The sequence below is a fragment of the Enterobacter sp. ku-bf2 genome, assembly GCF_001742765.1.
In the GTDB taxonomy this organism is placed as follows: Bacteria; Pseudomonadota; Gammaproteobacteria; order Enterobacterales; family Enterobacteriaceae; genus Enterobacter; species Enterobacter quasiroggenkampii.
In genome coordinates this window covers 459,157-515,828 of record NZ_MDVW01000001.1, presented here as the reverse complement: position 1 = coordinate 515,828, position 56,672 = coordinate 459,157, and the positions used below count along the sequence as shown (strand labels likewise).

The 56,672-nt window shown below is 52.8% G+C and carries 60 protein-coding genes (2 of these 60 only partly in view); 15 read left to right on the top strand and 45 right to left on the bottom strand.

What is annotated here, in order from left to right:
- The 3 genes in view from BFG58_RS02480 to BFG58_RS02470 are tightly spaced (at most 4 nt apart) and all read left to right on the top strand, a layout consistent with a single transcriptional unit that may run on beyond the window.
- On the top strand, positions 1-343 hold the 3' portion of the coding sequence (locus BFG58_RS02480) for an SrfA family protein (protein WP_069719146.1). 1,007 nt of this gene lie to the left of the window's left edge; the window shows 343 of its 1,350 coding nt (coding positions 1,008-1,350); its start codon lies off the left edge, out of view; its stop codon occupies positions 341-343.
- A gap of 4 nt (positions 344-347) precedes the next feature.
- A complete protein-coding gene (locus BFG58_RS02475; protein ID WP_008501295.1) occupies positions 348-3,329 on the top strand; it encodes a virulence factor SrfB in 2,982 nt (993 codons plus the stop codon).
- Positions 3,326-5,503: a virulence factor SrfC family protein gene (locus tag BFG58_RS02470; protein WP_069719145.1), complete on the top strand. Its 2,178-nt coding sequence runs from the start codon at positions 3,326-3,328 to the stop codon at positions 5,501-5,503. The genes BFG58_RS02475 and BFG58_RS02470 overlap by 4 nt, the downstream gene beginning before the upstream one ends.
- A gap of 71 nt (positions 5,504-5,574) precedes the next feature.
- Here the strand turns inward: BFG58_RS02470 and BFG58_RS02465 are convergent, their stop codons facing one another.
- From BFG58_RS02465 to BFG58_RS02425, 9 genes are all read right to left on the bottom strand, one after another.
- Positions 5,575-6,330 (bottom strand): alpha/beta fold hydrolase, encoded by a 756-nt coding sequence (locus BFG58_RS02465; protein ID WP_069719144.1) that lies wholly within the window; start codon positions 6,328-6,330, stop codon positions 5,575-5,577.
- A gap of 86 nt (positions 6,331-6,416) precedes the next feature.
- On the bottom strand, positions 6,417-6,590 hold the full coding sequence (locus BFG58_RS02460; protein WP_013096478.1) for a GhoT/OrtT family toxin: 174 nt from the start codon (positions 6,588-6,590) through the stop codon (positions 6,417-6,419).
- Positions 6,591-6,772: 182 nt separating this feature from the next.
- A complete protein-coding gene (patD, locus tag BFG58_RS02455; protein ID WP_069719143.1) occupies positions 6,773-8,197 on the bottom strand; it encodes an aminobutyraldehyde dehydrogenase in 1,425 nt (474 codons plus the stop codon).
- A gap of 24 nt (positions 8,198-8,221) precedes the next feature.
- A complete protein-coding gene (locus BFG58_RS02450) occupies positions 8,222-9,028 on the bottom strand; it encodes an ABC transporter permease (protein WP_023292290.1) in 807 nt (268 codons plus the stop codon).
- Positions 9,018-9,962: an ABC transporter permease gene (locus BFG58_RS02445; RefSeq protein ID WP_008501290.1), complete on the bottom strand. Its 945-nt coding sequence runs from the start codon at positions 9,960-9,962 to the stop codon at positions 9,018-9,020. The genes BFG58_RS02450 and BFG58_RS02445 overlap by 11 nt, the downstream gene beginning before the upstream one ends.
- A 1-nt stretch (position 9,963) precedes the next feature.
- Positions 9,964-10,977, bottom strand: a complete 1,014-nt coding sequence (locus BFG58_RS02440; protein ID WP_032674887.1) for an ABC transporter ATP-binding protein — start codon at positions 10,975-10,977, stop codon at positions 9,964-9,966.
- A 17-nt stretch (positions 10,978-10,994) separates the two neighbouring features.
- A complete protein-coding gene (gene ydcS, locus BFG58_RS02435; protein ID WP_069719142.1) occupies positions 10,995-12,140 on the bottom strand; it encodes a putative ABC transporter substrate-binding protein YdcS in 1,146 nt (381 codons plus the stop codon).
- Between the two features lie 271 nt (positions 12,141-12,411).
- Entirely contained in the window at positions 12,412-13,821 is a 1,410-nt protein-coding gene (locus tag BFG58_RS02430) for a PLP-dependent aminotransferase family protein (RefSeq protein WP_069719141.1), read from the bottom strand.
- 82 nt (positions 13,822-13,903) lie between these two features.
- Positions 13,904-14,092, bottom strand: coding sequence for a hypothetical protein (locus BFG58_RS02425; RefSeq protein WP_032645155.1), 189 nt, complete (start codon positions 14,090-14,092; stop codon positions 13,904-13,906).
- A 390-nt stretch (positions 14,093-14,482) separates the two neighbouring features.
- Here BFG58_RS02425 and BFG58_RS02420 point away from each other — a divergent pair, with 390 nt between their 5' ends.
- The 4 genes from BFG58_RS02420 (at position 14,483) to hslJ (ending at position 17,587) form a co-directional block, all read left to right on the top strand.
- A complete protein-coding gene (locus tag BFG58_RS02420) occupies positions 14,483-15,883 on the top strand; it encodes a cytochrome ubiquinol oxidase subunit I (protein WP_069719140.1) in 1,401 nt (466 codons plus the stop codon).
- Positions 15,883-16,893 (top strand): cytochrome d ubiquinol oxidase subunit II, encoded by a 1,011-nt coding sequence (gene cydB, locus BFG58_RS02415; RefSeq protein WP_048029815.1) that lies wholly within the window; start codon positions 15,883-15,885, stop codon positions 16,891-16,893. The genes BFG58_RS02420 and cydB overlap by 1 nt, the downstream gene beginning before the upstream one ends.
- Positions 16,893-17,021, top strand: coding sequence for a DUF2474 domain-containing protein (locus BFG58_RS02410; protein ID WP_008501283.1), 129 nt, complete (start codon positions 16,893-16,895; stop codon positions 17,019-17,021). Before cydB ends, BFG58_RS02410 begins: the two co-directional genes overlap by 1 nt.
- Positions 17,022-17,149: 128 nt before the next feature.
- Positions 17,150-17,587: a heat shock protein HslJ gene (gene hslJ / locus BFG58_RS02405; RefSeq protein WP_048029814.1), complete on the top strand. Its 438-nt coding sequence runs from the start codon at positions 17,150-17,152 to the stop codon at positions 17,585-17,587.
- On the opposite strand, the gene BFG58_RS02400 is transcribed toward hslJ, so the two are convergent.
- The gene (locus BFG58_RS02400) at positions 17,588-17,854 is read right to left on the bottom strand and encodes a DUF333 domain-containing protein (protein ID WP_023312003.1); all 267 of its coding nucleotides are present in this window, start codon (positions 17,852-17,854) and stop codon (positions 17,588-17,590) included.
- A gap of 271 nt (positions 17,855-18,125) precedes the next feature.
- Between BFG58_RS02400 and nifJ the strand changes: the two genes are divergently transcribed.
- Positions 18,126-21,650 (top strand): pyruvate:ferredoxin (flavodoxin) oxidoreductase, encoded by a 3,525-nt coding sequence (gene nifJ / locus BFG58_RS02395; protein ID WP_069719139.1) that lies wholly within the window; start codon positions 18,126-18,128, stop codon positions 21,648-21,650.
- Positions 21,651-22,038: 388 nt separating this feature from the next.
- Complete coding sequence (ompC, locus tag BFG58_RS02390) at positions 22,039-23,178, top strand: porin OmpC (RefSeq protein WP_069719138.1); 1,140 nt, start codon at positions 22,039-22,041, stop codon at positions 23,176-23,178.
- Positions 23,179-23,516: 338 nt separating this feature from the next.
- On the opposite strand, the gene BFG58_RS24255 is transcribed toward ompC, so the two are convergent.
- The 8 genes from BFG58_RS24255 to BFG58_RS02355 all read right to left on the bottom strand — a co-directional run bounded on the left by BFG58_RS24255 (position 23,517) and on the right by BFG58_RS02355 (position 29,125).
- Entirely contained in the window at positions 23,517-23,594 is a 78-nt protein-coding gene (locus BFG58_RS24255; RefSeq protein ID WP_223239581.1) for a hypothetical protein, read from the bottom strand.
- Positions 23,595-23,662: 68 nt separating this feature from the next.
- Positions 23,663-24,085: a GFA family protein gene (locus BFG58_RS02385; protein WP_048223456.1), complete on the bottom strand. Its 423-nt coding sequence runs from the start codon at positions 24,083-24,085 to the stop codon at positions 23,663-23,665.
- A 3-nt stretch (positions 24,086-24,088) separates the two neighbouring features.
- Positions 24,089-24,286, bottom strand: coding sequence for a hypothetical protein (locus tag BFG58_RS02380; RefSeq protein ID WP_023616678.1), 198 nt, complete (start codon positions 24,284-24,286; stop codon positions 24,089-24,091).
- A gap of 89 nt (positions 24,287-24,375) precedes the next feature.
- Positions 24,376-25,407 carry a methyltransferase gene (locus tag BFG58_RS02375; protein WP_069719137.1) on the bottom strand — a complete coding sequence of 344 codons (1,032 nt, stop codon included), beginning with the start codon at positions 25,405-25,407 and terminating at the stop codon, positions 24,376-24,378.
- A 258-nt stretch (positions 25,408-25,665) separates the two neighbouring features.
- The gene (locus BFG58_RS02370; protein ID WP_069719136.1) at positions 25,666-26,115 is read right to left on the bottom strand and encodes a hypothetical protein; all 450 of its coding nucleotides are present in this window, start codon (positions 26,113-26,115) and stop codon (positions 25,666-25,668) included.
- 152 nt (positions 26,116-26,267) lie between these two features.
- On the bottom strand, positions 26,268-26,708 hold the full coding sequence (locus BFG58_RS02365) for a VOC family protein (protein ID WP_045908846.1): 441 nt from the start codon (positions 26,706-26,708) through the stop codon (positions 26,268-26,270).
- A 72-nt stretch (positions 26,709-26,780) separates the two neighbouring features.
- Positions 26,781-27,125 carry a DUF1294 domain-containing protein gene (locus tag BFG58_RS02360; RefSeq protein ID WP_069719135.1) on the bottom strand — a complete coding sequence of 115 codons (345 nt, stop codon included), beginning with the start codon at positions 27,123-27,125 and terminating at the stop codon, positions 26,781-26,783.
- A gap of 476 nt (positions 27,126-27,601) precedes the next feature.
- Positions 27,602-29,125, bottom strand: coding sequence for a cyclic diguanylate phosphodiesterase (locus BFG58_RS02355; protein WP_069719134.1), 1,524 nt, complete (start codon positions 29,123-29,125; stop codon positions 27,602-27,604).
- 405 nt (positions 29,126-29,530) lie between these two features.
- Between BFG58_RS02355 and BFG58_RS23695 the strand changes: the two genes are divergently transcribed.
- Both BFG58_RS23695 and BFG58_RS02350 read left to right on the top strand, forming a co-directional pair.
- On the top strand, positions 29,531-29,836 hold the full coding sequence (locus BFG58_RS23695; protein WP_139125289.1) for a hypothetical protein: 306 nt from the start codon (positions 29,531-29,533) through the stop codon (positions 29,834-29,836).
- On the top strand, positions 29,830-30,240 hold the full coding sequence (locus BFG58_RS02350) for an ASCH domain-containing protein (RefSeq protein WP_069719133.1): 411 nt from the start codon (positions 29,830-29,832) through the stop codon (positions 30,238-30,240). Before BFG58_RS23695 ends, BFG58_RS02350 begins: the two co-directional genes overlap by 7 nt.
- 33 nt (positions 30,241-30,273) lie before the next feature.
- On the opposite strand, the gene BFG58_RS02345 is transcribed toward BFG58_RS02350, so the two are convergent.
- Together BFG58_RS02345 and BFG58_RS22970 are read right to left on the bottom strand one after the other, a co-directional pair.
- Complete coding sequence (locus BFG58_RS02345) at positions 30,274-30,789, bottom strand: GNAT family N-acetyltransferase (protein WP_069719132.1); 516 nt, start codon at positions 30,787-30,789, stop codon at positions 30,274-30,276.
- A gap of 94 nt (positions 30,790-30,883) precedes the next feature.
- On the bottom strand, positions 30,884-31,600 hold the full coding sequence (locus BFG58_RS22970) for a YnfC family lipoprotein (RefSeq protein ID WP_083261451.1): 717 nt from the start codon (positions 31,598-31,600) through the stop codon (positions 30,884-30,886).
- A gap of 554 nt (positions 31,601-32,154) precedes the next feature.
- On the opposite strand from BFG58_RS22970, the gene BFG58_RS02340 reads away from it, so the two are divergent.
- Positions 32,155-32,835 (top strand): SOS response-associated peptidase, encoded by a 681-nt coding sequence (locus BFG58_RS02340; RefSeq protein WP_069719131.1) that lies wholly within the window; start codon positions 32,155-32,157, stop codon positions 32,833-32,835.
- A gap of 155 nt (positions 32,836-32,990) precedes the next feature.
- Positions 32,991-33,947, top strand: coding sequence for a sensor domain-containing diguanylate cyclase (locus BFG58_RS02335; RefSeq protein WP_069719130.1), 957 nt, complete (start codon positions 32,991-32,993; stop codon positions 33,945-33,947).
- 135 nt (positions 33,948-34,082) lie between these two features.
- Here BFG58_RS02335 and BFG58_RS02330 read toward each other — a convergent pair whose 3' ends face one another.
- The 3 genes from BFG58_RS02330 to BFG58_RS02320 form a co-directional block, all read right to left on the bottom strand.
- Positions 34,083-35,351 carry a Y-family DNA polymerase gene (locus tag BFG58_RS02330; protein WP_069719129.1) on the bottom strand — a complete coding sequence of 423 codons (1,269 nt, stop codon included), beginning with the start codon at positions 35,349-35,351 and terminating at the stop codon, positions 34,083-34,085.
- Positions 35,352-35,353: 2 nt separating this feature from the next.
- On the bottom strand, positions 35,354-35,773 hold the full coding sequence (locus tag BFG58_RS02325; RefSeq protein ID WP_042719076.1) for a translesion error-prone DNA polymerase V autoproteolytic subunit: 420 nt from the start codon (positions 35,771-35,773) through the stop codon (positions 35,354-35,356).
- Positions 35,774-35,945: 172 nt separating this feature from the next.
- A complete protein-coding gene (locus BFG58_RS02320; RefSeq protein ID WP_069719128.1) occupies positions 35,946-36,503 on the bottom strand; it encodes a recombinase family protein in 558 nt (185 codons plus the stop codon).
- 196 nt (positions 36,504-36,699) lie between these two features.
- On the opposite strand from BFG58_RS02320, the gene BFG58_RS22965 reads away from it, so the two are divergent.
- Complete coding sequence (locus BFG58_RS22965) at positions 36,700-37,263, top strand: tail fiber domain-containing protein (RefSeq protein WP_139125288.1); 564 nt, start codon at positions 36,700-36,702, stop codon at positions 37,261-37,263.
- On the opposite strand, the gene BFG58_RS02310 is transcribed toward BFG58_RS22965, so the two are convergent.
- The 9 genes from BFG58_RS02310 to BFG58_RS02265 form a co-directional block, all read right to left on the bottom strand.
- Positions 37,238-38,446 (bottom strand): tail fiber domain-containing protein, encoded by a 1,209-nt coding sequence (locus BFG58_RS02310; protein WP_069719127.1) that lies wholly within the window; start codon positions 38,444-38,446, stop codon positions 37,238-37,240. The two genes, BFG58_RS22965 and BFG58_RS02310, sit on opposite strands and share 26 nt — an antisense overlap.
- Positions 38,447-38,508: 62 nt before the next feature.
- Positions 38,509-38,742: a cor protein gene (locus tag BFG58_RS24250; RefSeq protein ID WP_069719126.1), complete on the bottom strand. Its 234-nt coding sequence runs from the start codon at positions 38,740-38,742 to the stop codon at positions 38,509-38,511.
- A gap of 107 nt (positions 38,743-38,849) precedes the next feature.
- Positions 38,850-39,521, bottom strand: coding sequence for a hypothetical protein (locus tag BFG58_RS02300; RefSeq protein ID WP_069719125.1), 672 nt, complete (start codon positions 39,519-39,521; stop codon positions 38,850-38,852).
- A gap of 357 nt (positions 39,522-39,878) precedes the next feature.
- Entirely contained in the window at positions 39,879-43,067 is a 3,189-nt protein-coding gene (locus BFG58_RS02290; RefSeq protein ID WP_069719651.1) for a host specificity protein J, read from the bottom strand.
- A 62-nt stretch (positions 43,068-43,129) separates the two neighbouring features.
- Positions 43,130-43,696: a hypothetical protein gene (locus BFG58_RS02285; protein ID WP_069719123.1), complete on the bottom strand. Its 567-nt coding sequence runs from the start codon at positions 43,694-43,696 to the stop codon at positions 43,130-43,132.
- 60 nt (positions 43,697-43,756) lie between these two features.
- Positions 43,757-44,347, bottom strand: coding sequence for a tail assembly protein (locus tag BFG58_RS02280; RefSeq protein WP_048223483.1), 591 nt, complete (start codon positions 44,345-44,347; stop codon positions 43,757-43,759).
- Complete coding sequence (locus BFG58_RS02275; protein ID WP_048223484.1) at positions 44,347-45,069, bottom strand: C40 family peptidase; 723 nt, start codon at positions 45,067-45,069, stop codon at positions 44,347-44,349. The genes BFG58_RS02280 and BFG58_RS02275 overlap by 1 nt, the downstream gene beginning before the upstream one ends.
- A 1-nt stretch (position 45,070) precedes the next feature.
- Entirely contained in the window at positions 45,071-45,826 is a 756-nt protein-coding gene (locus BFG58_RS02270) for a phage minor tail protein L (RefSeq protein WP_069719122.1), read from the bottom strand.
- Positions 45,823-46,170, bottom strand: a complete 348-nt coding sequence (locus tag BFG58_RS02265) for a phage tail protein (RefSeq protein WP_069719121.1) — start codon at positions 46,168-46,170, stop codon at positions 45,823-45,825. The genes BFG58_RS02270 and BFG58_RS02265 overlap by 4 nt, the downstream gene beginning before the upstream one ends.
- A gap of 697 nt (positions 46,171-46,867) precedes the next feature.
- On the opposite strand from BFG58_RS02265, the gene BFG58_RS02255 reads away from it, so the two are divergent.
- Entirely contained in the window at positions 46,868-47,128 is a 261-nt protein-coding gene (locus BFG58_RS02255; RefSeq protein ID WP_045371007.1) for a hypothetical protein, read from the top strand.
- 64 nt (positions 47,129-47,192) lie between these two features.
- On the opposite strand, the gene BFG58_RS02250 is transcribed toward BFG58_RS02255, so the two are convergent.
- The 13 genes from BFG58_RS02250 to BFG58_RS02195 form a co-directional block, all read right to left on the bottom strand.
- Positions 47,193-50,105, bottom strand: a complete 2,913-nt coding sequence (locus tag BFG58_RS02250; protein WP_069719120.1) for a phage tail tape measure protein — start codon at positions 50,103-50,105, stop codon at positions 47,193-47,195.
- On the bottom strand, positions 50,105-50,365 hold the full coding sequence (locus BFG58_RS02245; protein ID WP_069719119.1) for a DUF1799 domain-containing protein: 261 nt from the start codon (positions 50,363-50,365) through the stop codon (positions 50,105-50,107). Before BFG58_RS02245 ends, BFG58_RS02250 begins: the two co-directional genes overlap by 1 nt.
- A gap of 47 nt (positions 50,366-50,412) precedes the next feature.
- Entirely contained in the window at positions 50,413-50,724 is a 312-nt protein-coding gene (locus BFG58_RS02240; protein ID WP_023344275.1) for a phage tail assembly chaperone, read from the bottom strand.
- 65 nt (positions 50,725-50,789) lie between these two features.
- Positions 50,790-51,461 (bottom strand): phage tail protein, encoded by a 672-nt coding sequence (locus tag BFG58_RS02235; protein ID WP_069719118.1) that lies wholly within the window; start codon positions 51,459-51,461, stop codon positions 50,790-50,792.
- Positions 51,462-51,530: 69 nt separating this feature from the next.
- On the bottom strand, positions 51,531-51,941 hold the full coding sequence (locus BFG58_RS02230; RefSeq protein ID WP_069719117.1) for a DUF4128 domain-containing protein: 411 nt from the start codon (positions 51,939-51,941) through the stop codon (positions 51,531-51,533).
- Positions 51,938-52,522 (bottom strand): hypothetical protein, encoded by a 585-nt coding sequence (locus BFG58_RS02225; protein WP_069719116.1) that lies wholly within the window; start codon positions 52,520-52,522, stop codon positions 51,938-51,940. The genes BFG58_RS02230 and BFG58_RS02225 overlap by 4 nt, the downstream gene beginning before the upstream one ends.
- Before the next feature lies 1 nt (position 52,523).
- Entirely contained in the window at positions 52,524-52,874 is a 351-nt protein-coding gene (locus BFG58_RS02220; protein WP_069719115.1) for a hypothetical protein, read from the bottom strand.
- Positions 52,874-53,356 (bottom strand): DnaT-like ssDNA-binding protein, encoded by a 483-nt coding sequence (locus tag BFG58_RS02215; protein ID WP_069719114.1) that lies wholly within the window; start codon positions 53,354-53,356, stop codon positions 52,874-52,876. Before BFG58_RS02215 ends, BFG58_RS02220 begins: the two co-directional genes overlap by 1 nt.
- A gap of 36 nt (positions 53,357-53,392) precedes the next feature.
- A complete protein-coding gene (locus BFG58_RS24425; RefSeq protein WP_368072904.1) occupies positions 53,393-53,671 on the bottom strand; it encodes an Ig-like domain-containing protein in 279 nt (92 codons plus the stop codon).
- A gap of 2 nt (positions 53,672-53,673) precedes the next feature.
- Complete coding sequence (locus BFG58_RS02210) at positions 53,674-54,627, bottom strand: major capsid protein (protein WP_069719113.1); 954 nt, start codon at positions 54,625-54,627, stop codon at positions 53,674-53,676.
- An 11-nt stretch (positions 54,628-54,638) separates the two neighbouring features.
- Positions 54,639-55,409 carry a hypothetical protein gene (locus BFG58_RS02205; RefSeq protein ID WP_069719112.1) on the bottom strand — a complete coding sequence of 257 codons (771 nt, stop codon included), beginning with the start codon at positions 55,407-55,409 and terminating at the stop codon, positions 54,639-54,641.
- An 80-nt stretch (positions 55,410-55,489) separates the two neighbouring features.
- Entirely contained in the window at positions 55,490-56,587 is a 1,098-nt protein-coding gene (locus tag BFG58_RS02200; protein WP_069719111.1) for a phage minor head protein, read from the bottom strand.
- A gap of 1 nt (position 56,588) precedes the next feature.
- On the bottom strand, positions 56,589-56,672 hold the 3' portion of the coding sequence (locus BFG58_RS02195; protein WP_069719110.1) for a DUF4055 domain-containing protein. 1,305 nt of this gene lie beyond the right edge of the window; only the last 84 of its 1,389 coding nucleotides appear in the window; its start codon lies beyond the right edge, outside the window — the gene reads right to left on this strand; it ends in the stop codon at positions 56,589-56,591.

Sequence of the window (56,672 nt, the reverse complement as noted above, 5' to 3'; positions counted from 1 at the left end):
ATCGACGCGTTTCCTGAACGGCACCTGGCGCGCCATCCTCGATGTGAAAGATCCGGTTACCGGCAAGCCGCCGTCGCTGCGCTATCAGATCCAGAACAATAAAGGTTTCGCCCGCGTTGTCCATGGCGACAATATTGTCTGCCGCGCGGAGGTCTTCTCCGGGCTGCACAGCAATGGCGAGCTGATGATTAAGAGTCGCGGCACTGCCCGCTGCACCGACGGTTCCCGCTACCCGATGCCGGAAATTGCCTGTAAAGCAGGCACCAGCGATATCGCAGAATGTCGCGCCCGTTATGATGCCAACACCGTCGTCCCACTGACGTTCAAGAAAGCAGGTGCCTGATCCTATGCTGGTAAATCTTTGCGACTATAAACAAAGCGTCACGCTTATTGCCAACAGCGGCGTGCAGTTCCTCGATTTCGGTCTGACGCCGCAGGACTCCGCCAGCAACGGGCGCTTCGTACGTAAAACCGCGAACGGCCCGCTATTGCGCCTCGATTTCGACCTGGTCAACGGTCGCTATACCCTGCCCGGCATGAACGGCGGGCAGCCTGAAGTGGTCAAACCGGAAACCACTATCCCGCTGCATCAGTCGCTGGCGGTACTGGATGGCGTCTGGCTTCCGGTTCCGTTCCTGCGCTTCAACCCACCACGGACTTTTGTTGAAGGGCCGGATAACTGGGCGCGCGTTCAGGTGCGCAAGCTTGACACCCCGGACACGGCAGGCAATACACACCGCGTCACGCTCGCGCTTGACAGCCAGATTGCCGACCATGCCACGTCCGCGCTCTCTCCGGTGGAAAACGATATTCTGAACGGGACCCGCTTCGCGCTGGCGTGGCGCGATAACGAGGTAGACAGTTTCCTCGATCAGACCTGGATTGACGGCTGGCTGCGCGAGGCGTTTACCCAGTATGCCGACGGCGTTGAGAACCGCTCTGAACGCGACCTGCAGCAGGCGATGCGCAGTTTTGAATATCAGGCCCACTGGCTTAACCTGCTGACCATGCTCGGTGAACAGCTCACCGTACCGGAAGTGAAATTTGTCACCCATACGCTCAGCACGCCTGCCATTCCGGTTGACCTGATCCTCGACGTGGGTAACACCCACACCTGCGGCGTCATTATTGAAGACCACGGCGATGCGAACGATGGGCTGCGTCAGACCGCCGAGCTGCAGGTTCGCTCGCTCAGCGAGCCGCAGTTCCTGAACGAGCCGCTGTTCACCAGCCGTCTCGAGTTTTCAGAAGCGCGTTTTGGCAAGCAGCACTTCTCGGTGGAAAGCGGTCGCGAAGACGCCTTTGTCTGGCCGTCGATTGTCCGCGTCGGCGATGAAGCCCGCAAGCTGGCGATGCAGCGTCTGGGAACCGAAGGCAACAGCGGTATCTCCAGCCCGCGTCGCTACCTGTGGGATGAAACCCCGGTCGTGCAGGACTGGCGCTTTAGCCAGATGAACAGCAAGACCCAGCGTGAACCGCTTGCCACCGCGTTCCCGCTGATGAACCTGATGAACGATGACGGCGAGCCGCTCTTCACGCTGCCGCAGGACGAGCGCCTGCCGGTCTTCTCGCCGCAATACAGCCGCAGCACCCTGATGACCCATATGCTGTGCGAGCTGCTGGCACAGGCGCTGGGGCAGATCAACAGCGTCGCCACGCGCCTGCGCCTGGGCTTCCCTGCCTCGCCGCGCCAGCTGCGCACGCTGATCCTGACGCTGCCCTCCGCCATGCCAAAGCAGGAGCGCGAGATCTTCCGTCGCCGCATGTTTGAAGCCATCGCGATTGTCTGGAAAGCGATGGGATGGCACCCGCAGGATGAGGATTTTGTCACTCGCAAACAGCAGGAAAAAAGCGTGGTGCCGGTACCTGAAATCCAGATGGAGTGGGATGAAGCCAGCTGCGGTCAACTGGTCTGGCTGTATAACGAAGCCATCTCCCGCTTTGGCGGCCAGACCGAAGCCTTCTTCGCCTCCCTTGCCCGTCCGGACCGTGAGCCTGAGCCGGGTAGCCAGCCGGGACGCGCGTTGCGCGTCGCGTCCATCGACATCGGCGGCGGCACAACGGATATGGCGATCACTCATTACCAACTGGACGACGGTTCCGGCAATAACGTCAAAATCACCCCACAGCTGCTGTTCCGCGAAGGGTTTAAGGTCGCGGGCGACGATACGCTTCTGGACGTGATTCAGCGCTACGTGTTGCCCGCTCTGCAAACGCAGCTGCAGAAATCCGGTATCGCGGATGCCTCGCTGCTGATGGCCTCGCTGTTCGGTGACTCCGGACGCATTGATACCCAGGCCGTGCTGCGCCAGCAAACGGCGCTGCAGCTCTTTATGCCGATTGGCCATGCCATTCTTGCCGGATGGGAATCCAGCGACGTTGACGATCCGCTGGCCGGTCTGCATGCCACCTTTGGCGATCTGCTGCCGCAGAAGCCGACCCGCAACGTGATGAACTATCTGCAGCAGGCGATCGATCATGCCCTGCCTGCGGGTTCAGACGCTTTCGATCTTTTCGCCGTGCCGCTGCATGTGAACTTCCGCGAAATGCAGGATGCGATGCTGGCCGGGCAGTTTACGCTGGCCTCCCCGCTCCATGCGGTGTGTGAGGCGATTTCCCATTACAGCTGCGACATTCTGCTGATCACCGGACGCCCGGGCTGCCTGCCTGGGGTTCAGGCGCTCATTCGTCACCTGCAGCCGGTACCGGTCAATCGCATCGTCTGGCTGGATAAATACCAGGTACATGAGTGGTATCCGTTCAGTCAGCAAGGGCGCATTGGCAACCCGAAATCGACCGCTGCCGTGGGGGCCATGCTCTGCAGCCTGGCGCTTGACTTGCGTCTGCCGCGCTTCAACTTTAAAGCCGCGGACATTGGCGCGTATTCCACCGTGCGCTATCTGGGCGTGCTGGATAACACCGTCAATACCCTGCGCGAGGAAAACGTCTGGTATCAGGATATCGATCTTGATAAACCCGGCGCGAAGCTTGATGCGCGTCTGCACTTCCCGCTGCGCGGTAACGTGACTCTCGGCTTCCGCCAGCTGGCAAACGCGCGCTGGCCGGCCACGCCACTCTACACGCTCAGCATTAACTCGGCCGAACTGGCAAAAGCGATTGCCGGCGACGGCGTGCTGAACGTGCGGCTCAAGCTCTGCGGCGGCAGCAAGCAGGAAGGTCCGGAGGCCTTCGAGCTGAGCGATGCCTGGCTGCAGGACGGCACGCCGGTGGCACCTGACGCATTAACTTTCAAACTGAATACCCTGGCCGATCGCCGACACAGCGGTAGCCACTACTGGATCGACAGCGGGAGCGTATACCTGAAATGACAGCGACCACGAACACCACTCAGGCCTTAATCGGGTGGATTAACGAGACGCGCCTGACCGCCCCTGTGCTGGATAACGATGCCGACGCCCTGCTTGCTCGCATCAACGCGGTGCAGGCGCGGGAGCAGGCCATTGAACGCGCCATGACCCGCCAGAGCAGCATTGGGCTTTACGGCCATTCGCAGAGCGCGAAAGCGCACCTGCTCTTATCGCTGTGCGGCAGCGGCAATGGTCGCCTGAACGTGACGCCAGGCCAGCGCACCTTTGACTATTTTTCGCATATCAATCCCGGACATGCCCTGACCAATATGGCCGTCCGCTTCACCCGGGAAATCCCGGAAGCGCTTGACGAGGCGTTTCCGCTGCGCCTGAACCTGGTCACCGAGGCCGAGCTGGTACAGCTGTTTATTGCCCGCACGACGCAGCACCCGCAGATGCGCGCGGTGGATAAGGCGGTCATCGAGACACGGCTGGAGAAATGGCGCGGCCTGCGCCAGCCGCAGGGCGTGCCCGGCATCACCGCTCAGGAAGTGGGGGCAATTGCCCGCTTCTGGCAGAGCTCGGTACCCGCCGCGAAACAGCAAATTGATGATGCCCTGTGGCATGAGTTTGCCCAACTGGTGCCTTCACTCGATCTCAGCACGCGAGCCAGCGTCTGGTCGCTGCTCTGGGGCGAACAGCAGGAACTGACCCAGCAGTGGTTAAACCTGGCCCATGTGCTGCACCAGACCAGCCATGCCAGCGAGCTTGCGGCCCCCCTTAGCCTGCTGGTGGACAGCTTTGGGCTGCCGGGTGAAGGGTTCCTGACGCACGACGGCTCGATAGCGCTTCAGCATGCACAGGAGACGCTTCTCCATCCGCTGAACAACGGTGAAATGCTTAACGCCATCAGCCTCCCGGTCGATGTGCTGGCCTTCCTGACCCGCGAACTGGTGCTGCCGGTTGAGAGCGGCGCGCTGGATAATGTTGATATCATTGATATCCCGGTGTTTGAAGAGCGCCATGCCGATCCGCTACGCCAGGCGAAATCCCAGTGGCTGCTTGAGCACTATCGCCAACAGCTCCAGCCGGATGTGCTGGTCATTTGCAACGCGACGGCGCAGCACGAACAAACGGCCAAAAAAGCAAAAGTGTTAATGAACTGGGTCAGGGAGACGCAGCCTGCCGAAGAATCTGCCCTGCCGGGGCTGGTGTGGGCGATCACCCCGCATGACGCCCGCTTTACCACCCGGCAGAACCTCGACGAAGCCGTACAGCATCTGCTCGGAAAGCCGGGCTTGCGCTGGGGCACCCTTCAGGCCCTGGACAGCCACAGCATGCAGCGCGTCATTGAGTGGCTGTCCCAGGCCACGTTGCCCGCGCAGCGACAGAAACGTCTCGGCACGCTGAAAAACGCGCTGCGTCAGGAGCTCTCGGCGCTGATGCAAAGCTATCTGGCACCGCTGGTTGAGGAACCGGGTACCCGACGCGCTCAGGCAGAAAACATGGTGCGCATGCTGCAAAGCAGTGCCGCCCGCCACGGCGAGCTGCTTGAAGGCCTGCTGCCGCCGCTGAAGGCCTTTGAAACGCTGCTGGCCGTTCAGCAGCCGCGCGAGGAGCAGGTTAACGGGCTGTTTACGGATACCATTGACCTGTTTGCCGATAATGCCCAGGAAAGCGCAGGCCTGTTCCAGACCAAAGACAAAGCGCGTCTGGCGCACAGAGTATGGATAAATCATCTGCGCCAGTGGAGCCGCAACGAGGCGACCGCCGCCCGTCTTGGGCTGGATCCTGAGGTGTTACAGCAAATCGCGGATGTGCTGGTCGTCACCAGCTACCGGCTGAATCTGCCTCAACAGCTGCAGCGAATTGTCGAAGCAGATAAAAGTAGCGCTGCGCAACTGCATGCCGTGATGGGCAATTTCGTTGGCTGGCTGGGTTACGACCAGACGCCCGTGGCGACGCGTCCGGCAAGCCGCATCCGTAAGGGCCATGCCATCTTCGTCACGCCGGTGGTCAGCAGCGCCGAACCTCGCCTGACGCGCCTGGGAGAACAGCCGGTCCATGCGGCTACCGCATATGTTTACGACTGGCTGGTCGCACTCTATAGCCGCGCGATAGAGAACATTGATTACCAGCACCCGCATGATGTTCAGCCTGACGCACGTCAGGCACTACGGGCTTTAATAAAGTAGCCGCCCTTCTTGCCGGGTGGCGCTGCGCTTACCCGGCCTACATTTCGCAACGATGATACATTGCACAATAATCACTTCGTCATACATTCGGCTAAGGCCCGCGCCAGCGCAGAGGGGTTTTCCCAGGACATTGAGTGCCCCGCCGCAGGAATAATTTTCACCTCAACGCCCTTCTGCTGGAGATTTTCCACATCGTCATCCGGCAGAGAGAGCTCGCCAAAAATCAACGTTACCGGGCAAGAGAGTGTCAGGAACTGCGCTTCCCATTCCGGTTCAACGCCCGCCACCAGGCCAGATGCACCGCGCCAGACGGCATAAGCGGCATTGCTCTGCAGGCATCCCGCCCACGCTGTTTTTTCTGCGCTAAGCATGGCGTCATATCCGTGCTCCAGAAACTGTTGCTCGGATTGCGCCGCTATAGACCGGCTGAACATGCCCCCACCCGCATAAAAATTGGGCTCTGACACCATCAGTCCCTTCACGCGCGTTGCCAGCAGCCCCGCCGTTTCGATAGCAATACTGCCGCCCATGCTGTGGCCATATAACCAGAAGGAATCCAGCTCAAGATGGTCAATCAGTTCCGCGACAACGTGCGCCTGGTCAGTGGTTTTATAGCTGTAGTGCTCAGGCTTATCGCTGTAGCCGCTGCCGGGCAAGTCGATGAGAATCGCTCTGCGCGCGCCAAACAGCGGGTCACAAACGACGCGGGGATATTCATAGGAAGAGGCGCAGCCCAGCCCGTGAATGAACACCACGGGATCGCCGGTACCGGGCAAGTCGTGCCAGCGCACGGTGCAACCGGCCTGCTGCGAGTAAAAACTGTTCATAAGCACTCCTTTTATGATGCACTGTGTATTTATACAGTCATCAAGTCAGGAATGCTATGTTCATCTTTTAAAACTGGAAGCGTGCTTCAGAAAAGCGAGACCAGCAGCGCAACGGGAAAGCTCATTGGCCAGGTTGACCCCACCAGGAAAGCGCTGAGCAGGCGGATACGTTTGCGGTCTTTAGAGAGGAACCAGGTGATTAATGCGCAGATGGAAGCCATGATTGCGTAAAAAACCAACATCTTTTGATACAACGTCATTCTGTATACCAGAGCCGAAAAAATAACCGCACGCAATATGCGTCATATGTTGACACAGATCAAGTTTTTTCGTTACAGAATAACCACTTAAAAATTACGGCTAATAACAATTGAGTATCTTACGTAACACGTGTGGCGTGCAAGGAGCACGCCTGGCCGCGCAAGCGACCAGGCTGAGCGGATCAGTGTTTGATCATCACATGTCTGACGACCGTATAATCCTCAAGCCCGTAGACCGACATATCTTTCCCGTAGCCCGATAATTTCATGCCGCCGTGCGGCATTTCGCTCACCAGCATAAAATGGGTATTCACCCAGGTGCAGCCGTACTGCAGGCGCGCGCTCAGGCGATGGGCGCGCCCCACGTCTTTGGTCCAGACCGATGACGCCAGGCCGTATTGCGAATCGTTCGCCCAGGCCAGCACCTGCGCCTCGTCATCAAATTCGGTGACGCTCACCACCGGGCCAAACACCTCGCGTTGAACGATGGCATCGTCCTGTTTTGCCCCCGCCAGCAGGGTTGGCTGGAAGTAGTAGCCCGCCCCCTCTTTTTTGCTCCCGCCGGTGACAACCTGGATATGACCGAGCGCTTTCGCCTCATCGACGGCCTGGCAGACGCGTGAAAGATGGGCGGCCGAGCTGAGCGGTCCCAGTTCGGTCGAGGTGTCTTCCGGAGCACCCATTTTAAGACTGGCAACCGCGGCACCCAGCTTTTCCACCAGTTGGGCATAAATTCCCTTCTGGGCATAAATGCGGCAGGCCGCCGTACAGTCCTGTCCGGCATTGTAGAAACCAAACGTCCGCACCCCTTCAACCACCGCATCCAGGTCGGCATCATCAAACACGATCACCGGCGCTTTGCCACCCAGTTCCATATGGGTGCGTTTAATCGAAGACGCCGTATGGCCGATGATATGTTCCCCGGTCGCAATCGAACCGGTCAGCGAAACCATGCGGACCTTCTCGTGTCCGGTGAGCGGGTCGCCGACCGTTTTGCCCCGACCAAACAGCACGTTCAGAACGCCCGCCGGGAAGATATCTTTTGCCAGCTCTGCCAGCTTAAGCGCGGTCAGGGGCGTGATCTCAGAGGGCTTAATCACCACGCAGTTCCCTGCTGCCAGCGCGGGGGCCAGCTTCCAGGCTGCCATCATCAGCGGGTAGTTCCACGGCGCGATAGAGGCCACCACGCCCACCGGATCACGGCGAATCATTGACGTGTGACCGTCAAGGTACTCGCCAGCGGCGAGGCCGTTCAGGCAGCGGGCGGCCCCGGCAAAGAAACGGAAAACGTCGACCACCGCCGGGATTTCATCCCCCAGCGCGCAGTGCAGCGGCTTGCCGCAGTTGAGGGACTCGAGCCGGGCAAAAGCCTCACCGTGCGCTTCAATCGCATCCGCCAGCTTCAGCAGGCACTCGGCGCGGGTTTTCGGCGTCGTTTGTCCCCACGCCGCAAAAGCACGGTCAGCAGCCAGCACCGCCGCGTCGACCTGGGCCGCTGACGCCTCAGCAATCTCCAGCAGTACCTCTCCGGTGGCCGGGTTATAAACCGGCTGTTTTTCACCTTCTCCGGCAACCAGCTCACCGTTTATCAGCAGATGTTTTTGCATAGCATTTTCCTGTTGAATTCACTGTTATTTCCCGCTGCCGGCAATGTTTTCGCCGTCACGGGTTAGCCACCAGGCTCCCAGAATGGGGATAGTTGTCACCAGCATCACCAGCAGAGCAACAACGTTGGTGACGGGCACGTCGCGCGGACGCCCGAGCTGGTTGAGCAACCACAGCGGTAACGTGCGCTCGTGTCCCGCCGTAAATGTTGTGACGATTATCTCGTCAAACGACAGGGCAAACGCCAGCATTCCCCCGGCCAGCAGCGCGGAACCCAGATTGGGCAGCACCACGTAGCGAAAGGTTTGCCACCCGTCAGCCCCGAGATCCATCGACGCTTCCACCAGGCTCCAGGAGGTGCGTCTGAACCGGGCAATCACGTTGTTAAACACCACCACCACGCAGAAGGTGGCGTGTCCGACGACGATGGTGAAAAACCCCGGCTCAAGATTGATCGTTTTGAAAGCCGTCAGCAGCGCCAGGCCGGTGATGATCCCCGGTAACGCAATCGGTAACAGCAGCAGCAGAGAGATCGCATTCTTGCCAAAAAACGCGCTTCGCCACAGCGCTGCTGCAGCAAGCGTGCCAAGCACAAGGGCAATGGCGGTGGAAAGCGCGGCAATTTGGAGTGACAACGTCACGGATTCGATAATGTCGCCGCGCCCCGCCGCCACGCTAAACCACTTCAGCGTCAGCCCCTGTGGCGGAAAACTGAAGGCGGCGTCTTCGGTGTTGAAGGCATAGGTCGCGATAATCAGCAGCGGGAAGTGCAGGAAGATGACGCCCCCCCACGCTGCCACTTTCAGGAACAGCGGTGCGCGTTCAGAGTGCATCGAATGCTCCCAGACGTTTCACGAACGCCAGATAAAGAGAAATCAGCACGATGGGAACCAGCGTGAACGCGGCGGCCATTGGCATATTGCCGATAGCGCCCTGCTGCGAGTAGACCATGTTACCGATGAAATAGCCCGGCGGGCCGACCAACTGAGGAACGATGAAGTCCCCCAGCGTCAGGGAAAACGTGAAAATGGACCCCGCCGCAATGCCCGGAATGGCCAGCGGCAGAACGACATAACGGAACGTCTGACGGGGGCGCGCGCCGAGGTCGGCTGAGGCCTGCAGTAGCGAGGCCGGCAGGCGCTCCAGCGCCGCCTGGACGGGCAGGATCATAAACGGCAGCCAGATATAGACGAACACCAGAAACCGTCCCAGCCCGGAGGTGGACAAGGTGTTACCGCCCACTGCCGGGAGCGTCAGGATTGAGGTCAGAATCGGCTCCAGTCCGAGATGACTGAGAAACCACTGGGCCACGCCGTCCTTCGCCAGCAGCAGCGTCCAGGCGTAGGCTTTGACGATATAGCTCGCCCACATTGGCAGCATCACGGCGATATAGAAGAAAGCCTTCCACTTGCCGCTGGTGTATCGCGCCATGTACCAGGCCATCGGGAATGCGAGGATGGCGCTGGCAATGGTCACCGCAATCGCCATCGTTAACGTGCGCAGGATGATGTCGTAGTTTGCCGGGTTGAAGAGCGCCTGAATATTCGCCAGCGTCAGATCCGGCGTGACCGCCATGGTGAAATCGTCAAAGGTGTAAAACCCCTGCCACAGCAGCGTCAGCAACGATCCTAAATAGACGATGCCAAACCACATCAGCGGCGCAAGCAGAAGCAAGAACAGGCCGAGCGACGGTTTACGCCAGAACAGTGCGGTCATGCGGCTTAAGCGGCCGCGCGGGGCGGGAGGATGCGCGACACTCATATCCATTTCACCTCTCCTCGTGAAGGCGGATCATCGCGTCGCGTGACCATGACGCCATGACCGCCTGCCCTGGCGCAATGCCGCTCAGCGGCGAGACGTCACTGAAGTTAGCCTGACTCACCAGCAGTTTGGCGCCATCGGCGAGCTTCAGCTCCAGACGCGTGGCAGCCCCCTGATACTGAACGGCCTGCACGACGCCCTGAACCTGAACGTCACCCTGTTCATTAAGGCGAATATGTTCCGGACGCAGGGAAAAGGTGCCCTCCATCCCGCAAAGTGTCTGCGCAAGGCCCGCATCAAAAACGTTAGAGGTGCCAACAAAACCGGCGACAAACGGCGTGCGCGGACGCATGTAGAGATCGCGCGGGGTATCCACCTGCTCGATGCGCCCGTTATTGAACACCGCCACCCGGTCCGACATGGAAAGGGCCTCGCCCTGATCGTGGGTGACAAAAATAAAGGTGATGCCGAGTTCCTGCTGAAGCTTCTTCAGCTCGAACTGCATCTGTTCCCGCAGCTTGAGATCGAGCGCCCCTAAAGGCTCATCCAGCAGCAGGACGCGCGGTTCATTCACCAGCGCGCGGGCAATGGCGACACGCTGACGCTGGCCGCCGGAAAGTTGCGAAGGTTTGCGGGCGATGGCAAAGCTCAGGCCCACTTTTTCCAGGGCATCACGGGCCTGGGCATGGCGTTTTTTCTTGTCGACGCCTTTGACCATCAGCCCGTAGGCAACATTGTCGAGGATCGACATATGCGGGAACAGCGCGTAGTCCTGAAACACGGTGTTCACATCCCGCTCCCAGGGGGGCAGTTCGCTCGCCTCTTTGCCGAAGATAGAGATCGTGCCACCTGACAACTGTTCAAAACCGGCGATCAGACGCAGGCAGGTGGTTTTGCCGGAGCCCGAAGGCCCCAGCATGGAGAAAAACTCTCCGTCACGAATCGCAATGGTGACCCCATCCACCGCCCGGACGTCGCCGTACAGGCGGGAAACATTGTTAAACTCGACTGCGTACGTCATGTTCTGCTCCCGGGCAATTAACGACCGCCCATGATGGCGATGTAATCCTGCGTCCAGCGGCTGTAAGGGACAAATTTGCCGCCTTCTGCGATGGGGGTTTTCCAGAACATGATTTTGTCGAACTCGTTATAACCGTTTGTTTCGCAGCCTTTATCGCCCAGCAGCGTGCTGGCTTTACACCCTTCCGGAACCACAGGCAGGGAACCAAACCATGCTGCCAGATCGCCCTGCACTTTCGGCGTTAGCGACCAGTTCATCCATTTGTAGGCGCACATTGGGTGTTTAGCTTGTGCGTGGAGCATGGTGGTGTCCGCCCAGCCTGTCACCCCCTCTTTCGGGAAGACGGTGGCAATGGGCTGGTTCTCGGCCTTCAGAGCATTCGCCTGATACGGCCAGGCGCTGGAGGCCACGACGCCTTCATTTTTGAAGTCGCTCATCTGGACGGTGGTGTCGTGCCAGTAGCGGTGGATCAGGGCATGCTGGTCGCGAAGCACCTTAAGCACGGCGGCATACTGTGCTTCGGTGAGCTGGTACGGGTCTTTAATACCCAGCTGCGGCTGCGTGGCTTTGACGAACAGCGCCGCATCGGCGATGTAAATCGGGCCGTCATACGCCTGTACGCGTCCCTGATTGGTTTTACCGTCCGGCAGATCCTGTTTAGTAAAGACCACGCTCCAGCTGTCCGGCGGCGTCGGGAAGGTTTTGGTGTTGTACATCAGCAGGTTTGGCCCCCACTGGTACGGCGTACCGTAGACCTTGCCCCCGACGTTAAACCATTCTCCTTTCACAATACGTTCGTCGAGGGTTTTCCAGTTGGGGATAAGATCGGGGTTAATCGGCTGGACGCGTTTGCCCATGATCAGTCGCAGGGAGGCATCACCTGAGGCGGTCACCAGATCGTATCCCCCTTTCGCCATCAGGCTGACCATTTCATCCGACGTGGCTGCCGTTTTGACGTTGACCGCACACCCGGTCTCTTTTTCAAACTGGGTGACCCAGTCGTAGTTTTTATCCGTCTGCCCCCGCTCGATGTATCCCGGCCAGGCGATAATATCCAGTCGACCTTCCCCGTCTCCAATGGCCTTGGGGGGTTCTGCGGCTTGCGCTGTGATGATGGTCATGCCGAGCGCACACAGGCTGCTGCGGGCAAAATTTTTGCTCATAAGAGTTACTCCTGTCGCAATGAAATTTAGCGGCAGCCGTGCCGTAAAAATATCTCCCTTATTAAACGTAGACCGCGCAAATGCGCCGCACCGTACGGCTTCAGGAAATTTCATCAAGGTGTGACCGAGGGCGCATTCCCCGTTAACTGGATTATAGACAAGGAGTTAGGCGCGAGAGACGGTATGCAGATTTCCTATGACAGGTCACCACGAAATATTCGCAGTGCCGTCATCAGGATAAGAATTGATTATTTAAAAAACGGAGAAAGGATTATTCCAGCATCGTGCTAATTAATTTTCCTAACTGAATGACCGCCTGCTCTTCCCGCTCTCCCCAGGCCCAGGAAGTATTAAATCGAAAGAACGGCGTCCACGCGTCAGAGGTGGAAAACATCTTTCCCGGGGCAATGCTGATGTGGTGCGTTAAGGCCTTTTCGCTCAGCAGCCCCGCATCCAGCGGTGCCGGCAATTCCAGCCATAAAAAGTAGCCGCTGTCGTTATGGTGAATTTTGACACCGGCAGGCATATGGCGCAGAAGTGACTGCCAGGCCTGCTGCTTCCGCTCGGCCAGCGTACGCCGCAGGCGGCGCAGGTGGGCGTCGTAGCGTTTGGTCGCCAGGTAATCCACCAGCGCCAGCTGCATGGGAGAACTGGTTGAGAGCGTGCTCATCAGTTGCAGCTGCTGAATGCGACGCGCGTGTTTTCCTGCCGCCACCCAGCCGATGCGAAAACCGGCCACCAGACATTTTGAAAAGGACGAGCAATGAAGCGTCATGTCCTGACGATCCCACGCTTTCGCCGGGAGCGGCTTTTCGCGGCCAAAATAGAGTTCGCTGTAGACGTCATCTTCAATCAGCGGGACGTTGTGCTGTGTTAACAGCGCGACAAGCTGCGCTTTTTTCTCCGCGCTCAGCGTGAAGCCGAGCGGATTTTGGCTGTTGGTCATGATCCAGCAGGCTTTAACCGGGTACTCATTCAGCGCCTGTTCAAGGGCGTTGAGATCGATCCCCTCGCGGACGTCTGTCGCAATCGACAACGCTTTAAGCTTCAGGCGTTCCAGCGCCTGCAGCGCGCCGTAGAAACAGGGGTTTTCGACAATCACCCAGTCACCCGGCTCGGTCACCGCCTGCAGGCTAAGATTCAGCGCCTCGAGCGCGCCTGCGGTGATCACGATCTCTTCCGGGGAGATGTTCATTCCCTGCTGAGCGTAACGACGGGCAATGGCGTGGCGGAGATCGACGTTACCCGGCGGCAGGTTCTCAATCACGCTCATCGCCGTCGCGGTTTTACTGACGTTAGCCAACGAGCGGTTGAGCTGCTGCAGCGGGAAAAGCCGGGGATCGGGAAACGCGGAAGCAAAGGGAACTACGGAGGGGTCGCGGCTGGCCTGTAAGACATCGAAGATATAGGTATTGATATCCACCGCTTCGTCACGCATCACCTGAGCGAGTGGCGCAGGCTGTTGTGCGGTCGGGCGCGAGGCAACGTAATAGCCCGACTGCGGTCTGGCGACGATGCGCCCCTGGCTTTCCAGCATCTGATACGCGTGGCCAACGGTCATAAAACTCATGCCGCTGCTTGCCACCTGCTCTCGCAGGGAAGGCAGCTTATCGCCCGGCAGCCATACGCCAAGCTCAATCTGCGAGATAATTTGTTGCGCCAGACGCTGGTATTTTTTCATCAGATTCTCCTTGTGACCGATAGTGTATATCAGCAGGAGAAAAAGAGAAGATTTAGCTAACTGTTATAGTCTGGAAGATGAATTACTTACGGTATTCGGTCACGTGGCTCTGAGCGGAATGCGCGGCGGCCAGGTGGTCGAGCGTGATCATCGGCGATTTGCAAAAAATGCATTTCGCGCCAAACGGGTTTTTCTCAGACACGTCAAAGGCTGAGGTACGGTACTGCGAACCATGGCAGCATGGGCAGCGAAAATGGATATAAGAAGTCATAGGATTCTCCTGAAACGTTAAAACGTAAATTACTAATGGGCCGATTGGGCATAATGGTTTTAAACAAAACGAATCGGAATGTAGATAAAGACCCAAGAGAGGCTGCGGAGAGGCACAACGTGATGAGAACTGCTTTAAAAACTACGTCAGATATTTATTTGGACTCAAAACCAGAAGACCATTAACGCACGGCGCTGACGACAAAGCAAGCGGTTTAATGCGGAAAAATCATAAAAAGAATGTTTTTATTCCACAGCCTCAAGGTATATCAGATGACTAAAGCGTGAAATTTACGCCAACTGTTATGGTTAAAATTCGCTTTTCTGCGTCTGCTCGTCCGATCTCCGCCCCTATACCATAACAGCACACCGTTTGACATTGAGGCTGTGCATGTTTGGTTTAGATGCTTTTCACCTTGCGCGGATACAGTTTGCCTTTACCGTATCCTTTCACATTATTTTCCCGGCCATCACCATTGGTCTCGCAAGCTATCTTGCCGTGCTCGAAGGGCTGTGGCTGAAAACAAAAAATCCGGTCTGGCGCTCGCTGTACCATTTCTGGTCGAAGATTTTTGCCGTCAACTTTGGCATGGGCGTGGTCTCCGGGCTGGTGATGGCCTACCAGTTTGGCACCAACTGGAGCGGCTTTTCACAGTTTGCGGGCAGTATTACCGGCCCGCTTCTGACCTACGAAGTGCTTACCGCCTTCTTCCTCGAAGCCGGATTCCTCGGCGTAATGCTGTTCGGCTGGAACAAAGTCGGGCCTGGGCTGCACTTCTTCGCTACCTGCATGGTCGCGCTGGGGACCATCATCTCTACCTTCTGGATCCTCTCTTCAAACAGCTGGATGCAGACCCCGCAGGGCTATGAGATCGTCAACGGTCAGGTGGTACCGGTAGACTGGTTCGCGGTGGTGTTTAACCCCTCCTTCCCTTACCGCCTGCTGCACATGTCGATAGCCGCGTTCCTGAGCAGCGCCCTGTTTGTTGGCGCATCCGCGGCATGGCATCTGCTGCGCGGCAATAATACCCCCGCCATCCGGGCAATGTTTTCGATGGCACTGTGGATGACGCTGATTGTCGCCCCCATCCAGGCCCTGGTTGGCGATATGCACGGGTTGAACACCTTAAAGCACCAACCCGCCAAGATCGCCGCCATTGAGGGCCACTGGGAAAACCCGCCGGGTGAGCCGACCCCGCTGCTGCTGTTTGGCTGGCCGGATATGGAGCAGGAGCGCACCCGCTTTGGACTGGAGATCCCCGCGCTCGGCAGCCTTATTCTGACGCACAGTCTGGATAAACAGGTTCCGGCGCTGAAAGAGTTTCCAAAGGAAGACCGCCCGAATTCCACCATCGTCTTCTGGTCGTTCCGCATTATGGCGGGCCTGGGCATGCTGATGCTGCTGCTTGGGGTAACGGCACTCTGGCTGCGCTATAAAAAGCGCGTTTATTCATCGCGCCCTTTCCTGTGGTTTGCGTTGCTGATGGGGCCATCCGGGCTGATTGCCATTCTGGCCGGGTGGATCACCACGGAAGTGGGCCGCCAGCCGTGGGTGGTCTATGGGCTTCAGCGAACGAAGGATGCGGTTTCTGCCCATGGTGATTTGCATATGAACGTGAGCCTGCTGGCCTTCTTCATCGTTTACACCTCGGTATTCGGCGTGGGTTACAGCTATATGGTGCGCCTCATCCGAAAAGGCCCGCAGCCGCATGAGTCTTTCGCCACCGAGTCCGATGGACGTCCGGCGCGCCCGCTTTCTGCCGTCACAACTGAACATAAGGAGCAGCCATAATGGGTATCGATCTTTCCATTATCTGGTTTGTGATCATCGTCTTTGCCACGCTGATGTATATCGTGATGGACGGTTTTGATCTGGGGATCGGCATTCTGTTCCCGGCCACGCAAAACGCCGACGATCGCGACGTGATGGTCAACAGCGTCGCGCCGGTCTGGGACGGGAATGAAACCTGGCTGGTGCTGGGCGGTGCCGCCCTGTTCGGCGCATTCCCGCTGGCCTATGCTGTCATCGTTGATGCCCTGACCATTCCGCTAACGTTAATGCTGATCGGACTTATTTTCCGCGGGGTGGCATTTGAGTTTCGCTTTAAAGCCACGCCGGCGCACCGTCCGTTCTGGGATAAGGCGTTTATAGGTGGTTCCATTCTGGCGACGTTTACCCAGGGCGTGACGGTGGGCGCCGTCATTAACGGCTTTACCGTCACCGGCCGGGCCTATACCGGCGGCCCCTTTGACTGGTTTACCGCGTTTAACCTGTTTTGCGGCGCGGGCCTGGTGGTCGCCTACGCGCTGTTAGGCTCGACCTGGCTGGTGATGAAAAGCGAAAACGCGTTGCAACAGCGGATGCGTGAAGTATCGAAAACACTGTTAATCGTGCTGCTGGCGTTTATTGCCGCCATTAGCCTCTGGACGCCGCTGGCGCAACCGGCCATCGCCGCGCGCTGGTTTACGCTGCCGAACCTGTTTTATCTGCTGCCCGTCCCTGCTCTGGTGGTGATTTTTAGCCTGTACCAGTGGCGCTGCCTGAATAATCCAGCCAGCCATAGCCGTCCGTTTATCCTGACGCTGGGGCTGATATTCCTCGGCTTTAGCGGGCTGGGGATCAGCATTTGGCCGCATATTATTCCACCGTCGATCACCCTGTGGCAGGCCGCCGCACCGACGCAAAGCCAGGGCTTTATGCTGGTCGGCGCGCTGTTGATCATTCCCGTAATTCTGGTCTACACCTTCTGGAGTTACTACGTTTTCCGCGGCAAAGTTCAGCATGGGGAGGGTTATCACTGATGCAACAACCGGTCTGGAAAAGATTGCTGTGGCTGGCCATTATCTGGGGCGGCAGCGTACTGGCGCTGGCTGCGGTCAGTATGCTCTTCCGTATGCTGATGACGGCAGCAGGGTTTAAATCGCATTAACTCATCCCGGGCAACCGCAGCGTTGCCCGTCTCCTTCCCCCCGCACTTTCAGATAAACCCCATTAACGCACGGCAGAGTATCGTTACACTGGAAAAAGATTCACAGTATTTATAGTTTGAGAAGAAAAATGAAAAAGCTCATTGCGTTAAGTGTTATCAGTCTTGTCCTTACCGGGTGCGTTAATCCGGGTAAAGCCTCCGTTCAGCCGGAGCAACTTCAGAACCACCGCTTTGTGCTGGAAAACGTGAACGGTAAGGCGGTTAAGACCGCGACAACGCAACCTGAGATCAGTTTTAGTGCCCTGCCTGATATCAGCCTGGTGAATAACATCAGCGTTTCTGGCCAGATGTGTAACCGCTTCAACGGACAGGGGAAATTGTCCGAAGGCGAGCTTAAGGTGAAAACGCTGGCCATGACGCGCAAGCTCTGTACTGAACCGCAGCTGAATGAGCTGGATCAGGCCATCGGCGACATGCTGCGCAAAGGGGCGCAGGTCGACCTGACGGAAGACCAGTTAACGCTGGCGACAGCCGATAAAACGCTGATGTTTAAGCGTGTAGAATAATCAGTAGTTACCGCAGCTTCCAACGGCAAGCGACTGTTCACTACAGCGTTTGCCGTTTGGCAAGGCGCACATCCCAATCGCAGAACCATCAAGCTGGCGGGCAACCGACAGCGAGCCGCCAATCATCGCGCAGTTAGCCTGACCCGAACTGGACATCGCCGCCTTCATTCCCGGCGCCACGTGGGCTGCCGTTGCCTGCTGAACGGGTTCACTGCTACATGCCGACAACAATAATGCGGCACACCCTACCCAAAATGCTGAGCGCATGCTCTCTCCCCCATGAATAATGCGAAACCTATGCATAATAGGCATCCCATCCCGTGTCGTCGAGAGCGGAAGTGCGTATTTATGCGCTCCAGAAACAATTTCTCGCAATTTTTTCGCCAAAAGTTTGATCTACTCATTGATGGCGAGAATACCGAGGACACAAAAGCGAAAATCGTAAAATCCCCCGTTTGCTAGAATACACAGATAATATTCAGGGTTTGTCGTCGTTATACAGACCCCTATTTTTTGCGCAATGTAAGGGTGTTGTCCTATGCAAACTATTGACGGTAATGGTGCAGTTGCCTCAGTCGCGTTTCGCACCAGTGAAGTTATCGCCATCTACCCGATTACGCCAAGTTCGACCATGGCTGAGCAGGCAGACGCCTGGGCGGGTAACGGGTTAAAAAACGTCTGGGGCGATGTCCCGAGAGTAGTTGAAATGCAGTCTGAAGCCGGTGCGATTGCCACGGTGCACGGCGCGCTTCAGACCGGCGCGCTTTCCACGTCGTTCACCTCTTCTCAGGGATTGTTGTTAATGATCCCGACGCTCTACAAACTCGCCGGGCAACTGACCCCCTTCGTTCTGCACGTTGCTGCGCGGACCGTTGCCACCCACGCGCTCTCTATCTTTGGCGATCACTCAGACGTGATGGCCGTACGCCAGACCGGCTGCGCAATGCTGTGCGCCAGCAGCGTTCAGGAAGCCCAGGACTTTGCCTTAATTTCGCATATCGCCACGCTCAAAAGCCGGGTGCCGTTTATTCATTTCTTTGATGGTTTCCGCACCTCGCACGAAATTAACAAAATTGTGCCGCTGGCTGACGAGACAATCCTGAATCTCCTCCCGCAGGCGGATATCGACGCGCATCGCGCCCGCGCCCTGAATCCGGAACACCCGGTGATTCGCGGCACGTCGGCGAACCCAGATACCTATTTCCAGTCCCGCGAGGCCACGAACCCGTGGTACAACGCGGTTTACGACCATGTTGAACAGGCGATGAATGACTTTGCCGCCGCGACCGGTCGGGAATACAAACCCTTTGAGTATTACGGCCATCCGCAGGCGGAACGGGTCATTGTGTTGATGGGCTCTGCCATTGGCACCTGCGAGGAAGTTGTTGACGAACTGCTGACGCGTGGCGAAAAGGTTGGCGTGCTTAAAGTGCGTCTCTATCGGCCGTTCTCGGCGAAACATCTGCTCTCTGCGCTGCCGGAGAGCGTGCGTACCGTTGCGGTGCTCGATCGCACCAAAGAGCCGGGGGCGCAGGCAGAACCGCTGTATCTGGATGTGATGACTGCCCTGGCCGAAGCCTTTAATCAAGGCGAACGTGAAACGCTGCCGCGCGTGATCGGAGGGCGGTATGGTTTGTCCTCCAAAGAGTTCGGACCGGACTGCGTGCTGGCGGTATTCAACGAGCTCAGCGAAGCGAAGCCCAAGCCGCGCTTTACCGTCGGCATTTATGATGATGTGACCAATCTGTCCCTGTCGTTGCCGGAAAACACCCTGCCCTCAACCGCCAAACTCGAGGCGCTGTTCTATGGTCTGGGCAGTGACGGCAGCGTCTCCGCGACCAAAAACAACATCAAAATCATCGGGAACTCCACGCCGTGGTACGCCCAGGGATACTTCGTCTATGACTCCAAGAAAGCCGGCGGCCTGACCGTTTCCCACCTGCGCGTGAGCGAACAGCCCATCCGCTCTGCGTATCTAATTTCTCAGGCTGATTTTGTTGGCTGTCACCAGCTGCAGTTTATCGATAAATACCAGATGGCCGAACGCCTGAAGCCTGGCGGTATTTTCCTCCTGAATACGCCATACAGCGCAGATGAGGTCTGGTCGCGCCTGCCGCAGGAAGTGCAGGCGGTGCTGAACCAGAAAAAAGCCCGTTTCTTCGTGGTGAACGCGGCGAAAATTGCCCGCGAATGTGGCCTTGCCGCGCGTATCAATACCGTTATGCAGATGGCCTTCTTCCATCTGACGAATATCCTGCCGGGCGACAGCGCGCTGGCGGAACTGCAGGGCGCGATTGCCAAAAGTTATAGCAGCAAGGGCCAGGAGCTGGTCGAACGTAACTGGCAGGCGCTGGCGCTGGCGCGCGAGTCGCTGTTCGAGGTGCCGCTGCAGCCGGTCAATGCCGCAAGCCCGAACCGCCCTCCAGTCGTGTCCGATGCGGCGCCTGATTTCGTGAAGACCGTGACGGCCGCGATGCTGGCCGGGCTGGGTGATGCCCTGCCCGTCTCTGCGCTGCCGCCAGATGGCACCTGGCCGATGGGCACCACCCGCTGGGAAAAACGAAACATCGCCGAAGCGATCCCCATCTGGAAGGAAGAGCTGTGTACCCAGTGCAACCACTGCGTGGCGGCCTGCCCGCACTCTGCCATTCGCGCCAAAGTGGTGTCACCTGAAGAGATGGAGGCCGCGCCGGCCAGCCTGCACTCTCTGGATGTGAAATCCCGCGATATGCGCGGACAGAAATACGTTCTGCAGGTCGCACCGGAAGATTGCACCGGCTGTAATCTGTGCGTCGAGGTCTGTCCGGCGAAAGACAGGCAGAACCCGGAGATCAAAGCCATCAATATGATGTCGCGTCTGGAGCATGTTGAAGAGGAGAAGGTTAATTATGACTTCTTCCTGAATCTGCCGGAAATCGATCGCAGCAAACTGGAACGCATTGATATTCGCACTTCGCAGCTGATCACGCCGCTGTTTGAATACTCCGGCGCCTGCTCAGGCTGCGGTGAAACGCCGTATATCAAGCTGCTTACCCAGCTGTACGGCGACAGGATGCTGATTGCCAACGCTACCGGCTGTTCGTCTATTTATGGCGGTAACCTGCCCTCCACGCCGTACACCACTGACGCCAACGGTCGCGGTCCCGCGTGGGCAAACTCGCTGTTCGAGGACAACGCCGAATTTGGCCTGGGCTTCCGCCTGACCGTTGACCAGCACCGCGCACGCGTGATGCGCCTGCTGGAACAGTTTGCCGGGCAGATCCCCGCCGGGCTCAATGACGCGCTTCACGCGGACGCGACGCCAGAGGTACGTCGTGAGCAGGTTGCTGAGCTACGTCAGGCGCTTCAGGGCGTGGCGGGCGCTGAACAACTGCTGACCGACGCGGACGCGCTGGTTGAAAAATCAATCTGGCTGATTGGCGGTGACGGCTGGGCTTACGACATCGGCTTTGGTGGACTGGATCACGTGTTGAGCCTGACCGAAAACGTCAATATCCTGGTTCTGGATACGCAGTGTTATTCCAACACCGGTGGTCAGGCGTCTAAAGCCACGCCGCTTGGCGCTGTGACGAAATTCGGTGAACACGGCAAACGCAAGGCACGTAAAGATCTCGGCGTGAGCATGATGATGTACGGTCACGTTTACGTCGCACAAATCTCGCTGGGGGCTCAGCTTAACCAGACGGTGAAGGCTATCCAGGAAGCGGAAGCGTATCCAGGCCCGTCGCTGATCATTGCCTACAGCCCGTGTGAAGAGCATGGCTACGACCTGGCACTCAGCCACGATCAAATGCGACAGCTGACCGCGACCGGCTTCTGGCCGCTGTACCGGTTCGACCCGCGCCGTGCGGACGAAGGTAAGTTACCGCTGGCGCTGGACTCTCGTCCACCGTCAGATGCCCTGGCCGAGACGTTAATGCAGGAACAGCGCTTCCGTCGCCTTAACGCGCAGCAACCGGAAGTGGCCGAACAGCTATGGAAAGACGCCGCGGCTGATCTGCAAAAACGGTATGACTTCCTGGCGCAGCTGGCGGGTAAAGCCGAAAAAACGACCAGCGACTAGTTTCTTAGCCCGGCGTGTCCGGGCTTTTTTTTGCCGTAAAAAAACCCGGTGTATTCACACCGGGAGAATCCAGATAATCATTAAATATCTATTTAGTTTTCTAAATAATATTCACGCGAATTATGGATAAATAATCTTAAAGGCATATAACGCCGCCAAGAATAGCTTACTTAACGCCTGATTAATAATTTTAATTTTATATACTTTGCATTAAGACATTCATCAAACCAATGACTATTACCGTTGATTTATTCGGTTTAGATTTTACTTAGTTCGTAACAATTATAATTTATTACTCTTACTCAGGAGTGATTTAGCATGAGACAACTTTCTCATTCAGGAAGTTCAACAGGTAATTAAATAAAAACAACCGCAAAGGAATATCATAATGCAAAGAAAAGTACTGGCCCTGATGATTCCGGCTCTGTTAATGGCTGGCGCAACTCATGCAGCAGAGATTTATAATAAAGACGGCAACAAATTAGATCTGTACGGAAAAGTAGATGGTCTGCACTATTTCTCCGACGATAAAGGCGCTGACGGGGATCAAACCTACATGCGTCTGGGCTTCAAAGGCGAAACCCAGATCAACGACATGATGACCGGCTACGCGCAGTGGGAATACAACATTCAGGCTAATAACACCGAAGGGTCTGATAATCAGTCCTGGACGCGTCTGGCCTTCGCCGGCATCAAAGTGGGTGATTATGGCTCCTTCGATTACGGTCGTAACTACGGTGTTCTGTACGACGTGGAAGGCTGGACCGATATGCTGCCTGAGTTCGGCGGGGACTCCTACACCAAAGCCGATAACTTCATGACCGGCCGTGCCAACGGCGTGGCCACCTACCGTAACACCGACTTCTATGGTCTGGTGCAGGGTCTGAACTTCGCGCTGCAGTATCAGGGCAAAAATGAAGATGCCAGCAACAATCAGGAAGGCACCAACAACGGCCGCGACATGCGTCACGAGAACGGCGACGGCTTCGGTATCTCTACTACCTATGACTTCGGCATGGGGATTACCGCAGGTGCAGCCTATACCTCTTCTGACCGTACTAATGACCAGGTGATCGCAGGCACTGGTGCTGCATCTCAATATGCGGGCGGCGATAAAGCGGACGCATGGACCGCGGGTCTGAAATATGACGCTAATAATATCTACCTGGCGGCAATGTACTCTGAAACCCGCAATATGACGCCATACGGTTCCACTGACAGCACTTCGGGCGGCGGTATTGCCAACAAAACCCAGAACTTCGAAGTGACTGCACAGTACCAGTTCGACTTCGGCCTGCGTCCGTCCCTTTCCTACCTGCAGTCTAAAGGTAAGGACCTCGGCAACGGCCAGGGCGATCAGGATCTGGTTAAATACGCTGACATCGGCGCGACCTACTACTTCAACAAAAACATGTCCACCTATGTTGATTACAAAATCAACCTGCTGGATGAAGATGACAGCTTCTACAAAAACAACGGCATCGGCACGGATGATGTCGTGGCACTGGGCCTGGTTTACCAGTTCTGATTGCCAGAGCCCGCATGATAATGCGGGCTCCCCTTTTTTTTGAAGCTCGTCACAAAAAACAGGTTCTGGAATCGTGTGGTTGAGGGTAAGTTGAGGAAAAGCTGGTTAAACTCAGACGATAACCTTTTCATCACAAGGGATAACAGCGTTGTTTGGTCGTGTATCCGTTGCCGTACTTACTCTTTTAGCGCTCATCTGGATGGCGTTAATTTTTGATTTTGCTGATATTGTCGGTCATCTCGGCGCGGTGTTGAACCATCTTGATGGCGTTTAATATTGCTCCCGCGGAAATAAAAAGCCACCAGCAGTGCCGGTGGCGGGTAAACGCGCAGTTCGCGTTATTTTTTCACGGGTTGAGGCTTTTTATCACCTGATTCAGGGGCCTCACGCGGATCGTCTTTTTCAACACAGAGCATAGTTTCTCCTGTTTCAGATAACCACCCTCCACTATAGCCAGGCAGATTACAGAGTGGCCAGGCGGCAATTACGCCTCAACTGTCCCTTTCTTGCGAAAAGAGAGGTAGCCAAACACCCCGCTGTCTCCATCCGCGGGATGGTTAACCCCGTCCATCACCGTCACTTCAGGGAAATCGAACGGTGAGACGTTTTCGAAGCAGGCAACGTTCACGCCGTATTCGTTTGGATTGGAACGCCGCTGATGAAACGTGTAGATCCCGCACACCGAGCAGAAGAAGTGCCGTGCCGTCCCCGTGTTAAAGCGATACTCCGTAAGCTTATCCTCACCTTTGGTCACGGTAATCCCTGACAGCGGCGCAGAGACGACGACCGCGCCCCGCATGCGACAAAAGGAACAGCTACAGCGCCGCGCGGTATTCAGGCCATCCGTGAGCGCAACGGTAAAGGCCACCGCACCGCAATGGCACTGCGCATTACGACATTCAGCCATAGGCTATACCCCTTTTCTCACCAGCTCGGCGGCTTTGACGAAAACCTCGTCTTCTACACCATCGCCTTTTTGCCTGCCGAGCCTAACCAGTTCATCGACAATACTGTTGCGATGGATCGGTTTCTGCGCTGAAACCAGCCCAATGACGGCGGCCCCAATCGCCAGCCCCACTAAACCTGTTTGTTCGTCTTTGTTCATCATGCTCATGCTCCTGATACAACAGACAAGCGTAGCAGGAATCCGGTAAAACGGAATGAGGACACACGCTTTGTGAATATAATTTACGTAGTTCAGAGAGGTACGACTTCTAAAATCGACAGATACGAACGGGTGTCTATTATATTGTTTAACTTCAGACTGGTCTTTTCAAACAAGGTCTGATACTCAGACTCCGTTCTTGCCCGCCCTCCATCAAAGCTTGTTAAAAGAAGAAGGTCAATTTCAAATCGTCCCTGCTCATTATTTTCTTTTTTGATAAGTGGTTCAAAAATTAATAATCGGGAATTTTCTTTCATTGCATTTCTACACGATTGAAGTATCTGAACCGCTTTCTCATCAGGCCAGTCCATCAAAATATATTTAAGCAGGTAAATATCCGCTCCAGGACAGGCTTCAAAGAAGCTACCCTCAATGGTCTTCCATCGACGATTATCCTTTAACAAGTGCAGTCGATTCCGCTCAAGCACGTCTTTTTGATCGAACAGGATCCCCGTTAAGGTCGGATTTCGACGTAAAACGGCCAACAATAAGTTACCCAGCCCACCGGCGATATCGGCAACGACAGCGTTTTGAGGGAACGAATAGCTATCTGCGATGACTTCATTCTCTACGGATGACATAGAGGCCATACCCGCATGAAAAATGTTGCTGTCAGTCATCGTGTCATCATGCTGCCAGTAGTCGTAAAAAGGCTTGCCAAACAAATCATTAAAAACAGGTTTGCCTTGCAATATCTCATCCATTTTAGCCGCTGGCTGCCAGAATGTTGGGTCTGTCAGCATGAGCACCGCCGCACGCAATGAAAATTCATGCTCAGAACACAGGAACAGTGCTGAATGGCTAAGGCTGTATTCAGCTTCGGACAGTTCGTTGAACACCCCACGAGAGGATAATACGCGCATGATCCGATGAAGATAGTCGCCATCGACATTAAGCTCCTCCGCCAGTTGTGTAATGGATTTTTTTCCTTCAACCAGACGATCTGCAACGCCTAATACTGCGACAGCCCGAAGTGCTGCCTGCCAGACAAAACCCATGCTTTGCTCTAACAAACACATTCCTTCTTTACGGCTTAGCAAATCCAGACTATTAGGATGTGACATTTTCTGCTCCTTACCAATAAAGATGTGCTGAACAACTAAAACGCCGTTAGCAAGCGTAAGTCTGGTAGCGAGCTTTATCCACAATGTCAGTAATGATTATTTGTGCGGTTTCGTACCGTTTAGCATACAGTCCATTTCAATACGTAAAAAAACAGGGCCACTTACTCCATATTTTGATTAATAACACCATGACACTATTATTTCATAAATGATTACCATGATAGAAATAATACCTGTCGTGAGACAGACATTTCATCGTCAGAATCTCGGTGCCAGCCCGTATTTTGGCGTTTTGATATTTGCCGCCCAAATTTTGATATCGTTTTGCAGGAGAATAGTGAAATCAGATTTTAAATGCGTCACAATGCCATTGACGCTGTCCGCATCCACAACTGAAAAATGTTCAATTCTGTTTTTCCCTATCTGAACACAATGATATTTGGAGGGAAGCACTGTACCATTCACATTGAGTGGCGGCTTATTCTCACCACAGCGCCCTTCCGTAATATATGACACCAGCAAATTAGCGGATTTCCTCCCAGGCTGGGATACGCTCACCATGACGGGATAACCTTCCGAGGTCTGCGTCATATCATAAAGCACCGCATTTTTCATATACCAGGTATTATATTCCCGCTCCTGAAAAGCGGACCAGGCAGGCGCAGAAAAAAGCGCCAGCACTGCCAGCATAATAGATACTATTTTCATGGGATGTTATCGTCCGTGGTGTTGCACGTATTATTCAGATTGTGCAAAAAACAGCAACAACTTAAGAATAGTCCTACTACTATTGGCAGTGATGGAGGATCAATTAACGACGCGCGACGCGGTCTGTTTCCTGTTGCTAACGTATCTTCGCTTTATTTATTCCGACTGGCCGTTCGGATCGCTTCCAGACCGACGCGCTGTCCGAATGACAGCTCTAACGTATTTCCATCGGGATCGGCAAAAAAGACATAGTATCCGACGGGGTCGCCTACATTCTCAGGCGCCTTCCTTAGCACACCTTCAGCGGTGGCCATCGCGGTTTTTCTGTCAATTTCTTCGCGGGTCGCGCAGGCAATTCCCAGATGCCCGAAACTGCCCAGCGGCGTATCGGTCACGGTATCGGCCTGTACAAGAACCAGTGCAAAAGGACGGGTATGGTCGCTAAGCCATGCGACTTTTCTTGCATCAGGCATGTCGGGTTCACGTAAATGAATGACCTCCATACCGGCATAGCGACGATAGAAGGCAATACTCTTTTCCAGGTCCCTGACCATAAACGCGACATGAGTGAAACCTACATCAATGTCTTTCATTTTAAGATGTTACTCCTTTATCAACGTAGTGCTGACATCTTAAAAGCTCAAGTTAACTTGATGTCAATACGCTCATAAAGAAGAAACAGGCGAGAAATGGTAAACCGCCGCCATCACGGCAATGCTAACGACAATGCTTAAGAAAAAGTAGGTTTTAAAGGGCTGCTTTTGCGTTTTATGGCGAAAGAGCTGCTGGCCCACAATCGCGCCAGGCCAGCCGCCGGTTACGCCAAATGCCAGCAGCGTGGCTTCCGGTACCCTGCGCATACCCTTACGCGCTGCCTGTTTATCGGCGCCATACATAGCCATCGTCAGCACATTGATCAGCAGAAACCACATAGCCAAAGGGTTAGAGGCAAAAAGGCTGCCGATTGCAGCAAAGATCAGGAGTAAATAACAAAAGCGATTGAGGGTCATAGCACCAGCCACCGGGTTGTTTAGCAATTGCGAAGCCGCATTATACCCAATATAGATGAAGTTTAATTCTGTAAAACAAAGTGATCGCCTGTCGCTTTCAGATTAACATTTATACAGTTTTAATCAGTAAAGCATCCTTTCATTATAATTAGGGAGTTAACATTTTTTTCTTTAAAAATTATCCTGAAACGTCTCACCGCAAAAACACATTGCCAGCGCAACCCTTTAACAAGATCAAAACGACTGCACCGGTTGTTTAAAAACACGGGGAAGGAATATTGATGAAAATCAATTTAAAATAGAGCCAGAGAATTTTCAGGCGTATCGCGTAATCCCCGGAGTTTAAAATTACTGTTGCACACAATTAATTTGACCAGATAGTCAATAAACAACAAAATATCACCGTAGTTAAAAGAATAATGTCTGCATTCCTTTAGGGGGGTGATGTCCCCCCATTTTTTACGCTGTGATAAGCCTCATTCCACCATGACCTTCACTTTCGGCTTCGACAAAAGAATTTTTACCAGCTCCTTGAACGGGGTGGGTTTGTAGAAGTAAAAACCCTGTAAAAACTTAATGTGATTTCGGGTGAGATAATCAAGTTGCTCTTGTGTTTCAACCCCTTCCGCCACAATACTGATTGACAGTTTTTTTGCCAGTTCCAGTACCGAATCCAGTATCACGGTTGAATCCTCGCTGGCATTCACCCTCGCAACAAAGCTCTGGTCGATTTTAATGTAATCGATGTGCAGATCCTGCAGGTAGGACAGACCAGAATATCCCGTCCCAAAATCATCCAGGGCAATGGCAAACCCTATTTCATGTAGCGCATTCAGGGTCTTCACAAGATGTTCATCAACATGAAGCGGTTCACGCTCGGTCACCTCAACGACAAGGTTAAGATCCTGTTGCACAAAGCTGCGCTTGTAATGCAGACACTCCTCATAAAAGGTGGAGGAGACAATATGAGACGCACTGAAGTTAATGCCGACATGAAACCCTTCTGGCAGCAATGTAGAGATCGAATTCATATGCGCGGCAACCTGGCGCATTAAACTCTGGGTTAAGGGAATGATTAAGCCTGATTTCTCCGCAAGAGGAATAAATGAAGCGGGAGAGATAAACCCTGACTGTGGATGCTTCCATCTGGCCAGCACTTCTACCCCGCGCAACGATCCCTCTTTACCGCTCACAACGGGCTGGTAATAGGGAATAATCTCATCTCTGTCAATGGCGGTGCGCAGCGACTCTGCAGGTGAAATGTCCTTAGAAAGATATCGCTGAAGAAGATACGCAGAAAAAGCGGAAATAAGCAGAAGGAATAACAGCACCCCTCCGGCCCGATTGAATAATCTGGTCAGGCTAAAAAATGGCGGCGGGTTAAACTCAATCGAGAAAGGATAATCAGACGCTTTTAAGGCTAATACCTCTTTATCCGAATGGAATGCAGTCGCCACATCACCTGACAAACCTAAAATACGGTTTCCTACTCGTAATGAATACTTAACACCCTTTAATGGTATGTCCAGGGCATCCCGGATATGGCTGTCGCTGATGCTCACCATCACCCGACTTCCGGTATGATTTGTCTGATAGACAAGAACGGGCAGCCCGTTGACTGTACTTTCTGAAGGGACGAGCAGCAAGGGTGATTCTGGTAACGCAGAGCTGTTGACCAGCAGAACGCGGTTTCCCGGCAACGAGGAGCACCAGACCGCATCCTTTTTCAGAATCATGATCGTTCTGAGATGGGGCTGTAACGCAGCCTCAGTCCCTAGCCGATACTGCCCTTCCACATCACACTCGTTGTCAGCAAGCTGCATTGCCATCTGGCTGGCATGATGCGCCTCTTTAAGAATGACGTTAATATTCCTGACGACATAGTGCGCCCCGGCAAGGCTGTCAGCACGTGCAGAATACCAAACCTGTAAATTGATGATAAAAACGCCCAGGATAAAAATTGTTGTGGCTGCAGCTAAGGGAATAGATGCATGGCGCATTTTGAGTTCTCGATTATGGGTATGTTGTTCCTTCAGCGATCCTGAAGTGATTGAATTGTCTTCGTCTTAAGCATGGTTGATAAAGAAAGAAATACCATGTCAGGCGTCAGAAATTTTCCCGCAAACCAGCCTCCATCGTTGCACCTTCTAAAATGGGGAAATAAAAAGGCCGCCGAACGGCAGCCCTGGTTGATACGTGCTTATTAGTACTGCTTTATTGTCTTGACCGGCGTTCTTTCTGACCAGTCAGGCCGCTCGCCTGCCATGATTGCACGCTGTTGTGATGGCGTCACAGACTGCGTTATTTCAGGCATCGACTTGTATTCAGGTTGCTGAGGTGGGCTGAGAACCAGATCGGAACTACAGCCTGACAGTAGCAACGCCACCAGTAGCGATGAATTAAGCTTGAACACGTTAACCCCTTCCAATGGGATAAAAGTTACAGAAAAAGCGTGGTGTCGGTTCTATCCCGGTGACTTTTCTTTGTTATACAACATCACTCGGCTGGCTACCGGCCACAGATTCACCACACAGATAACCCCACAAGGATATATTTACTCGGGCAATAAGCGCAACGCCTTGTTTTCATGCACACCACCAGTGAAAAAAGGTGTCAGGAAAGCAGAGTACGCTTCTGGTATCGACGATGTTTATGCTAAAACCGCTGGTATGTTTCTTTTGATAAAAGTTATGAGGGAAGTTGAATGGTGACGGTTGAGGAATTAAAAATGAAATACCCGGGCGCACAGGCCTGGCAAATGGGTGACAGCCCGGCACTTGCAAACGAGCTTGCGAATCTGATTAAAAAAGGACTCAAAACGGCCACCTGCGGATCTTTTGCCTCGTACTTGCAGGATGTATCTGCTCCGCGGATAGGGAGCTATAACATCATTCTTGATGGCCAGAATGTCCCGGTCTGTGTGATCCGGCTGGTTTCCATGCGACTGGTGCGTTTTTGCGATGTTAATGAGGAATTCGCTCGCAAAGAGGGTGAAGGTGATTTAAGCCTTGAATACTGGCAGACAGAGCATCAGCGATTTTTCTTCCGCGAAGGCCATTTTTCTGAAGATATGGAACTGGTCGCAGAAGAATTTGAATTGGTTGAGGTGTTGTAAGCGGAGATAAAGTGGCAGAGGTGTATCTGTTACTTAAGCAGGCTTACCAATATTAAGCTCATAGACTACGCATTCCGTATCGTAATGCTGCTCTATTGCTTTATAAGTCATACCTAACCTTTTCATAACACGCTGCGATGCGATATTTTCGGGATCGGCCACGGCCACCAGATAAGATGCTCCCACCCGTTCTACAGCATAATCAACGATCGCTTTCGCTGCCTCTGTAGCATAGCCTTTGCCAATATGTTCAGGAACGAGGCGCCAGCCAATCTCTAATGGTGCACCCTCCACGTTTGCCAGGTGCTGGAGGCATGCTGCACCAACGATCGCACCAGAAGATTTCTCTCTGATAGCCCACCACGAGAAGTGATACTTATCCCAGCGAGCCTGCACCCTTCTGATGCCCTCCCAGGTTTCTTCGGGCGTTTTAACGATACCCTTATTGATATAGCGCATCACCTCAGCATCACTATCCATTACCCTTAAGCCTTCATAATGTGAATCATTATAGGGTTCCAGGATTAAGCGGACCGTTTCTACATTCATCTTAAATTCCTCTTACATTAAGCCAGTGCCTTCATTGAACTCGTCCCGATAAAACACCATGACGCCGGAGGTAGCTTATTGGAATCGTTTTAATCTAGTAGAATTCAACTTTCGTATGCGCTGTCATTGAAACTGGTTTCGGCACCGGATTACCTGCGTTCTGTACTGTGGCATTACATATTTCAGGCACAAGCATTTCGTTATAATGACAAAAACTGGTTGCTGTATACCCCTCCGAGAAAACTGATGAGTTTATTAGTTTATAATCAAGAGGCTTTCTTTTTTTATCAACATAAGATATTTCATTTTTAGACATAACGCTTTCTGAACTATAAAATTCAGAGCGCGTCAAATTATAGTCTTCATCATAAAAATGTTCAGATATTTTTTTGCCTAAAAAATAGGCGTCTTTAATTAATCCATTCGGGTAAAGAGTGTAACGCAACTCGTCACCGTTTTCATTTTTACTCAAAATGTGGCATTTTTCATCAAGTTGTATTGAGAAAGGCTTGCCATCTCTATGGCCAATAAGACTTCCATTTGTATATTTTAGAATGGTTTGATGTCCAGAAGAAACATTATCAAGATTTAAGCTATCAACACAACCATTTTTATCCAGTCTGATGGAGATTTTATAAGTGATTTTTCCATTCTCCTCAACATCAGTATCTAAGGATTTAACAGCCCCCTTAACTGGATTGAAATCAAACATAGTCGATAAGTTATAAAGTAGAGGTATGTAGTGATTTTCTGCAAAAGCCATGCTTGAAAATAAGGAAGTACAAAGGAAAAGAGTAGAAGTTTTTATCATTTTTAAATCTAGGCTCAAGTTACCCTCAAATTAAGTAAGCTCATTACAGCATGCTTACTGCTAATCTTCAATATTGATACTGGCGGAGATGATTGCACCACAACTGCGCCGTTTGCCGTAAAGTCGCTATCGTATCCAAAAGTCTGAACGCTACCCTTTATCACGTATCGGCGCCAGATTTCACGCAGCTGTAAAACGTGCTGGCATTCGCCGCCGGAATCCGTACCATACGCGGCATACAATTTTTGCCCCTGCTGGCTCCGAAGGTAGTACTCAATGCAAGAGAATCAAGAGATTAACAAAAAAGAGCAATACAACCTGAATAAGCTACGCTGATTTTTACAACTCATTGATATCATTTATTTTATCATTTTATTCAAATAGTTATAGCATAGCAACTTCTCCCTAAAGCTACCCAGAACTACATTTTTAATGTCCTTTTTTTGCCCTTATTCCGCTGTTTTGCCCCTAAATTTGCCCCTAACTTTATCCAGTGCGCACCTCTTTTTCTCCCTGTCCTATACTTTTATTCTGACATCTGGCTCGAGGTTTCTATGTGTGGACGTTTTGCACAAGCTCAAACGCGTGAAGAATATCTGACTTACCTTGCTGATGAAGCCGATCGCGACATCGCATACGACCCTGAACCAATCGGTCGTTACAACGTGGCCCCTGGTACCAAAGTCCTGCTGTTGAGTGAACGCGACGAACAACTGCACCTCGATCCGGTATTCTGGGGATACGCGCCTGGGTGGTGGGATAAGCCGCCACTGATTAACGCGCGCGTCGAAACTGCGGCCACCAGTCGAATGTTTAAACCTTTGTGGCAGCATGGTCGGGCGATCTGCTTTGCAGATGGATGGTTCGAATGGAAAAAGGAAAGTGATAATAAACAGCCCTACTTCATTCACCGCGCCGACGGCCTGCCAATATTTATGGCTGCGATCGGCAGCACACCATTTGAGCGCGGCGACGAAGCGGAAGGTTTTCTCATCGTGACGTCTGCAGCTGATAAAGGTTTGGTCGACATTCACGACCGCAGGCCATTGGTTCTGTCGCCTGAAGCGGCACGTGAATGGATGCGACAGGATATAGACGGGAACGAAGCTGAAGAAATTGCTGCCGATGGCGCTGTGCCTGCCGACAAGTTTCTTTGGCACGCTGTATCACGCGCCGTAGGTAATGTGAAGAACCAAGATCCGCAGTTAATCGCCCCTATCCTCTCTTCAAAATAATGTCTAAAAATCACATTTGCTATGATTCTGCATTAGTCTAATCTACCCATAGAAAATTGTTGTTAATTGTTCTGTTACCTTTAGTGTAAAAACAATGTTTTTCATATAGTTAATAGATTCAGTGAATCGAATTACTAAGCCAATAGGATAGGAAAATGAAATTTCCCGGCATACCTGATAATGAAGAAGACAGACTGAAATCACTTTATCAGGCCGATCTTCTTGATATGAGAGACGAAGAACGTTTCGATCGTTTAACCCGACTCGCAAAGAAGGTCTTCCAGGTTCCTGTTGTTCTGATTAGCCTATTGGATCGCAAGCGGCAATGGCTTCTTGCATGCGAAGGGTTAGGAATTAGAGAAACGCCACGCGACATCTCGTTCTGTGGTCATGCCATTTTGAAGGAAGGTCCTTTCATCGTTAACGATGCGAAGAATGATGACCGCTTTCACGATAATCCACTTGTTACTGGCGAGCCTCACATCCGATTCTACGCTGGTTATCCCGTGCATTTGCCTGATGGAGAAGTTGCAGGCACACTATGCCTAATCCATACCTCACCACGTCATTTCAACGCCGATGATATTTCCTCGCTCAAAGATTTAGCATGCATCGTTGAGGATGAATTTAAGGTTATTGGTATGGCCATGACCGATAGTTTGACGAGTATACTCAATCGTCGGGGATTTTACAGTAAAGGTGAAAAGCGATTCCGAGTCCTCAATCAAACCAATGCATCGTTCAGCCTTATATTTTTTGATCTCGACAAATTCAAGCCTATCAATGATCTATGGGGACATGCAGAAGGTGACGAAGTGTTAAAAGTGTTTGCCGATATGCTGACCCAACATCTTGATCGTGGTGATATCGCAGGACGTCTTGGCGGAGATGAGTTTTCTGTGCTTATTGCTGATCAGAGTCGCACTAATACCTTTTTGCAAGGTTTACGTCAATGTGTTGATGATTACAATGCAAATTCGGGTAAGCCATATAACATTAATTATTCTTTCGGAATGTTGCATAGTGACCCAATCAAGTATCCGTTGCTGGGGGAAATGATTAAAGAATGTGATGAGGTGATGTACTCAGCTAAACGCCGCAAGCATTTATAGACACATGAATTTCGCAACTGTCTGGTTGCATACATTCGCCTGGAAAATGAGCTCATATTTGTCTATTTAAGTCGTCTTGATGCTTAACTGATGCCCTCTGCTCTTGGCGCCCAGCAGATCAAGTAATCCAAAACACTATCGTACCCTGAGGAGATCCGCATACCTTGTAGTGTACCGTGGCGATAGCATTTCACGCTTCATCTGCCACTGTTGCTGTATACCCTGGCCGGCAAAATACAGAGTTCCCTTTCCATTTTTAGCATTAAGATGATCGAGCACTTCCATCAACTTTTCACTACCGGCCCGCGGCGCGTTCTCGTCGAACAAGTTGAGCTGGGCCACTCCATGGCTAAAGAAGTCCCCGAGCATAATGCCGGCTTTCTGGTACCGGTGGCCATCCTTCCAGATTTTGTCCAAACACTTAACTGCGGCGTTAATAATGTCGCGGGAATCTTGTGTTGGAGTCAGCAACTTCACCGATGAGCTGTTGCCATAATACGGCTCGTTAAGCGCAAAGGGAGAGGTCTTCACGAACGCCGAGATAAAACGGCAATACTGGTGCTCACCACGAAGCTTTTCGGCACCACGCGCCGCATAGCTGCAGATAGCCTGACGCATCTGTTCGTACTTTGTCACGCGTTCGCCAAATGATCGACTGCAGACGATTTCCTGCTTTGCCGGCGCAAACTCTTCCAGTTCAAGACAAGGCTCGCCGCGCAACTCCCGGACGGTTCGCTCCAGTACGACATTGAAGTGTTTGCGAATAATCCATGTGCTTTGTTCTGAGAGGTCCAGAGCCGTTTTGATGCCCATGGCGATCAGTTTCTTACTGATACGCCTGCCAACGCCCCATACGTCCTCTACCGGCATAATAGACAACAACCGACGCTGGCGATCGATATTGGACAAATCAACCACTCCGCCCGTCTGCCTCTGCCATTTCTTGGCGGCGTGATTTGCCAGCTTAGCGAGGGTTTTCGTCTGCGCGATGCCAACCCCAACAGTCAGGTGCGTACGTTTCAGAACCGTAGCGCGGATCTCTTTACCGAACTCCGTCAGGTCCCGGCAGTTGCGAACCCCTGTCAGGTCGCAGAAAGCTTCGTCGATGCTGTAAATTTCGACGCGGGGGCTCATGTCCTCGAGCGTGGTCATCACACGGTTCGACATGTCAGCATAAAGCTCGTAGTTGCTGCTGAAGCAAACAACGCCAGCGCGCCGGAAAAGCTCCTTTTGCTTGAAGAACGGCTCTCCCATAGTAATTCCAGCAGCTTTGGCCTCCGCGCTGCGTGCGATTACACAGCCATCGTTATTCGACAGAACGACCACCGGCCGCCCCCTCAAATCGGGACGAAACACCGTCTCACATGATGCGTAGAACGAATTCACATCACAGAGCGCAAACATATTCAGCTCGCAGATTTAACGATGAAAGTCACGACGCCGAAAACGTCCAGCGTGTCTTCGCTACCAACAACAATCGGACTGTAGGCGCTGTTCATAGGATTGAGTTGCACAGTTGGGCGCAGCTGCAGGCGTTTAACAGTGAACTCCCCTTCTACAGCGGCGATAACAATGTCTCCATGCTCAGCAGTGCGCGAGCTGTCGACTACCAGCAGATCGCCGTCGCTGATCCCGGCTTCGATCATAGAATCCCCCGCGGCTTTGACGAAATATGTGGAGCTCGGGTGAGCGACAAGTAACTCATTGAGATCAATGCGCTGTTCAACGTAATCAGCCGCGGGGCTTGGGAAACCACACTGCACTAAGTCACTGAAAAGCGGGAGAGCAATAATTTCTCGCAGTTCTGCAGGCCTGATAAATTCCATGTTACATACCTCAAATACTGTTTTTATATACAGTAGTTTCATTTGAGTATGCTCGCAAGACAGAGGGTCTGTCATGAATGATTAAAGCTTCGCCGTTTCGCTTCTAAGTTTCTATGCCGCTTCAAATTATGAGTTTTGTAAATTTTGTGACAGTAACTCTATGTGAGCAAATTTAAGCCGGTTTTGAAACGGGGAATTTTTTATAAAGCGTACATACTGCCACATCATAAATTATCGCTACCTGCTTCCTGTCTACTCCGTTCGCTATCAGTCGGCCTGCTTGCGCCCATTGCTCATGGGTAAGCTTCGGACGCCTGCCACCTATTCGTCCTTTCTCTCGAGCAGCCGCCAACCCCGCCCGGGTGCGCTCAACGATCAACTCTCTCTCCATTTCGGCCAGAGCTGACATGATATGAAAGATGAAGCGCCCCATCGGGCTGGATGTATCGATACTGTCCGTGAGGCTCTTAAAGTGGATGCCGCGCTGCCGGAGTTCGTCCACCAGCAGCACGAGATTCCGCATGCTTCGCCCAAGACGATCCAGTTTCCAGACCACCAACGTGTCCCCTTCATTCAATGCCTTAAGGAGCTTTTTTAGTGCTGGACGATTTGCCACTGTTCCGCTCATTTTTTCTTCGAAAATCTGTTCACATCCTGCGCGTTCGAGTGCTTGCCGCTGAAGATCCGTATTTTGGTCAGTTGTTGACACCCTTACATAGCCAATTTGCATATTTTTCACCCAGTTATTTCTGCAAAAAAATCAGGTGAAGGTATCGGCCGGGCCGCTCAAGAGCAATCTATAAAACGTCGGTTTGGGAGACAGTTCCACGAGGAACGTCGGAACCGCGGCGGGAACGGTTGCCGCCGGGGATGACGATCGACTCAGCACTCTTGAAGGTAAAACGGGAGGGTCAATCAAAGGGGCGGTGATTGCTAAAAGAACTTCTGATTCCAACCCTGCATCAGGCGGTGAGCTTGAGTCCGTTCTGCAAAACTCTGGCGGTGCTGCTCTTTCACAGTTTCACATGTTTACTCAGATGGCTGGTAATACCCGCTATGGATTCCTTCGCGTATGGGATTCTTCGACATTTAAAGACTGGTACTTCGACCATTCCAGCGGAAATGCTTATGCTGCAGCGTCATGGGTAAATAACTCAGATCGCCGGATTAAAGATGACCTCAACCCGATTGACGACCCGCTGGGAAAAATGAAAAAAGTACGCGGCTATACGTGGGTGCGGAAAGATGACCAGATGAAAGGCTCTTTTGGGATTGGCTTTGTGGCTCAGGAGGTGCAGGAGGTATTTCCTGAGGCTGTATCACATGCCCAGGAGGGTTCTTTGACAGTAGATGGCCAAGTGATAGAGCAACCATTGGCGCTATCACCTGGTGATGTGGCTGCGGCTCTCCACCATGAAGCTATATTGGAGCTTATGGAAGAGATCACTGAGCTAAAAAAACTAGTCAGCTCCCTTTCATCTCAACACTGAGCATCCTTTTCAGTTCGTTTACTTCGTCAATGAGAGCAAGGATCGCTTCATGGTGAAGCGCTGCAGCAACTCCGTACGTATCTGGTGAAAGAACACCTTCGACTACAGAGCCATCTGAAAGAGTAACGTTCAGCCCCTTAGAAACAGCCTCAGGAAATACTTTTTGTACTTCCTGAGCTGTAAATCCGATACCAAATGAGCCGGTTGATTTCCATTTCCAGGTTTGCCCGCGTATTAGACGCATTTTTTCAAGCGGCTCACTAATTGGGCCATCAATATCTTTAAGTCGTTCGTCACAAGTCGGTGACCATGCTACCCCCTGGGCCACTCCATCTTGTCTGAATGACCAATAGGCCGGAGTGCCACCGAACGCAAGCTGAAGATAGCCGAAGGTTCCCGTTCCCTGTACAACCTGAGCATATAATGAGAAATCAATCCCGTTATAAACTCCTGATCTGAATCTGGAGCCAATAAGTTCAGCGTTTGTTACTGTTCCTGCTGGCGGCGTGCTAGCTGGAGATGCACCGCCGGCTTTAACCTGTCCTGAAATAACCCCGCCTGTTTTTCCATTTATGCTGTCAAAGCGAGAATCGTCACCAGCGGCCACAGTTCCTAACACTGTTCCGACGTTCCTCGTGGAACTGTCTCCCAAACCGAGGTTTGTGCGAGCGCCTGACGCGGTTGTCGAACCGGTACCGCCCTGAGCTACAGACAGCGCTGTAGACAGTCCGCTGAGCGAGGTGATGTCATTGTTTGCACCTTTTGCCGCCTTACCTGCGAGAGAAGTGGTAATGCTATTCCAGGCAGGTCCCGTCCATGTTGTTCCATCAGGCAGAGTTATCGTTATATTGCCGTTTCCAGAAAAAATGCTTTGCCAGTTCTGTTTGTCGTAATTCAGTCCACGCAGTGCTTCAGCACTTTGCGCCACCAGCGCGGCAGTGACCATGTTCAGCGCCACACGGGGAACAGCTGACCATGCTGCGCCGGATTGCGTTGGCCCGGTAAAGTTGCTGACCAGCGTAAGTTGCGCATTACTCTCAACCGATTTTACGGGCAATGTATACGGTACACCGCCCACAGTAGAGACAATAAAGTCACCTGCGGCGAGTTCTGTTGCGAATGAGGTTCCGGAACCGCCAACAATAGCGGACCCGTTTGTCAGGGTGATAGTTCCTGCAGACATATGCGCTCCTTTCGGGCAATAAAAAACCCCGCCGGGGCGAGGTTTATTCAAAAATGCTTGAGTTACTGGCACGTGGTACTACTGAACGTGTATGCGCTGACCCATGACCAGTTAAATGGGTAACCGGCGCGGTACTGGGTCTGATTACTTTGCTTCCGCACTCCGTAAATCTGGACGATGTTCTCCTGTCCGCCGATCAGGGCCGTTCCGGTACATATGGGATGCTGCTTCTGAATAACGCCAGCGCAACCTGAGAGCAATGCAGCCACCGCCAGGCAAAGAATCATGTATTTCATAGTAGTTATATCCCAGGGTATTCAAGATGTTAAACAATAACAAGATGAATCAAAGGGATATAATTGATTCTGTAGATCAATTTCATAAGATTGATCGCTGAAAACGATCAATCGTAGTTGGCACAGTTGATGGCCATAATCACGTTTCTCAGATTTGAATACGCGACGTTCTGAAGGTTTCCGCTGGGCGTTGTTTGTGGTCTGGCGAATATTCGCGTATTGCCTCCCTCAAGTTTTGCCATGCTCTTGTAAATCGCCGAGTAGGGCTGCGGCTGGCCGCCGGCCGATATAACTCCAGTAATTAGACCCAGCATGGCAGGCATACAGGCCCATTTCCCCGCCAGCGTGGTATTGATGTTATAACCTGAACTTGCATCTACTCCGGCAGTACCGAGGGTTACCACATCACTGAGTGTGCGCGTTTCGTTTGTCAAAATAAGCGTCCCTGACGCATCCCAGACGGCCAGCCCGTAGTCAGGCTTTGTCTGTGGGAAAATAGAGAAAAAATAAACGTACGCTGTGCCGGTTGCATTTGGTCTGAGGAAATCAACCATGATAGTGTTCCCGCTTATCGTCTGGGTGATTTCCGCCTCAACCGTGCAATGAACGAAGGCGGCAACGGGCTGACCTGAGGGAAATGTGTGCGTCACTTTGGTATTGAAACCCGATGTCCCCTGTAGTTCTGCTGTCTTCCGTGCCTGCAACGAAATAGGCGAACTGTTAGCGGTGACCCATACTTCTCCGGCCGTAGTCGTCAGTAAAACGCCATACTGCGCCATTTATGCCCTCTCTATCTGGAAAATGAGATACGCCGCAGCCGCAGGCTCAGTCCCTGCGGAGTAGTCGGTATCGCCTACTGCCGATACCGTTGCGGTGCCACCTGAAATAGTGATCTTCCTCCGGCTCGTTCCCCACTGTTCACCATTCATGATCTGAAAATAAGTAAGCTTACACCCCGGTGGAAGCACGACTGAGTAAAAGCCTGTTTTCTGGTTCTGAGCCAGCTGAAGATATCCACTTACACTGACTGGCTTAATCCCATAGTTGTTCGCCCTGCCTGAGGTGTCCCAGGTTTCAACTCCGTACTGAGCCATAGCTGTTCATCCTAAAAAAGGACCCCACCTGAGGCCCAATGTTTACCATGTTCCCGTAATTCTCCCGATCTGCACCCTCAACACATTGTTGGCGTCACGCACACTGATTGTCTGGTTTGTCTGTTTCATGGCTCCCTCTCCAGCTGTCGAACCGTAGTTCTCGAATGTTCCTGATTTATCCAGCCTCCATCCGACAGACCCAGCAACGTAATTATTGGACTGGATGAAGTCGCCGATTTTGGCATTGGTGATCGTGCCATCCTGAATAAATGCGGAGCTCATAAAGACCTGACCATTGATGACAGCGAACGGAGAGTACTGGGTATCACCGCTGCCGCTCATCAGTACAAACTGGTTAGCGTTGAAACCAACTCGGGTGACTACCGGCTTCCCCGCCTCTGCAAGCACTGCAATAGACATCCCAGCGTTGTACATCACCCCGTTTATTCTCACACCTGTTTTGAGGGTGTAGATTGCCGAAGCACCGGAGGCATCTACGACGGCTGTAAGCTTGTCTTCCAGGGAAGCGGTGACGTCCTCTATCTGCGCCTGTACCTGCGTCGAAAGTTCGGCCATTGCCTTATCAACTTCAGCAATCGTCGTTTTAACAACCAGAATATCGGCGCGCACTTCCCCGTATTGTGCCCACTGGTGCTCAACTGTTCCGTGGTTCGCCAGGGCGTTTTGTAGTATTCCCTCAATGTTTGTATCTATGTCCCCAGTGAGGCGCTCCCCATCAGCAGAGGTAAGAAAATCGTTAGCGATATCACCCAGATAATCATCGGCGTTATCGTTAGACATCCCCCGGATCCAGTCGGTATACCCGGACTCGTTACCCGTTCTGTCGACAAGCTGTGCGCGGTACCAGAATTCCTGCCCTGCTTTAAGGCCGAGCTGGGTGTATTCCGCAGATGGATAAGGCACGTCTGAGAGCAAAAATGGATCTGAAAAGTCACTGTTTGCTGTGTACTGAATTTCCGTTTTTAGCGTATCGCCGGTGTTTGCCGGGAAACCCCAGTTAAGACGAATCCCCCAGTTAATGCCCGTGGCTGTGAATCCTACTGGCTTAGGTGGATTGCCAATTTTGCCGGTCAACGTCTTCTCTTCTGAATATCCCCATCCTGAGGAAATTTCAGCGGCATTGATTGCACGCACGCGCACCAGGTAGCGCCCGGCATAAATCCCCGGGACGTCGAATGATGTGGTGGAGCTGCGCGGCACGTTAACCCAGTTCCCGTCGTTGCGGCGCCATTGCGCCTCATAGGCGATAGCATTTTGAGCCTGGTCCCAGCTCACGCGCATGGTTTCGACGCTGATATTCTGCTGCACCACGGAAAACGAATTGATCGCGATGTTGCCTGGTGGCGACTGGTTACCAGAAGGAATGACACTCACCGGCCGCTGATCTATAACGGCACCTGTATCGATACGGGCATATTTATCCGGATCGTGATTTGCCCCCGTGATGGTATATGTCCCGTCATTGTTATCGGTGACACTAACCACCCTGTACTGCTGCGCATAGAGTTCATCACTTTCAATAACCCATACAGCCTCGGCCTGTGGAAGCTCGCTAAAAGCGGTGGTCACGGTGACCATTTCACCTGACAGGGACTGAATCGTTCGGGATTGGGTGATACCCGACGGCAGGTTTACCATTATCCTGTCACCGGCCTTAGCACTTGGTACCCGGTCAAGTTTGAGTACACGACCATTAACCGCGGATAATCGACCGCCTAAATCTCTCCCTGAAAGATTTCGGTCAGAAACAGCAATTATGTAGCCCGGCTGAGGAATATTGCCGTCCAGACCAACGTCAAACGTTACAACCCTGTCTTTATTGTTGGTCAGGATCCCCCAGCGCCCTTTCCTGTTAGCCTCAGATTGCCGGGTGCATCCGATAGCGGTGATCTCAAGCTGGTTGAAACCATAGCGTGCCACCAGCGCCTGCTCGAAGACGGGCTCCATTGCGTCAGCATAGCCATTTGCCGGATCAGACCAGGAAACAAGAGCGTTTGTGTAGCGACTTTTGGTTGTGCTGCTGGAATACACAAATTTGCCGTCGACTACGTTAGCGTGCGTGTAGGTAAAATCAACATCTCTGGGCATGTCTGCAAGGGCAACAATCTGGTCGTCTCCCCAGTAGGTCATGCCTCGAAAAATGGCGGCAAAGTCTCGCAAAACAGTGTAAGCGTCATTCCTATCCTGAATGTATACGTTGCAGGTGTAACGCGGTTCAGTTCCGCTGCCGCCCTTACCATCCGGTACCGGTTGATCACAATACTGAGCGACCTGATAAAGCGTCCATTTGTCGATATTGGCTGCCGTTAGCCGATTACCAAGACCGAAGCGGTCAGTGACCACCAGATCGTAAAATATCCATGCAGGGTTATCCGTCCATGCCCACTTAAATGCCCCCGTCCAGGTGCCGCTGTACGTTCGTGTTTCCGGGTCATAGTTATCGGGCACACGAATAACACGCCCGCGGGGCTCGCAAGAAATTTGCGGAATTGAGCCATTGAACTGGCTCGAGTCAAATTCGATGTATAGTAGCGCGGTATTCGGATAACGCAGTTTGGCGTCGATTACTTCCGTGAAGCTTTGCAGCGTCACCGTGTCGCCGATCTTCGCGCTATTGGCATCGGCTGTAATCTTACGCAGCCTGATGGTCCAGGTGCTGCCAGCCTGAGGTAAATCGATACGGTGGCTGCGCTCGTAACCAGAAGTCGTTTTGCCGGTCACGCTGGTATTGAGTACCGTCTGCCATGTGCCACCATCAGTCTGCAGGTCAATTGCATAGTTGACCGAATAGCCAACCAGATCGCCATCGTCCTCCTGTTTGAAGAGAGAAGGCCATTTTAGACGCAGGCGAACAGCTGAAAGCTGCGTATTGGTAAAAGTACGCGTCCATGCAGTGGTGCTGGAAACTTCGGTACCCACGTTAATTTCGTTTTCAGTACCCGGGATCCCTTGAATGTATTTTTGCGCCTGAGTTCCAGAACGAAACTCCCACGCCACACCGCTGAAGTTCTGCGAACCATCTGCGTTTTCAAGTGCAGTGCCATCGAGATAAATATCGCGCGCAGTAAGGCCACCAGCAAGTTCACCCTCTCCCAGCGCGAGAAGGATTTTTGCCTTGGCTACTGACTGCAGATCGTCTGGCTGTTCTGTAGGAGTTCTTGAGCTTGAACTGCCGCCCTTGCGGCCTTTAATAGCGGTTGCTATAGCCATATTGCGCCCATAAAAAAAGCCACCCATAGGTGGCCATGATTAGAACAATGTTGAATTAAATATTATTTGATAAGCAAACCAAAATAATAGTATTCATCGAAAATACGGAGAAAGCGAATTGCACAATTACGAACGTACTCTAATTGTTTCGAGCGAGGAATGTCACCGTGTCGCGGATAGTTCAGGTAATAATACCCAACCTCATATTCATAATTATTTATAAAATCATCATGCAATGCGCTCCAGTACGTCATTACTCTATATAAAAGGCCATTTGGCAAGTCATACCATTTAACAAAAGTTCTAGTTAATTCACTCCAGACATCATCCTCAAGTTCAGCATAGGCGAGCTTTTTGAATGTTAGTCTCATTGCCAATATGAACGCGACTCGTTCAGTTGGCATCACTTCTCCAATCTCATCAACGTAGCCATCAAAATAGCGAAACACCTCATCTTTCGAGATTTCCTTATCTAATCCCAAAGATGCCAAAATCAAAAGATTTGAAGACTCATTGCCGGCAGAAATCTGGTTTTCAGCCCAGTCTGTGAACGCCCTTCTGTCCAAACCAGGCTCGTTTAATTTTCTTAATCCAAGTAAATCTTGAAAGTCTATAGCATAACCATCCATAAGCATTTCCAGTTATATAATGCGTTCTTTCAAGAAGATACTCTTAGCTTGGCACTATAGCTACTGCTGATCGTCAACATAAATGCCAGCAGAAATGATCGCTCCACCGATGCGGCGCTTGCCGTAAAGAAGCGGTACCGGATTTCCCTGGGCTGTCGTATTGGTTACTCCACCAAATGCGTAGCTGGCCTTGTTGTCTGCCGATTGCTTGCTGACAAGCCCGGTTGTCTGTGGAGAAAGCATTTGAACGACACCGCCAAGGGCCATCGCAGCGCCAAATTGCATTAGAGGAACGCCGACAGCACCACCGCCAAAGTATGACGCCACAGCACCAACTGCGACCAAAGCCACGCCTAAGATGGTCTGGAATACTCCACCACGTTTACTCCCGAGGATAACCGGAGCAATACGGATATCAGCACTACTCTGATCCATAGAGAGTTCGTCATCGTTCAGGTTACGCTTTCCACTGAATACAGCGTAAGTAAGCCCACGCTGCTTGCTGGTATTCAAAAACCGCTCGAAGCCTGGCACGATAACGCACAATGCGCGGATGGCTTCTTTTGGTGAAGCTACCGAAAGTTGGAATTCGCGGCCAAACGTAGTACCCAAAACACCATATAGGCGAACAGTACGGACGGATTCGCACATTATCCCTCCTGCATGATTAGGCTTTTATGCCTGACAATTTTCATGGTTCTCTCCATCCAGTAACCTCCATATGGCACACGTTGACTGAGGTGACCATAAAGATGGTGGAGAAGCATGTTCCCCTTCAGCAATATTCCTGAATGGTTCCACTTATTCGATTCCACCTGCATGATGATCAAATCGCCCGGCATCGGTGATCCACTGAATTCTCGGAACCCACATTCGTACCAGCAATCCTGGTAGAAATTATCCGGATAGGAGTCCTCCCACCACGGATAATCAACACGGTAATCCTGAAGTTCGACATCTTGCTCCTGCCGGAAATAGCTCATCACCAGCCCCCAACAGTCGTAGTGTCCGAGCACAAACGGGCGCCCGAGCAGCGGCAATTCTCCGCGGGGAGTAATGGTACGAAAGTCTCCTTCCGGCCAACTCACAATATGCCAGGGCAGCATCGTTGCATCGCATTGAGCCTTGTCCAGTTCGCTTGGTTGGGTCGTCGCGTCAGGGTGACTATGTACGATTCCCGTTATCGTCCCCCAGTCTTCAGCAGCAGCGTAATCCTCTGGTGAAAGGTGAAACTGTTCCGTTGGTTCAGCCGCCAGGTTACGGCATGGGAAATAGCGTTCCACCCGGCTTTTCTGCGCTATCACGCCACAGCATTCGCGGGGATATTCTTTCGCTGCATGCGCCAGGATGTCCTGAATTGTTTTCTGACGCATATTAGCTCCTGATCAAAGATGTTCCCGGAAAACCACCGAAAGGAAGTTCATTGTGTTCACCAAACCGAAGCTTGCAGGCGGTGAGCGTGCCGTTGCATTCATCCAATGAGGGATCGCTTACCGGATTGTTGTTTCTGTCGAAGTAAAGCGTGCCGGCATAATCGCACCCATCGCCGGTGCGGTACCTGTTCCGGATGCACCATGTGCAAAGGGAATGCAGCTGTCTGGTCGGAATCATCAATCCCTGCAGATCCATCGGGCTGGTAAGAACAAACTCGATACTTTCACCGGGAAGCTCGCTATTTTTACCGTCGATATAGAAAACCCGCTTTCTCACCTGCAAGGGATCTGCTGTTGGATTTCCATCCGGGAAATTACGCGCATCCAGGTAATGCGCAAAAGTGTCATGAATCGTAACTTTGGCCTGCAGCATATCGTCATAGGCCAGACAGAGCGCAGTGATAGAACTGTCTATGTTGGCAACGGTGAGCGTCGGCTGGGCGCTACTGCCGTCGGTTGAAGCTTCCAGTCCCTCGAGCTTGTATGGCCAGGCACCATACTCTTCGCCCTGCCACCAGATACTCTTCGCCTTTAACTTTGATTCGTCGCCACCAGCAGCCGCAATCTCTTCTTCAGTATGCGGGAGGTTATAAGCGTGAAAGCGCAGAACGTCGTCCAGACCAAACGCAGAACCGTCTACCTCAAGAAGACGTATTTTTTCACCCGGTTCGAGGCGTTGATAATCTTCAGTAATCATGGTGCGTATGCCTGTTTGAAGGTTGCTTTTATGGTCATCACTTTGCTGGATAGCGGCTGGACTTTAATGGAATCAGCTTCAATCCGGTATAAACCGGTTTCGCCGACAGGAGATGTCCAGATAAAGGATTTTGTGATGTGTTTGCGGCAAAAACTCAGCACATCGAGCATCTCTGCCATTTTTCCCGTTAAGGTCATCGGCCATGACTGTTTTTCAGGGTTGATGCCTTCACCGGCGATCTGTTCAAAGCCGTCTCCAAAGGATGCAGAGCGTGTTGCGTAAGTGAGCTCCCCTTCCATTCCCGCCTGAATCTGGGTTCGCCAGATAAATGTTTCGATCGCCAACTTTCCTCCGGGTATAAAAAAACCCGCCGAAGCGGGTCAATTGCTTAACAAAAATGATGTGTTCTTAAATGGAGTAACGTTGAAGTGCTGTCTGGCCATAAAATCAATAAGGTAACATCGCGCGGATTTCAGCATACCATTCGTTGACAGCGGGGATATCCCTTAAGAGCCAGAATCCTACGCCAATTAGCAAGAAGCTCGCTCCAAACTCAAAGATAATGCTGAACCAGTATTCAAAGGGCCTGGCATCCTTGTGAATGTACTCCTTTCGACTCGTTCCCTTGAATGTTTTGGTATAGATTCCCTTGCGCAGGTAGCCGAAAGACTGAACCAATGTTATAGGACCAATCAAAAAACAAGCACATACGGTAAACCAATATGAAAATCCCATCGCCCTTCATCCATTCATTGCATTAACACTATTATCGCATAGAAAGAATGCTAAATACCTACGATTGAAGGGTTAGTTATCACAAAGAACAGTAGTGGGATTCGTTTAATATTAATCTTTTGAAATGTTGTCGACGAACCGTGCGTTTTTGTGATTTGATAAAAAAACTCAAAAAAAAGTCGAAGCGGTCACCCCTTCACATATCTAGCAAAATGCGGGTTATGGAAAGATACCTGTCTCAGGCAGTTAAAAATACCCCACTATAAATTTAGGTTAGAGCAACCCAATATTCGCGATTGAAGTCCTATGAACAGACTGACGACACTATATATTAAAGCGCGGGCCGGGCTGTCTCCCTATGAAAAGACACCTGAAGCATCATTGATTAAAATGGCTAAGAAATGTGGCCGCAATGAAATAGCCGCCATTAACATCAGGCTCAAACAGTTCCGCTCTGAACTAGCGATGGTTGAAGAGTGGGATGGAGATCAGCAGGATATGATATGGGATGCAATTGACGAGCATTGTAAGTTATTACAACTGATCACCGACAAACAGCCCACCTGAGTAGGCTGTTTGTCGTGCTAATCGTTAGATCCATGGAACGGTATTTCGAAGGACTGGATAAGCTTCATCGCGTTCCTTTTATTGCATTCCATAAAGGCGTCCCCGGCCGCTGCGCCTGCTCAGATATTACGTTAACTATTGCCGGCTTGAGCTGTTTGATGATATCCACATTATTTGCTGGAGCCGACCTTGTCGTTGGTTGCTCACGTTCCTGAATCACAACACCACCGACATTAACATTTATAGTGGAACTACCTCCCTGTAACCCGAACATCGGTGCGTTTCCGACGTAGCCGCCGTTTGCATACCCCTGAGCTCCACGCATAAGCGCATAGAGATTACCGACACCCAGCGCACTGGTCGCTTCCTTCGTAAACACAAACTCACCACCGTGAACTACGCCTTTCGGTTGGTATTTGCCGCCATCACCGGTGTAACCGCCGCTATCGAATCCCGGCACCAGACCGCCACCAGAGAAACCAAAAAACGCCCCGATACCCGTTCCACCAAAGGCTGACTTCATTCCATTAACCAGAGCCAGTTGAGTCAGCATCTGGGTTATGCCCTTCAAGAAGGTAGTCAGGAAGTCTGAGAAGTTAGATTTACCAGTAGTAAAAAAGTCAGTGAGTGTGCTGGCCATCCCGGTGAACGCATTGTTGGTAATCGTCTGCACCTGCGAGTAAACATTAGTCGCGCTGTCCTCAAATTCAGCCCAACCCTTTTTCGCGCCGGTCAACCAGTCGCCACGCAACCTGTCCTCTGCATCATAGTAATCATTCGCCGCTTTAAGCTGCTTCTGATAGCCCTCGTCGTCAAGCGTACCGCCGGAGTTGATCCAGCCAGAAGATAGTTGGCTCTTTGCCAGTTCACGTTGTGCCTGACGGTCACTCATCCCGGCACCGTTCACTAATGCAGCCTGCTTTTCTGCCATCTGCGTGACGTATTTCTGCGAGGTATCCATTCGCTTGTTCAGCTGTTCCTGTGCGGTAATCTGATCACCTAACAGGGCTTTCTGCCGTGCCAACTGAAGCACCAGGTCTTTACTCGCCCGCAGGGATTGCTCCTGCTTTGTCAGAGAGCGAAATCGGGAGGCCTCCTCCAGCACCTGAAATTTCGCTTCAGTCGTCCACAGATCTTTGCGCTGCTGGCTGATAGTGTCGTTCAGCCCTTTATGCTGCTGCAGCGCGCGTAACTGAGACTGAAGCGCCAGCAACTCGGCCTGGGCAGCATCCGTGCTGCGATCGCCAGCCGATAAAGTGCCCTGCTTTCCGGTTTGCGTCTTTTTACCAAAAGAAGCGACTCCTTCCCGATCCTTCTGGGTGGTTGCGGTACTTATCTTTCTGGTCGTATCGAGGTATTTACCTGCACTGATATCAGCGGCATCCCAGTCTTTTTTCAGCTGAGAGACGCTGTCGCCATAAGCGCCGGCCATTTGTTCGTTGTAGTCCTGCCATCCCTGCAAAGTATCTGTTTTCGCCCAGTCAGGAACGAGGTTAATCGCGGCAGCGATAGAGGATGAAATGATCTGGTTCAGCTTCTGGAAAACGATCGCAACGCTGTAATAAATTGCGTTGAATTCCTTCAGAGTGTTTGATGCCAGCTCAGCTACCCACTGACCGATACTCTGCATGGCCTCAGACGCCCAGCCCTTGATATCCAGCCACAGGCGGCCAAACGGCGTCAGCGAGTCGTAAGCCTGTTCTCCACGTTTTGCCATCGTATCGCCAAACAGGTCCATAGCCTGCGTAACGGCCCCGGTCTGGTCCTTTTGCTTCACCAGCTCATCAATGTGCTTAAGCTGCGAAACTGTCAGGAAATTATATTGTTCGTTGAGACTCTGCAGCGCTTTAACAGGGTCTTTTTCGATGTCCTTATAGGCTTTGGTGATGTCCTGCGCCGAGACTATACCGGTCTGAACCGCCAGCGCCGTGGAGCCCGCTGCTTTTTCAAGTTGCTGCTGTGTCAGCGATCCCATGCCAACCAGCTCAGTCATCAAACTCTGAACGGTTCCTACAGTCGCGCCAGTAGAGGCAGCTATAGACTGGGAGGAAGCCATGATCTGAAGTGCTGACGTGCCGGCAATATTGCCAGTCCTGATAATGGCCTTGTTGATTTCGTCGTAGGCGGTGAAGTAGTCCGATCCCGCTTTGGCCGCAATCAGTACAGCACCGGCCAGGCCACCAATGGCCACTCGGGCAGGAGTCACCATCGACAACATCGCTTTCAGAGCATTGTTTACACCGCCAAACGAATCGCGCAGCTGGCCGCCCTGCTGAATGGCCACCATATAAACCGGCATACCGGACGCCAGTGAGGTCACAATGTCGGTCATTTGCATCGGGAGATAACGCATCGCGTTGCGGTATTGCCCCGCGCTGATCGCTCCTGACTTCCACGCTTCCTCCTGCTCTTTCAGTCGGGCGATCATCGGTGCAGCACGATCGGACACGCCAAGTTGGGCTGCTTTTAGCTCTAACAGTTCTGCGCGCGTTTTTCCGATTGCTGTGACCTGCTCTTCCAGCGAATCGATAAAGGTTTTGCCCGCAGCAGCTGCACGCTGCGCTGCCTGAGCCTGCTCAATGCGAGCCCGCCCCTCTGCGGTTTCAGACTCCATTACCTGTGCCAGTTTTGCCCGCGTCGTCTCAAGCACGCTGTTGTAACGAGAAAAATCCTCGTCTCCCACCAGCCCTTTACCGCGAAATTTCGCCAGGCTCTCCTGGATAGTGTCCAGTTCATCCAGCGCCTTGTTTACCGGGCTAATTTTATTCAGCAGGTTCTGCAACTCCTGGCGCTGTTGCTTCAGGCTTTCGCTGTTTTTCTTTTGGTTATCGATACCGGTGCGGAACGTACTGTTCAGGTCATCCACTTTACCTGCCGCGGCGGACGCGGTCTCCTGAAAGCGATCCAGTGCCTGATTACCGCGCTCCAGCTCACTGGTATTTACACGCAGGGAAATCGTGGCGATATCGTTACTCATTACGCCCTCTCTTTATGCATAATTTTTAGCGCAGCACTTTCCATCACCCGGATGTCCGAAAGCGCGGTTGCCTCGTCGTCGACGTTGTGCAGACGCATTACCCAGGGCAAAACGTTATAGTCGAGCCCGGACGCGCCGCCCATTCCCGTTCGCCATTGCGTGCTGACAGCCTGAAATACAAGGAATGAAGGCCAGATATCGGGCCAGACATCTACGAAATTATCGTCGTAGTCATCCGGCGTAAGCCCGTAAGGCGCCAGGTCCGCCGCTGTGGGTTCACGCGTATAGAACGCAGAGGCAACCGCTATCAGTTTTTTTCGCGCTGCCCCATCAGCTCGCGATAGTAGGTTTCCGGGATGGCCTTCATTGCCGCAGGATAGTTTTCCAGCAGTACCGACAGGTTTTCCGCGTTGAATGCATCGGGAAGTGCCCAGCCTGAAATGATTTCCATCAGAAAATCAGTGGCGGTTTTGCCTTCGAGTTTTTCCAGGTCAGCCAGTTCTTTAAGTGGTTTGTGGTTGAACGTGAACGTCAGCACGCCATCCTCATCGCCAGCGCGGGGAATCGAGACATTGGCCTTGAATGTAGGTTTGGGCTGAAGGGTGAATTTGGTCGCCATCGATACCTCTTAACGAAAAAAAGCCTCCGTGATGGGAGGCATGGAATTGTGAAAGCACTGACGGGTCAGGCGGCAGCGTCAGTCACCTTGTAGAACGTCATCGCCGGTGACTGCAGGTTCAGCACCACACTCACTGTCTCTACCTCGTTAACCGCAGTAGTTGGCGTATCGTCAAAGGACGCCGTAGCCGCCCAATACCGGTTCTCCTTCGCCTTCGGCACGTACATGTAAGCCGCAACCGTCTCTTCGTCTTCGTCCAGTTGGCGCAGCAACGGATATACCGGGAGAGTTGAGTCGTGAGCGATCGAGTAGGTCTGAGAGACTGCGGATTTATAGGTATTCAGGTTTCGCTGGCGGTCGTCGCTCAGGAACTGAATCTGTGTGGTGTTCTGATCGCCACCAGATTTCGACACCTCAGTAATTTGTGGCAGCTCGGTCCATTCAAGCACCTTGCGGATCGAACCGGTACCGCCACCAGCGGCATATTTGTTTTTGTTGGTGGTATTGATGTTGCGAAGAGTTACGGCGCTTTCTGAAATCGCATCAATTTTTGCAATGACGTTATCAACACCGGACCAGTTGCAGTTCACATGAACAATATCACCCACCTTGAGTGCATCCGCTTCACTCACGGTGATCACCATATTTTCGGCGTTAGTCGCCCCGGTGAAAGTAATGGCTGGGCCATAACCCGATGCCAGATAGACGTGAGCGCCGTTAGGCAATGCAAAGCCCATATTGGTTACTCCTTTAGAAACGGGAAAGTCGGCTCAAGGCCGGTCAGTTGTGGAACATCAGAGAGGGAATCAGCTGGTAATGTCTGCCCGATAATTCAGGCTGACAGGGACGGTGTAGGACACTGGTGTAGGGATCCCGCGGAATATACCAGGCTCGCTGCTAATCCAGCACGTAAAGCCCCTGCCTTCAATCTCCTGCCCCTCGGGGAACAATTCAGCCACACGGTCTGCCAGGGCCACAACATCGTTACGGCCTGTGCCAGCTGGGGCCACAACGTTAATCTGGTATACACCTGAATAAATGCGGCAGCGCAATCCAAGGTCCAGCGTACGCGGCGTGGCGGGCATGTCATGGACTGCAAGATAGAGCCCATTAGACGGCGGTGTAAAAGGCACGTTTTCCCAGGCAACCGGGATACCTTCAGTATCAGCCCACTCGCCGAGCCTTGCGGCCAGCACCGCCGCGATATCGGGAATCATTTAGTCACCTCCCTTACTGCTTCCTCAAAAAATCGCTGAAACTCAGCAGCAGTAATGCGTACCATCCCTTCCGGAGCCTGGGAAGAGTGCCCCATCTCCAGTCGATACGCGTAAGGGACGTTGTTGCAGAAATAAATAGCCTTCATCCCGACTTTGAACAGCGACAGCGTGTAATTCCCTGCGGCTTTTGTCAGATTTCCGGTTTTATCTATACGGCCCGTTTCATCTGTGGTCGGTGCATCAAAAGACACCTGCCAGTTGCCCCGAAACCGTCCACCGGTATATCCGGGTGGCGCTTTGATATCCATCCCATCCACCAGTCGAGCTTTCTTCTTAAGCCGTCCGGTTTTAGTCAGGTTGGCAGGATCCGATTTTTGCGCTTCGTTATGGTCGTATACCGCCTGATTGTAAGAAGCTGCCGTCTGGTTGATGCCCCAGAGTTCCGGGTTGCCGACAGGTGACATCATCACCAGTTGATTAAGGATCCGAATGCCGACAGCTCGTACGACTGCTTCCTGATTCGCTTTGGCTTTGTCCAAAAACGCGGTGATGGCAGCCGTGAACGCCTTGTTATCGCTCATGCTATGCCCTCAACTGAGACTTGTAGCAGAGCACCACACCGCCCGGTTTCACCGGATTAGGCTTAACCACGCGATGCCTTACGCCGTCCATGTCGATAAGATCGCCGGTTATAATTTCCTTCTCAGCGGTGAAGACAATCCGAACATCGCCGTTTTCAATGACTGTTCCATCAATTTCGCCTGGCGCGTAATCCGTCTTAACTCCTGTGGTGGTGAACTGGATATCCTCGGAACGATGCTCCACACCACCGATGACGATTAACGTGCCCTTACGCGTGACGTTGTATGCAATGCCGTTCTGCTTGAGCATACGAGTCGTTGTCGCCTGCATTCGCTGATAGTTGATGGCCATTACGCGCGCTCCGCGAAAGCATTGATTGCATATCCACGCCCACCAGCCAGGTTGCCGAGAATAGCCATTACCGCCGGGTAGGATGGTGTGAACACCTCACCATCGGCAACCGCATAGGTCATGGTTACGGCGCCTTCGACACGTTCGGTTTTAACCGCGGCCTCACGAACGCTTGAAAGCAAATCGCCCTCAATCGCCTCGATAGCCAGCATACATTGTGCGGTGATAACCTGCCGCGGCACCTGGTCGGGTGGGAAGTCGTGTCCATCCAGAATGACATTCACGCGTGGCCATGCCAGCGGCTGTCGAGGGTCTGCTTTGGAACCTACCCAATCAAGCCCTTCCAAATAGTCCATCGCCTTAATCAGTAACGGCGCGAGCTTTTCAGGCAGCTCAACTCCTCTCAGCGTGGCAAATGACGCCAGTTCATCTTCGCTGGCGTAACTGTTAACGTCAGCGGCGGTGATATCAGTAATAATCATCTGAGCATCCGTTGAATGGGGCTTATGCCCCATCGGTTAGCCAGCGGCAGGCGGGGTGAAGGTGATCTCCTCACTGGATTTAGCAATACCATCAACAGTACCGGTGACTGTGAAAGTACCTGCCGTATCAGAGGTGAGCTTGACCGTCGCCCCACCAGCAGAGCCGGTCTGAGAACTGGCCGTGCTAAGCGTGCCGCCCGTTGAACTCCAAGCAACGGTTTTGCCGGAAGCACCTGCGCCGTTTAGCGTGTACTTCAGGGAAATGGTGACCGCATCGGTGCTGTCAGCGGTTGCGGAGGTTTTATCCGCTGACAGCGTTACTCCCCCACTGCGGATTCCAGTTTGATCAGCACGCCTGCCGTTGATTTGTTACTGGTGAAATGCTTCTTCCAGTTACCTGCAGTGCCGATTTTGGTCAGGTCCGGGTTGTCGCCTTTGGAGGTATCCCAGCTGTAACCCAGCAGGTCGACATTCACCACGCCTTCAGCGCGGTATCCGATAGCCAAGTTTTCCTGGTCGTTGATGTCGTAGGAACGAAAGCCCGGCGCCTGAGACTCGGTGACAGTAACCGCACCAGCTACCAGCCCAAGGATCGCATCAGCGTCCATGGTGTCGGTCACCAGCACAGGTTTACCCAGCGTGCCTGGCTGCCCGCCGTAAACCACCACGCCCGCTTCTTCGTAGATTTTATTGGCAATCGCCTCATCAACAATGTCGAAGTAGGTGGCAGAGTGCATCACGAAGAGCACCACACGGTTGAACTTGTCGCCGTACTTACGCAGGCCGCGTGTCAGGGTCTTTTTACCGTCGGTCTCAATATCGGCGGTTACGACCATGTCGGCGTTAGCGCCAATCGCCGCAGTCAGCGCCTTCAGGCCGTACTTCACGTAGCCCTCAAGTGTCGCGTCAGCCACATCAGTGCCGATTACTTCGGAAAACTCATCAACAGAGCGGCCGCGGCGTTTGAACGCTTCTTCAGTAGTTTCGTATGGACCGTATTTCCACGGTGCTTTGACGGATACGGCTTCACCGGCGCCAATCTTCTTACCCGTCACCTTTTCGGTGGAGTTAACGTCACGCGATTCGATTGAGCCGCCCACTTTGTAGAAGGCTCTCTTGCGGAAATCGCCTTCAATCAGCTCGTTATCCAGCAGGATCGCACCGTTGGAGGACGCGTTGAAAATTGCCAGGTTGTCCTGGCGGCGCTCGAGGAAAGCGGTCTGCGCCAGATCGTCATAAATGATCAGGTCACTATTAACAGTGGTAGACATGGGTTAATCCCTTATTTCGGAAGTTTGAGGAAGGCCTGCTGGCCATGCTTGCGGATGTAGTCCGCTTTGTCGCTGGCGCTCATTTCGGAACGTTTCAGGCTGCCACCGCCGTTTGATTTGTGTCCGCCCGCGCCGGTGCCTTCTGCGCGTGGGAAAAGATGCGGAGCCGTCTCCTTAAGAGACTCCGCCCACTCAAGCGGGCTTAGTGGAGTTTTGCCGTCTTTACCGAACAGAACATCGCCATTTGCATCAACTGCTACGGCCTCGCCTTCGTCGTTGAGCTGGAATGTGCCTTTGGCACGCAGAATCAGATCGTCGGATGCTTCCGGCAGCGCGCCAGCTTTTGAGGCTGCTGCACGGATTGCATCCCCCAGAACTCGATCCCGGAATTTGTTGGAGAACGCTTCGGCTTTGTCCGCGCGTTCATTTGCGGCTTTAATCTGCTTATCAACGTCAGCACGCAGACGCTCGGTGCGCTTATCGAGCACCTCATCGATTTTTCCTGCGGCAATCAGCTTTGCCTCTTCGTCGTCGGAAAAACGCTGGAGAATGCCGCGCACAGCATCAGGATCGATACCATCGAAGCGTGACAAGGTTTCTTTTTGCTGCTTGATGGTACCCAGCAGCTCAGAGTTTTTCGATTTCAGGCCCGTGACTTCGCTGGTCACACGCTCATCAATCAGCTTCTGGATTTCTGGGGTGATTTCGATACCACCGCCACCGCTGCCCTCGCCGCCGCTTTCTGGTGCATAGAATTTCAGAAGCATGTTTCGAATTAACATATTTTCCCCTCGGGATTTTGCCGGGCCTCGCCCATAAAAAAGCCCCGGCGGATGCTAGGGCGTGAAGTAAGAAGTGGTTGTTAGTTGTCAGTGCCTGAGAGTTGCTTCAGACGTTCCAGGGATATCCATTCGCCTTTGTCAGTGAACATATCAGCCAGGTTGATTTCACCGGCTCGGAACAGACGGCCACGCTCGGCACCCAGAACCTGATCCTGGCGTTGTGCTGGCTGGCGCGCGAGCCATTCCAGATACGAAGTTTTCCCCGGTACCTGTCCATCCATGCTAGCTCGAGTCCCCTCGTCCATCTCGCCGATATCGATGCCAAGTTCGCGCCACGACTTGAGGATCAGGGTTTCAGTAGAACGACAGCAAAAATGAACTTTCCCGGGTCCCTGTAGGTAAGGCACCTTATGCCCGACCGGTTTGTTATCCAGGGTATAGCGCAGCAGGTCACGAATAATGCAGTCGTGGCTGGTTTTATTGTCCAGCGTAGACAGCCACTGTTTGCCTTTCACGATATCGCTGTTGGCACTGGTGAAGCTGTTGCGCGCTGTGGCAGCCAGATGATTCACAGCTGTTTTAGCGATGCTGGCGGCGTTTGCCCTGCTCATCTGCAGCGCCCCGTCGCGATAGTCTTTGTTGGCGTGGCCACGAACATTGCGGGCTATAGTTTCTACCGTGTCGCCGGCAAGATAACCCCTGCGGACGGCGTTCACGATGCGCGCCAGCCTGTCCGATTCCAGATTATCTGCCCACTCACTCAGCAGCCTCCCCTGAAAGGGCTTCGCCATCGCCGCGGCATACACCATATCGGCAGTGATGCCCTGCAGCGGATATCGCGCTAGCACCTGAGATGGAAGAAGGGAATCGAACAGGCTCAACTGATAACTGGCTTCGTTCTTTGCCAGCCCCACCAGTTCACTCTCGAGCCCTGCCTGCATGGTGGCTACGGCCCGATGGTTAAGCTCACGCACGCTGCCCAGTAAACTCTGCAGACGGCTAACGGTGAAGCTCTCAGGAGGCAATCTGTCCAGCGCATCCAGCAGGCGTGCCGACAGTTCTGCGTCCGTCTCGTTGAGCAACTTCACCATCCGGTTTGCCACACCGGTGGCGTAGCGACTTAACCAGACGGAATGTGCGATCGACTCATCGCGCAGGCTTTCGTTAATGGTGGCCATATCAGCCTCCCGTCAACGTTGGTGCCTGATTGCGAAGCGCATCAATAACCTCGTCCGGACTGTCGGCCGGGTCAATGAGATCGAG

Coding starts and splice junctions, on each gene's coding strand:
- BFG58_RS02475 (WP_008501295.1), top strand. CDS start 348: ATGCTGGTAAATCTTTGCGACTATAAACAAAGCGTCACGCTTATTGCC.
- BFG58_RS02470 (WP_069719145.1), top strand. CDS start 3,326: ATGACAGCGACCACGAACACCACTCAGGCCTTAATCGGGTGGATTAAC.
- BFG58_RS02465 (WP_069719144.1), bottom strand. CDS start 6,330: ATGAACAGTTTTTACTCGCAGCAGGCCGGTTGCACCGTGCGCTGGCAC.
- BFG58_RS02460 (WP_013096478.1), bottom strand. CDS start 6,590: ATGACGTTGTATCAAAAGATGTTGGTTTTTTACGCAATCATGGCTTCC.
- patD (WP_069719143.1), bottom strand. CDS start 8,197: ATGCAAAAACATCTGCTGATAAACGGTGAGCTGGTTGCCGGAGAAGGT.
- BFG58_RS02450 (WP_023292290.1), bottom strand. CDS start 9,028: ATGCACTCTGAACGCGCACCGCTGTTCCTGAAAGTGGCAGCGTGGGGG.
- BFG58_RS02445 (WP_008501290.1), bottom strand. CDS start 9,962: ATGGATATGAGTGTCGCGCATCCTCCCGCCCCGCGCGGCCGCTTAAGC.
- BFG58_RS02440 (WP_032674887.1), bottom strand. CDS start 10,977: ATGACGTACGCAGTCGAGTTTAACAATGTTTCCCGCCTGTACGGCGAC.
- ydcS (WP_069719142.1), bottom strand. CDS start 12,140: ATGAGCAAAAATTTTGCCCGCAGCAGCCTGTGTGCGCTCGGCATGACC.
- BFG58_RS02430 (WP_069719141.1), bottom strand. CDS start 13,821: ATGAAAAAATACCAGCGTCTGGCGCAACAAATTATCTCGCAGATTGAG.
- BFG58_RS02425 (WP_032645155.1), bottom strand. CDS start 14,092: ATGACTTCTTATATCCATTTTCGCTGCCCATGCTGCCATGGTTCGCAG.
- BFG58_RS02420 (WP_069719140.1), top strand. CDS start 14,483: ATGTTTGGTTTAGATGCTTTTCACCTTGCGCGGATACAGTTTGCCTTT.
- cydB (WP_048029815.1), top strand. CDS start 15,883: ATGGGTATCGATCTTTCCATTATCTGGTTTGTGATCATCGTCTTTGCC.
- BFG58_RS02410 (WP_008501283.1), top strand. CDS start 16,893: ATGCAACAACCGGTCTGGAAAAGATTGCTGTGGCTGGCCATTATCTGG.
- hslJ (WP_048029814.1), top strand. CDS start 17,150: ATGAAAAAGCTCATTGCGTTAAGTGTTATCAGTCTTGTCCTTACCGGG.
- BFG58_RS02400 (WP_023312003.1), bottom strand. CDS start 17,854: ATGCGCTCAGCATTTTGGGTAGGGTGTGCCGCATTATTGTTGTCGGCA.
- nifJ (WP_069719139.1), top strand. CDS start 18,126: ATGCAAACTATTGACGGTAATGGTGCAGTTGCCTCAGTCGCGTTTCGC.
- ompC (WP_069719138.1), top strand. CDS start 22,039: ATGCAAAGAAAAGTACTGGCCCTGATGATTCCGGCTCTGTTAATGGCT.
- BFG58_RS24255 (WP_223239581.1), bottom strand. CDS start 23,594: ATGCTCTGTGTTGAAAAAGACGATCCGCGTGAGGCCCCTGAATCAGGT.
- BFG58_RS02385 (WP_048223456.1), bottom strand. CDS start 24,085: ATGGCTGAATGTCGTAATGCGCAGTGCCATTGCGGTGCGGTGGCCTTT.
- BFG58_RS02380 (WP_023616678.1), bottom strand. CDS start 24,286: ATGATGAACAAAGACGAACAAACAGGTTTAGTGGGGCTGGCGATTGGG.
- BFG58_RS02375 (WP_069719137.1), bottom strand. CDS start 25,407: ATGTCACATCCTAATAGTCTGGATTTGCTAAGCCGTAAAGAAGGAATG.
- BFG58_RS02370 (WP_069719136.1), bottom strand. CDS start 26,115: ATGAAAATAGTATCTATTATGCTGGCAGTGCTGGCGCTTTTTTCTGCG.
- BFG58_RS02365 (WP_045908846.1), bottom strand. CDS start 26,708: ATGAAAGACATTGATGTAGGTTTCACTCATGTCGCGTTTATGGTCAGG.
- BFG58_RS02360 (WP_069719135.1), bottom strand. CDS start 27,125: ATGACCCTCAATCGCTTTTGTTATTTACTCCTGATCTTTGCTGCAATC.
- BFG58_RS02355 (WP_069719134.1), bottom strand. CDS start 29,125: ATGCGCCATGCATCTATTCCCTTAGCTGCAGCCACAACAATTTTTATC.
- BFG58_RS02350 (WP_069719133.1), top strand. CDS start 29,830: ATGGTGACGGTTGAGGAATTAAAAATGAAATACCCGGGCGCACAGGCC.
- BFG58_RS02345 (WP_069719132.1), bottom strand. CDS start 30,789: ATGAATGTAGAAACGGTCCGCTTAATCCTGGAACCCTATAATGATTCA.
- BFG58_RS22970 (WP_083261451.1), bottom strand. CDS start 31,600: ATGATAAAAACTTCTACTCTTTTCCTTTGTACTTCCTTATTTTCAAGC.
- BFG58_RS02340 (WP_069719131.1), top strand. CDS start 32,155: ATGTGTGGACGTTTTGCACAAGCTCAAACGCGTGAAGAATATCTGACT.
- BFG58_RS02335 (WP_069719130.1), top strand. CDS start 32,991: ATGAAATTTCCCGGCATACCTGATAATGAAGAAGACAGACTGAAATCA.
- BFG58_RS02330 (WP_069719129.1), bottom strand. CDS start 35,351: ATGTTTGCGCTCTGTGATGTGAATTCGTTCTACGCATCATGTGAGACG.
- BFG58_RS02325 (WP_042719076.1), bottom strand. CDS start 35,773: ATGGAATTTATCAGGCCTGCAGAACTGCGAGAAATTATTGCTCTCCCG.
- BFG58_RS02320 (WP_069719128.1), bottom strand. CDS start 36,503: ATGCAAATTGGCTATGTAAGGGTGTCAACAACTGACCAAAATACGGAT.
- BFG58_RS02310 (WP_069719127.1), bottom strand. CDS start 38,446: ATGTCTGCAGGAACTATCACCCTGACAAACGGGTCCGCTATTGTTGGC.
- BFG58_RS24250 (WP_069719126.1), bottom strand. CDS start 38,742: ATGAAATACATGATTCTTTGCCTGGCGGTGGCTGCATTGCTCTCAGGT.
- BFG58_RS02300 (WP_069719125.1), bottom strand. CDS start 39,521: ATGGCGCAGTATGGCGTTTTACTGACGACTACGGCCGGAGAAGTATGG.
- BFG58_RS02290 (WP_069719651.1), bottom strand. CDS start 43,067: ATGGCTATAGCAACCGCTATTAAAGGCCGCAAGGGCGGCAGTTCAAGC.
- BFG58_RS02285 (WP_069719123.1), bottom strand. CDS start 43,696: ATGGATGGTTATGCTATAGACTTTCAAGATTTACTTGGATTAAGAAAA.
- BFG58_RS02280 (WP_048223483.1), bottom strand. CDS start 44,347: ATGTGCGAATCCGTCCGTACTGTTCGCCTATATGGTGTTTTGGGTACT.
- BFG58_RS02275 (WP_048223484.1), bottom strand. CDS start 45,069: ATGCGTCAGAAAACAATTCAGGACATCCTGGCGCATGCAGCGAAAGAA.
- BFG58_RS02270 (WP_069719122.1), bottom strand. CDS start 45,826: ATGATTACTGAAGATTATCAACGCCTCGAACCGGGTGAAAAAATACGT.
- BFG58_RS02255 (WP_045371007.1), top strand. CDS start 46,868: ATGAACAGACTGACGACACTATATATTAAAGCGCGGGCCGGGCTGTCT.
- BFG58_RS02250 (WP_069719120.1), bottom strand. CDS start 50,105: ATGAGTAACGATATCGCCACGATTTCCCTGCGTGTAAATACCAGTGAG.
- BFG58_RS02240 (WP_023344275.1), bottom strand. CDS start 50,724: ATGGCGACCAAATTCACCCTTCAGCCCAAACCTACATTCAAGGCCAAT.
- BFG58_RS02235 (WP_069719118.1), bottom strand. CDS start 51,461: ATGGGCTTTGCATTGCCTAACGGCGCTCACGTCTATCTGGCATCGGGT.
- BFG58_RS02230 (WP_069719117.1), bottom strand. CDS start 51,941: ATGATTCCCGATATCGCGGCGGTGCTGGCCGCAAGGCTCGGCGAGTGG.
- BFG58_RS02225 (WP_069719116.1), bottom strand. CDS start 52,522: ATGAGCGATAACAAGGCGTTCACGGCTGCCATCACCGCGTTTTTGGAC.
- BFG58_RS02220 (WP_069719115.1), bottom strand. CDS start 52,874: ATGGCCATCAACTATCAGCGAATGCAGGCGACAACGACTCGTATGCTC.
- BFG58_RS02215 (WP_069719114.1), bottom strand. CDS start 53,356: ATGATTATTACTGATATCACCGCCGCTGACGTTAACAGTTACGCCAGC.
- BFG58_RS02210 (WP_069719113.1), bottom strand. CDS start 54,627: ATGTCTACCACTGTTAATAGTGACCTGATCATTTATGACGATCTGGCG.
- BFG58_RS02205 (WP_069719112.1), bottom strand. CDS start 55,409: ATGTTAATTCGAAACATGCTTCTGAAATTCTATGCACCAGAAAGCGGC.
- BFG58_RS02200 (WP_069719111.1), bottom strand. CDS start 56,587: ATGGCCACCATTAACGAAAGCCTGCGCGATGAGTCGATCGCACATTCC.